At 46.8% G+C, this 57,671-nt stretch carries 45 protein-coding genes (1 of these 45 running past the window's edge); 21 read left to right on the forward strand and 24 right to left on the reverse strand.

Going from position 1 to position 57,671, the window contains the following annotated elements:
- From VIM72_RS21395 to VIM72_RS21410, 4 genes are all read left to right on the forward strand, one after another.
- Window positions 1-781 (forward strand): beta-ketoacyl synthase N-terminal-like domain-containing protein (locus VIM72_RS21395; protein WP_332004864.1); only part of this gene is annotated, 781 nt, incomplete at its 5' end.
- 569 nt (window positions 782-1,350) lie between these two features.
- A complete protein-coding gene (gene uvrA / locus VIM72_RS21400; RefSeq protein WP_332004865.1) occupies window positions 1,351-4,230 on the forward strand; it encodes an excinuclease ABC subunit UvrA in 2,880 nt (959 codons plus the stop codon).
- A 24-nt stretch (window positions 4,231-4,254) separates the two neighbouring features.
- Window positions 4,255-4,731 carry a DUF6452 family protein gene (locus VIM72_RS21405; protein WP_332004866.1) on the forward strand — a complete coding sequence of 159 codons (477 nt, stop codon included), beginning with the start codon at window positions 4,255-4,257 and terminating at the stop codon, window positions 4,729-4,731.
- Window positions 4,694-5,521, forward strand: a complete 828-nt coding sequence (locus VIM72_RS21410) for a DUF6048 family protein (RefSeq protein ID WP_332004867.1) — start codon at window positions 4,694-4,696, stop codon at window positions 5,519-5,521. The genes VIM72_RS21405 and VIM72_RS21410 overlap by 38 nt, the downstream gene beginning before the upstream one ends.
- A gap of 57 nt (window positions 5,522-5,578) precedes the next feature.
- On the opposite strand, the gene VIM72_RS21415 is transcribed toward VIM72_RS21410, so the two are convergent.
- Window positions 5,579-6,040 carry a GNAT family N-acetyltransferase gene (locus VIM72_RS21415; protein ID WP_332004868.1) on the reverse strand — a complete coding sequence of 154 codons (462 nt, stop codon included), beginning with the start codon at window positions 6,038-6,040 and terminating at the stop codon, window positions 5,579-5,581.
- Between the two features lie 76 nt (window positions 6,041-6,116).
- On the opposite strand from VIM72_RS21415, the gene VIM72_RS21420 reads away from it, so the two are divergent.
- Both VIM72_RS21420 and VIM72_RS21425 read left to right on the forward strand, forming a co-directional pair.
- The gene (locus tag VIM72_RS21420) at window positions 6,117-7,607 is read left to right on the forward strand and encodes an ATP-binding cassette domain-containing protein (protein ID WP_332004869.1); all 1,491 of its coding nucleotides are present in this window, start codon (window positions 6,117-6,119) and stop codon (window positions 7,605-7,607) included.
- Window positions 7,608-7,905: 298 nt separating this feature from the next.
- Window positions 7,906-13,491, forward strand: coding sequence for an alpha-2-macroglobulin family protein (locus VIM72_RS21425; protein ID WP_332004870.1), 5,586 nt, complete (start codon window positions 7,906-7,908; stop codon window positions 13,489-13,491).
- Between the two features lie 70 nt (window positions 13,492-13,561).
- Here VIM72_RS21425 and VIM72_RS21430 read toward each other — a convergent pair whose 3' ends face one another.
- Window positions 13,562-14,434, reverse strand: coding sequence for an alpha/beta hydrolase (locus VIM72_RS21430; protein WP_332004871.1), 873 nt, complete (start codon window positions 14,432-14,434; stop codon window positions 13,562-13,564).
- A 402-nt stretch (window positions 14,435-14,836) separates the two neighbouring features.
- Here VIM72_RS21430 and pbpC point away from each other — a divergent pair, with 402 nt between their 5' ends.
- The gene (gene pbpC / locus VIM72_RS21435; RefSeq protein WP_332004872.1) at window positions 14,837-17,254 is read left to right on the forward strand and encodes a penicillin-binding protein 1C; all 2,418 of its coding nucleotides are present in this window, start codon (window positions 14,837-14,839) and stop codon (window positions 17,252-17,254) included.
- Window positions 17,255-17,296: 42 nt separating this feature from the next.
- On the opposite strand, the gene VIM72_RS21440 is transcribed toward pbpC, so the two are convergent.
- From VIM72_RS21440 to VIM72_RS21460, 5 genes are all read right to left on the reverse strand, one after another.
- Complete coding sequence (locus VIM72_RS21440) at window positions 17,297-19,300, reverse strand: FAD-dependent oxidoreductase (protein ID WP_332004873.1); 2,004 nt, start codon at window positions 19,298-19,300, stop codon at window positions 17,297-17,299.
- A gap of 103 nt (window positions 19,301-19,403) precedes the next feature.
- The gene (locus VIM72_RS21445) at window positions 19,404-21,098 is read right to left on the reverse strand and encodes a hypothetical protein (protein WP_332004874.1); all 1,695 of its coding nucleotides are present in this window, start codon (window positions 21,096-21,098) and stop codon (window positions 19,404-19,406) included.
- A gap of 2 nt (window positions 21,099-21,100) precedes the next feature.
- Entirely contained in the window at window positions 21,101-22,711 is a 1,611-nt protein-coding gene (locus VIM72_RS21450; protein ID WP_332004875.1) for an FAD-dependent oxidoreductase, read from the reverse strand.
- A gap of 1 nt (window position 22,712) precedes the next feature.
- Window positions 22,713-24,416, reverse strand: a complete 1,704-nt coding sequence (locus tag VIM72_RS21455; RefSeq protein ID WP_332004876.1) for a RagB/SusD family nutrient uptake outer membrane protein — start codon at window positions 24,414-24,416, stop codon at window positions 22,713-22,715.
- 6 nt (window positions 24,417-24,422) lie between these two features.
- Complete coding sequence (locus VIM72_RS21460; RefSeq protein ID WP_332004877.1) at window positions 24,423-27,896, reverse strand: TonB-dependent receptor; 3,474 nt, start codon at window positions 27,894-27,896, stop codon at window positions 24,423-24,425.
- A gap of 152 nt (window positions 27,897-28,048) precedes the next feature.
- Here VIM72_RS21460 and VIM72_RS21465 point away from each other — a divergent pair, with 152 nt between their 5' ends.
- Window positions 28,049-28,564, forward strand: a complete 516-nt coding sequence (locus VIM72_RS21465; RefSeq protein WP_332004878.1) for an RNA polymerase sigma factor — start codon at window positions 28,049-28,051, stop codon at window positions 28,562-28,564.
- Window positions 28,565-28,575: 11 nt separating this feature from the next.
- Complete coding sequence (locus tag VIM72_RS21470; RefSeq protein ID WP_332004879.1) at window positions 28,576-29,703, forward strand: FecR family protein; 1,128 nt, start codon at window positions 28,576-28,578, stop codon at window positions 29,701-29,703.
- 57 nt (window positions 29,704-29,760) lie between these two features.
- Here VIM72_RS21470 and VIM72_RS21475 read toward each other — a convergent pair whose 3' ends face one another.
- Window positions 29,761-30,258 carry a hypothetical protein gene (locus tag VIM72_RS21475; protein WP_332004880.1) on the reverse strand — a complete coding sequence of 166 codons (498 nt, stop codon included), beginning with the start codon at window positions 30,256-30,258 and terminating at the stop codon, window positions 29,761-29,763.
- 315 nt (window positions 30,259-30,573) lie between these two features.
- On the opposite strand from VIM72_RS21475, the gene VIM72_RS32430 reads away from it, so the two are divergent.
- Together VIM72_RS32430 and VIM72_RS21480 are read left to right on the forward strand one after the other, a co-directional pair.
- Window positions 30,574-30,843 (forward strand): LytTR family transcriptional regulator DNA-binding domain-containing protein, encoded by a 270-nt coding sequence (locus tag VIM72_RS32430; RefSeq protein WP_414648999.1) that lies wholly within the window; start codon window positions 30,574-30,576, stop codon window positions 30,841-30,843.
- Window positions 30,844-30,976: 133 nt separating this feature from the next.
- Window positions 30,977-31,324 (forward strand): hypothetical protein, encoded by a 348-nt coding sequence (locus VIM72_RS21480; protein ID WP_332004881.1) that lies wholly within the window; start codon window positions 30,977-30,979, stop codon window positions 31,322-31,324.
- Between the two features lie 34 nt (window positions 31,325-31,358).
- On the opposite strand, the gene VIM72_RS21485 is transcribed toward VIM72_RS21480, so the two are convergent.
- Genes VIM72_RS21485 through VIM72_RS21495 form a run of 3 tightly spaced genes read right to left on the reverse strand, consistent with a single transcriptional unit; the run spans window position 31,359 to window position 33,580 of the window.
- A complete protein-coding gene (locus VIM72_RS21485; RefSeq protein WP_332004882.1) occupies window positions 31,359-32,615 on the reverse strand; it encodes a replication-associated recombination protein A in 1,257 nt (418 codons plus the stop codon).
- A gap of 15 nt (window positions 32,616-32,630) precedes the next feature.
- Window positions 32,631-33,062 (reverse strand): group III truncated hemoglobin, encoded by a 432-nt coding sequence (locus VIM72_RS21490; protein WP_332004883.1) that lies wholly within the window; start codon window positions 33,060-33,062, stop codon window positions 32,631-32,633.
- Window positions 33,063-33,073: 11 nt separating this feature from the next.
- Complete coding sequence (locus VIM72_RS21495) at window positions 33,074-33,580, reverse strand: hypothetical protein (protein WP_332004884.1); 507 nt, start codon at window positions 33,578-33,580, stop codon at window positions 33,074-33,076.
- A 158-nt stretch (window positions 33,581-33,738) separates the two neighbouring features.
- Here VIM72_RS21495 and VIM72_RS21500 point away from each other — a divergent pair, with 158 nt between their 5' ends.
- Together VIM72_RS21500 and VIM72_RS21505 are read left to right on the forward strand one after the other, a co-directional pair.
- Entirely contained in the window at window positions 33,739-35,799 is a 2,061-nt protein-coding gene (locus VIM72_RS21500; RefSeq protein ID WP_332004885.1) for a M13 family metallopeptidase, read from the forward strand.
- 115 nt (window positions 35,800-35,914) lie between these two features.
- On the forward strand, window positions 35,915-36,187 hold the full coding sequence (locus VIM72_RS21505; protein WP_332004886.1) for a YHS domain-containing protein: 273 nt from the start codon (window positions 35,915-35,917) through the stop codon (window positions 36,185-36,187).
- Between the two features lie 67 nt (window positions 36,188-36,254).
- Here the strand turns inward: VIM72_RS21505 and VIM72_RS21510 are convergent, their stop codons facing one another.
- The 4 genes from VIM72_RS21510 to VIM72_RS21525 form a co-directional block, all read right to left on the reverse strand.
- On the reverse strand, window positions 36,255-37,679 hold the full coding sequence (locus VIM72_RS21510) for a hypothetical protein (protein WP_332004887.1): 1,425 nt from the start codon (window positions 37,677-37,679) through the stop codon (window positions 36,255-36,257).
- Between the two features lie 66 nt (window positions 37,680-37,745).
- The gene (locus tag VIM72_RS21515) at window positions 37,746-40,538 is read right to left on the reverse strand and encodes a TonB-dependent receptor (RefSeq protein WP_332004888.1); all 2,793 of its coding nucleotides are present in this window, start codon (window positions 40,536-40,538) and stop codon (window positions 37,746-37,748) included.
- Window positions 40,539-40,729: 191 nt separating this feature from the next.
- The gene (locus VIM72_RS21520; RefSeq protein ID WP_325637121.1) at window positions 40,730-41,131 is read right to left on the reverse strand and encodes a hypothetical protein; all 402 of its coding nucleotides are present in this window, start codon (window positions 41,129-41,131) and stop codon (window positions 40,730-40,732) included.
- A 175-nt stretch (window positions 41,132-41,306) separates the two neighbouring features.
- Complete coding sequence (locus VIM72_RS21525; protein ID WP_332004889.1) at window positions 41,307-42,134, reverse strand: UDP-2,3-diacylglucosamine diphosphatase; 828 nt, start codon at window positions 42,132-42,134, stop codon at window positions 41,307-41,309.
- 182 nt (window positions 42,135-42,316) lie between these two features.
- Between VIM72_RS21525 and VIM72_RS21530 the strand changes: the two genes are divergently transcribed.
- The 8 genes from VIM72_RS21530 to VIM72_RS21565 all read left to right on the forward strand — a co-directional run bounded on the left by VIM72_RS21530 (window position 42,317) and on the right by VIM72_RS21565 (window position 49,299).
- Window positions 42,317-42,967, forward strand: coding sequence for a DUF47 domain-containing protein (locus tag VIM72_RS21530; RefSeq protein WP_142684061.1), 651 nt, complete (start codon window positions 42,317-42,319; stop codon window positions 42,965-42,967).
- A gap of 42 nt (window positions 42,968-43,009) precedes the next feature.
- The gene (locus tag VIM72_RS21535) at window positions 43,010-44,014 is read left to right on the forward strand and encodes an inorganic phosphate transporter (RefSeq protein WP_332004890.1); all 1,005 of its coding nucleotides are present in this window, start codon (window positions 43,010-43,012) and stop codon (window positions 44,012-44,014) included.
- Between the two features lie 157 nt (window positions 44,015-44,171).
- Entirely contained in the window at window positions 44,172-45,044 is an 873-nt protein-coding gene (gene rfbA / locus VIM72_RS21540; RefSeq protein WP_332004891.1) for a glucose-1-phosphate thymidylyltransferase RfbA, read from the forward strand.
- 30 nt (window positions 45,045-45,074) lie between these two features.
- A complete protein-coding gene (galE, locus tag VIM72_RS21545) occupies window positions 45,075-46,103 on the forward strand; it encodes a UDP-glucose 4-epimerase GalE (protein ID WP_332004892.1) in 1,029 nt (342 codons plus the stop codon).
- A gap of 52 nt (window positions 46,104-46,155) precedes the next feature.
- Window positions 46,156-47,121: a transketolase family protein gene (locus tag VIM72_RS21550; protein WP_332004893.1), complete on the forward strand. Its 966-nt coding sequence runs from the start codon at window positions 46,156-46,158 to the stop codon at window positions 47,119-47,121.
- A 301-nt stretch (window positions 47,122-47,422) separates the two neighbouring features.
- Complete coding sequence (locus tag VIM72_RS21555) at window positions 47,423-47,974, forward strand: sigma-70 family RNA polymerase sigma factor (RefSeq protein WP_332004894.1); 552 nt, start codon at window positions 47,423-47,425, stop codon at window positions 47,972-47,974.
- A gap of 108 nt (window positions 47,975-48,082) precedes the next feature.
- Window positions 48,083-48,814 (forward strand): hypothetical protein, encoded by a 732-nt coding sequence (locus VIM72_RS21560; RefSeq protein WP_332004895.1) that lies wholly within the window; start codon window positions 48,083-48,085, stop codon window positions 48,812-48,814.
- A gap of 29 nt (window positions 48,815-48,843) precedes the next feature.
- On the forward strand, window positions 48,844-49,299 hold the full coding sequence (locus tag VIM72_RS21565) for a hypothetical protein (protein ID WP_332004896.1): 456 nt from the start codon (window positions 48,844-48,846) through the stop codon (window positions 49,297-49,299).
- A gap of 42 nt (window positions 49,300-49,341) precedes the next feature.
- Here VIM72_RS21565 and VIM72_RS21570 read toward each other — a convergent pair whose 3' ends face one another.
- The 9 genes from VIM72_RS21570 to purD all read right to left on the reverse strand — a co-directional run.
- Window positions 49,342-49,689, reverse strand: a complete 348-nt coding sequence (locus VIM72_RS21570; protein ID WP_332004897.1) for a nuclear transport factor 2 family protein — start codon at window positions 49,687-49,689, stop codon at window positions 49,342-49,344.
- A 38-nt stretch (window positions 49,690-49,727) separates the two neighbouring features.
- Window positions 49,728-50,603, reverse strand: a complete 876-nt coding sequence (locus tag VIM72_RS21575; protein WP_332004898.1) for an AraC family transcriptional regulator — start codon at window positions 50,601-50,603, stop codon at window positions 49,728-49,730.
- A gap of 80 nt (window positions 50,604-50,683) precedes the next feature.
- Window positions 50,684-51,430, reverse strand: a complete 747-nt coding sequence (locus VIM72_RS21580) for an MBL fold metallo-hydrolase (protein WP_332004899.1) — start codon at window positions 51,428-51,430, stop codon at window positions 50,684-50,686.
- A gap of 12 nt (window positions 51,431-51,442) precedes the next feature.
- Entirely contained in the window at window positions 51,443-52,729 is a 1,287-nt protein-coding gene (gene rodA, locus VIM72_RS21585; protein WP_332004900.1) for a rod shape-determining protein RodA, read from the reverse strand.
- Window positions 52,730-52,759: 30 nt separating this feature from the next.
- Complete coding sequence (gene mrdA / locus VIM72_RS21590) at window positions 52,760-54,697, reverse strand: penicillin-binding protein 2 (RefSeq protein WP_332004901.1); 1,938 nt, start codon at window positions 54,695-54,697, stop codon at window positions 52,760-52,762.
- A 166-nt stretch (window positions 54,698-54,863) separates the two neighbouring features.
- Window positions 54,864-55,373 carry a rod shape-determining protein MreD gene (locus tag VIM72_RS21595; RefSeq protein WP_332004902.1) on the reverse strand — a complete coding sequence of 170 codons (510 nt, stop codon included), beginning with the start codon at window positions 55,371-55,373 and terminating at the stop codon, window positions 54,864-54,866.
- Complete coding sequence (gene mreC / locus VIM72_RS21600) at window positions 55,370-56,257, reverse strand: rod shape-determining protein MreC (protein WP_332004903.1); 888 nt, start codon at window positions 56,255-56,257, stop codon at window positions 55,370-55,372. Before mreC ends, VIM72_RS21595 begins: the two co-directional genes overlap by 4 nt.
- Before the next feature lie 91 nt (window positions 56,258-56,348).
- Window positions 56,349-57,371 carry a rod shape-determining protein gene (locus VIM72_RS21605; RefSeq protein ID WP_106527013.1) on the reverse strand — a complete coding sequence of 341 codons (1,023 nt, stop codon included), beginning with the start codon at window positions 57,369-57,371 and terminating at the stop codon, window positions 56,349-56,351.
- A gap of 274 nt (window positions 57,372-57,645) precedes the next feature.
- Window positions 57,646-57,671, reverse strand: partial view of a phosphoribosylamine--glycine ligase gene (gene purD / locus VIM72_RS21610; protein ID WP_332004904.1) — the end only. The gene runs 1,252 nt beyond the window's last position; the window shows 26 of its 1,278 coding nt (coding positions 1,253-1,278); its start codon lies beyond the right edge, outside the window; its stop codon occupies window positions 57,646-57,648.

The following is a 57,671-nucleotide window of genomic DNA, read 5'->3' on the forward strand; positions in this document are numbered from 1 at the left end:
TTTCTGTACAGTGTCTGCATGCGCTTCTTCTACCAGCGCTCTCGTAGATGCTTTCAATTACATCCGCCTGGGTAAGGCCAATGCTATTGTGGCAGGCGGCTCTGAAGCTCCTGTAACCCGCGCCGGTATTGCGGGGTTCAACGCCCTTAAAGCATTATCCACCCGTAACGAGGATGCAGCACATGCTTCCCGCCCGTTCGATATAGAGCGCGATGGTTTTGTAATGGGTGAAGGCGCAGGTGCTATCATCCTGGAAGAATATGAGCACGCTATTGCCAGGGGCGCCACCATTTATGGCGAAATGGTAGGCGGCGCTATGACCTGCGATGCTTACCACCTTACTGCTACCCACCCTGAAGGTATGGGCGCACGCTTAGGTATGGAACAAGCCCTGGAAGATGCAGGTATTGCCACTACCGATGTAGACTATATCAACTCACACACCACTTCCACACCGGTAGGAGATCTCAGTGAATTAAAAGCCATCGTAACGGCATTCGGCGACCATGTGGAAAAACTCAATATCAGTGCTACCAAATCCATGACAGGCCACCTGCTTGGAGCTGCCGGCGCTATTGAAGCCATTGCATGTATCAAAGCCACGCAGGAAGATATTGTTCCTCCTACCATCAACACCACCGTGCTGGGAGAAGGAATTCCTACCAACCTGAACCTCACGCTCGGTAAAGCCCAGCAGCGTACTGTAAATGTAGCAATGAGCAATACCTTCGGTTTTGGCGGCCACAACGCGATTGTAGTATTCAAAAAATATAAGGGCTAGGCGCCTTCGGCACCTGCCGCTAAATTGTCTTGGAGCAGGATTACGCTGATTATACTGATTGGCCTGATTTTGTTTTGGAGATTTAAATAATGATAAAGGGAGATATAAGCGGAGATTTCGCTTTTGTCTCCCTTTATCTTTTGGGTTACTGCTGCTTATATCGCAGGATATGGCAGCATAAACAAATTAACAAGACGTAGATAAGCCATACTTAACAGATACAGCTTAATACCGGCGAGGATATAGCTTTTATACGGGGAAAATACGGCGGAAACAGGGAGTAACCATACTGTAGCCCGGGAGTATCCATACTGCAAAATGCCCGGTCTTGTATGGAAAAGCCTTGCCCTGCAAATAACCTGTTTTAGTACCTCTTTATTCCAGATAATCTTTTTTCATTCCCTCTCTTTCAAAAAAAATCACCAATAATCAAATCAAACTAATCAGTATAATCAGCGTAATCCTGAACCAAGACAATTTAACAAGCGCCGAAGGCGCACTTCGCTAAAAAATTTAGCAATACAAATCATATAATTCGCAATTATGCCGTAGCTTAGTAGTTTAATATTATGGCAAAGAAAAAAGAGAATGTACCCGAGACTTCCGTAGCGCAAGCCCCGGCAGATGAACAAATAGCCATCTTTGGCGCCCGGGAGCATAACCTGAAAAACCTGGATCTGCAGTTGCCCAAAAATGAACTGGTAGTTATTACCGGCATCAGTGGCAGTGGTAAATCATCACTGGCATTTGATACCATTTATGCAGAAGGACAACGCCGTTACATGGAAAGCTTTTCCGCTTATGCCCGCCAGTTTATCGGCGATATGGAAAGGCCCGATGTAGATAAAATCACCGGGCTTTCTCCCGTTATTTCTATAGAACAGAAAACAACGAATAAAAATCCCCGGTCTACCGTTGGCACCATTACGGAGATATACGATTTCCTCCGCCTGCTTTATGCACGCGCCGGAACCGCCTACTCCTACAACACCAACAAACCAATGACCCGCTTCTCGGAAGAGGAAATACTGGCGCATCTTTTCAAACACTATAAAAATAAAAAACTGGTTATCCTGGCGCCGCTTGTACGTGGACGTAAAGGCCATTACCGGGAACTGTTTGAACAGGTACGCAAACAAGGCTACCTCAAAGTGCGGATCGACGGGGAAATTGAAGACCTGAAAGAAAGGATGCAGGTGGACCGTTACAAGATCCACGACATAGAACTGGTGATAGACCGGATCCAGGTACAGGAAGACGCCCGTACCCGGATCAGCCAGAGCGTGCAAAAAGCGCTCACCATGGGAAAAGGACTGCTGTTTGTCATGGATCACGATACCAATAAAGTGAGCCAGTACAGTAAGCAACTGATGTGTGAAGACACCGGCCTTTCCTATGAAGAGCCCAGCCCAAACACCTTCTCCTTTAACTCGCCCTATGGCGCCTGTCCCCGCTGTAAAGGACTGGGCACCATTTACCAGATAGATATGGACGAAGTAATCCCCGATTACAACGTATCCCTTACCGATGGCGGCCTAAAACCACTGGGCGAAGCCCGCGATACCTTTACCTTTAAACAGGTACAGCAACTCGCCAAAAAGTATAAATTTTCCTTAACAGCCCCCATTTCCAGCATTCCGCAAAAGGCCCTCAACGTATTGTTGTTTGGCGACGAAAACGGCAAACTGGAAGTGGACATGGAATTCGGGGAAAGCAACGGCGGCTCGGAATATGCCACAGAATATGAAGGCGTAGTAAACATGGTTCGCCGCTATTTCAACGATACCTCTTCCGATCATGTGCGCAGCTGGGCAGAAGGCTTCATGAAACTAAGCACCTGCCCCGAATGCAACGGCGCCCGTCTGAAAAAGGAAAGCCTGTTCTTTAAGATCGATGAAAAAAATATCTCCGAGCTCGGAAACATGGACCTGGATAAGCTCCTGGCCTGGTTTGGAAATATTGAAAACCGCCTGGAGAAAAAACAAAACGCCATTGCCAAGGATATCCTGAAGGAAATCCGCGAGCGACTGGGATTCCTGCTGAATGTAGGACTAAACTATCTGACACTGAACCGGGCCACCAGGACCCTTAGTGGCGGCGAATCACAGCGTATCCGTCTCGCCACCCAGATAGGATCCCAGCTGATGGGTATCACCTATATACTGGATGAGCCAAGCATTGGCCTGCATCAGCGCGATAATATGCAGCTGATAGACGCCCTTCGAAACCTGAAAGACATGGGCAACACGGTTATCGTAGTGGAGCATGATAAAGACATTATGCTGCATGCCGATCACCTGGTGGATATTGGTCCCGGTGCAGGCGTGCACGGAGGCCAGATCATTGCGCAAGGTACCCCCAAACAAATCCTGAAACTCAATACACCTACTGCAGGGTACCTGAATGGCAATACCTCGCCTGAAATACCCGCCCAGCGCAGGAAAGGCAATGGCAATTTCCTGGAACTGAAAGGCGCCTCCGGCAATAACCTGAAGAATGTGAACCTGAAACTGCCCCTGGGCACTTTCATTTGTATCACCGGCGTTTCCGGCAGCGGTAAATCTACCCTGATCAATGAAACCCTGTATCCCATTCTTTCCAAACATGCGTACGACTCCAAAATGGTTCCCATGCCCTACAAAAGCATCAAGGGACTGGAGTTTATAGATAAGGTGATTGAAATTGACCAATCTCCCATAGGCCGTACCCCGCGCAGCAACCCTGCCACCTACTGCGGATTTTTCACCGATATCAGAACCCTTTTTGCATCCGTACCGGAAGCAAAGATCAGGGGTTATAATGCCGGGCGCTTTTCCTTTAATGTAAAAACCGGCCGTTGCGATGTTTGTGAAGGCGGAGGTATGCGCGTTATTGAAATGAACTTCCTGCCGGATGTTTATGTGCATTGCGAAAAATGTAATGGTCGCCGTTATAACCGCGAAACACTGGAAATACGCTATAAAGGCAAATCCATTTCGGATGTACTGGATATGACGGTGGATGAAGCCGTGGAATTTTTTCAGCCGGTACCATGGATCTACCGTAAAATAAAAACGCTGCAGGATGTAGGGCTTGGGTATATTACCCTGGGCCAGTCGGCCGTAACCCTCTCCGGGGGCGAGGCTCAGCGGGTAAAACTGGCCACCGAACTTTCCAAGAAAGATACCGGCAAAACCATCTATATTCTCGATGAGCCCACAACGGGACTTCATTTCCAGGACATACAGCTGCTGCTGAAAGTATTGTATAAACTGGTAGACAGGGGCAACACCGTACTGGTGATAGAACACAACCTGGACGTTATTAAAATGGCTGACTACATTGCAGACCTGGGCCCTGAAGGCGGCGGGGGCGGCGGTACCATCCTCTGCACCGGCACCCCGGAACAGGTAAGCACCTGCAAGGACAGTCATACCGCCAGATTCCTCAAAAAGGAGCTGGGAATTTAATATCTTGCCAACTGTAAACAAGACATGAAAAGCATCTACCAGATATTAATCACCTGTTTCATTTTCGCGGGCATCATCGCCTGCGAAAATGAAACAAAAGTATGCGATCAGACTTTGCGGAATGATTACCATACCCATTTAAGGCGTAAACTCAACGACAGGTTGTCGGATACCATTATGCCTAAAGTAACCGCTTTCGCCTTTGGCAGGGATACCATATATAAGAACCAGCCGCTGGGCGACCTGTTCTTCCAGCTATCGCCTATTGCAGACAGCAGCCTCTTTTTCCTGAAAGTGGATTCCAGCTTTGTGCCCGACACCTTAAAGATCAGGTATACACGGCAACAGCATTTTATATCGCCCGGATGTGGTTTCGGCACTTATTTTAATATAGATACCGTTATCACCACCATGCACACCATCGATTCTGTTGTAATTAATAATAAGTCCGTAACCAGCAGCAATGACACGCATCTTACTTTGTATTTCTTTTTTAACTAGTATCCTGCTCAGCGTTGCTTCCACGGCACAAAACAAGCCGGCAGCCGTAAAAGCAGATACCCTGCACAAAGTGGCCAGAACGGATACCACCCATAAAGCGCTGGCCGATACGGCAAAGACAGCGGTGGCCCTGCATAAAGACAGCTCCTGGTATGTTCCGGGCTTTGTACGGATAGGAGTGGATCTTAGCCGGATACCATCTGCCATCTATTACCCTTACAGGAAAGAAGTAACTGTTGTAGCAGATGCCCGCATCAACAGCAACCTGTATGTTGCCTTTGAAGGCGGATATGCCAATACCCCCTACAGCGATACCAATTATACCTATAAAGGCAATGGTATGTTTGTAACCCTGGGCGTTGATTATAATTTTCTGAAAAGACAATATGTTACCGAGAAGAATATGTTCTATGCTGGCTTCCGTTATGGGTTCTCGCATTTTAACTATTCCGTTCCCACCTATTCTATCAAAAACACTTACTGGGGCGATAACCTCAGTGGCAGTATACCAAAAACCGCGATAAATGCCCATTGGGTGGAACTTTTAGTAGGACTAAAGGTAGAAGTGCTGAAGAATCTTTTCATGGGCTGGAATATCCGGGAACGCATACTGGTTAACAGTGTAAAAACAGATGAAATGACCCCGCTGATCATTCCCGGTTTTGGTTCCGGCTCCAAGAGATCTGTTTTTGATGTACAGTACACTATCTCCTACGCGATCCCTTTTTACCGGATAAAGGAACACGCGCCTGATAAAGAAGTGAAAAAGAAAAAAATACCTAAGCGGTAATTTTTTTTCCGGGAGATAAAAAGCAGCTGTGCTGCCTTTATCTCCCGGGCATTATTATCATGGCCTCAGCATCTCGATGTGAGGAATCCCATCTTCTATATAAGTATCACTGGTTTGCTCAAACCCCAGCGAAGTATAAAACTGCTGCAGGTATTGCTGGGCGCCTATCCTGATGGGAATTACCCCATAATTTGCCTGAAGCACCTCAATAGAGCGTTCCATCAGCTGACGGCCGGCCCCCTTGCCACGTGCCTGCGGAGAAGTAACCACCCTGCCGATAGATGCCTCCTGAAACTTGATTCCAGGGGCAAAAATACGGGTGTAGGCCAACAGCTTGCCTTCCTCATCCGTTCCCATCAGATGCAACCCTTTCTGGTCTGCATAGTCCAGGTCCTGGTAAGGACATTGCTGCTCCACCACAAATACCTCACTGCGCAAATGCAGGATAGCATAGAGTTCCGTCGTTGTTAACCCGTCAAATGATTTCGTATTCCAGATCATACCCTCAAACTTTGCCATAAATTTACTGGAAGCTTTCAATAATCGGATTAATTTTATATCCGACAGATGAATACTGAGCCCAATCGTTCAAATTATGACAGAGCAGCAAACACCGTTCCTCTCGCTGGAACATATTACAGTGAGGTATCTCGACAAAACACTATTCAATACCCTCACCTGGCAGATCAGTAAAGGAGAGCAGTGGGCCATTACAGGCCCCAGCGGCTCGGGTAAAACAGCCCTGCTGAATACCATTCTAGGCAAGTTTAACATTATCAACGGAAGTATCCACTACCACTTCTACGATGAATGGTGCCGGCAACATACCATCACAGATCCATGGTTTAATTACCGCAACCTGGTAGCCCTGGTAGGACATCATCATACGTTCCGCAACCTCTCCAACACTACTACGGATTTCTATTATCAGCAGCGCTTCAACAGCATGGATGCAGATAATTCACCCACAGTAATGGAATACCTGGAACTTACCGAAGTACCCGCATTACTTCAGCCGCTGCGTATCGCCCCGCTGATGGAAAAACGGCTCATTAAATTATCCAATGGCGAAACCCGCCGGGTGATGATTGCCCGCGCCCTTATTCAGCAACCGCAACTGCTCATGCTGGACAACCCTTACATCGGGCTGGATGTACAGGCCAGGAAAGATTTCAGCGCCATGATCAACGAAATTATCGCCGGCGGCGCAACGGTAATACTGGCCACCGCTCCACATGAAATACCGGAACATATCACCCATGTGCTCACACTGGAAAACGGCGCAATAACAGGTAAGTATACCCGCAGCGAATTTATGCAGTTGCCGTTGCCTGCGGTAACAGAAATTACGTTACCGGAAATAGAAGCCGAAAAAATTGCCGCACTGGTACAAAACAGTCAGCATAACCAATTTGAAACCATTGTGCGGATGGAAGACATTCACATTAAATACGGGGAAAATACCATTCTCAATGGCATCAACTGGACTATAAAGCCAAACGATAAATGGGCATTGCTGGGGCCAAACGGCGCCGGGAAATCCACCTTACTGAGCCTTGTGAACGGCGATAATCCCCAGGCCTATGCCAATAAACTCTGGCTGTTCGACCGGAAACGCGGCAGCGGCGAAAGCATCTGGGACATCAAGAAAAAAATAGGTTTTGTATCACCGGAGCTGCATCAATACTTTACCTCCCGCGATAATTGCCTCCAGGTGGTATGCTCCGGCTTCTCTGATGTAATTGGCAGTACCCGGCCGGCTAGCGCTGAACAACAACAGGTAGCCCGCGACTGGATGAGTGTTTTGAATATCGCCGACCATGAAAAAACGCCATTCAAACAAGTGCCCGAAAGTGCACAGCGCCTTACCCTGCTGGCCCGGGCCCTCGTTAAAAACCCGCCACTGCTGATTTTTGATGAACCCTGCCAGGGACTGGACGCCCAACAAAAAATACATTTCAAAAAAGTGATAGAACAACTTTGCGAACATATGCCGGTAACCCTCATCTTTGTCACCCACTACGAGGATGAACTACCTTCCTGTGTTGATAAGTTCCTGCGCCTGAACAAAGGCGAAATGGTGTAGAAGATCGCCTTCGGCGATGTAAATTGTCTTGGCTCAGGATTAAACTGATTTTACTGATTTGTTTGATTTGATCATTTTGGATTTAAAAGATTTAGGGAGATACAAGTGGATATTGCTCGCGGATATCTTTCTTAGTCATTCCAAAAATCTCTTAAAATCAAAAAAATAAAATCCGGCTAATCAGTAAAATCAGTTTAATCCTGAGCCAAGACAATTTACATCGCCGAAGGCGATCCCTCCGCGTTTGGATAAAATTCCCGACATTCGCACCTAGTTAATCACCTAATCTGCTTTCCTGATGCACCCAACAAAAAGGCTTACTGCTGTAGCAGCATTGTTTTTATTCCTCGCCACCCTGTTTGTGATCAGTGGTTGCCGTACGGCGAAGAAGGAAATGAACCCCGAATTTGCCAAATACATTGAGGCATATACAGCCGGTATCATTTCCAAACAAAGCGCTATCCGTGTCCATCTCACTTCCCAAACGAATGTAACCCATACCCAGAATGAACCCCTGGAAAAGGAAGTATTCGATTTTTCCCCGTCCATCAAAGGAAAGGCCTACTGGATCGACGCCACCACCATTGAGTTCAGACCGGATGAAAACCTGCAGCCAGGTAAAAAATATGAAGCCAACTTTAAGCTCGGGAAAATACTCGATGTACCTAAAGAACTCAAATCATTCGACTTTGAATTCAAGATCATCAAGCCCTCTTTCTCCATAGAAAATTTTGGTCTTAAAGCCAGTACCAATAATACACTCGACCGCATGACCCTCACCGGCGCCATTTATACAGCCGATGTGGAAGATCCGCAGGCGATCGAAAAAATACTGAGCGCACAATATGCCGGTAAAGGCCTGCCTGTTACCTGGCAACACAATGCGGCAGAACGTACTTCCCGGTTCACTATCGCCAACATCGCCCGCGCCAATATTGCCCATAACCTGGAATTGAGCTGGAATGGCAATTCCCTGAAAGTGGACAATACCGGGAAAAACACGATCGAGGTGCCCGCTATCGGCGACTTTAAAGTACTGGATGTAAAAGCCCTTTCCGACCCGGAACAACACCTGCTGGTACAGTTCTCCGACCCCGTAAGCATGGCCCAGACCCTGGAAGGCCTCATTGGCATCAGCGGGCAAAGTGACCTTCGTTACACCATTGATGGCAGCGAAGTAAGCGTATATGCGCCGGTACGGCTGGAAGGAAATTACAACGTAATAGTGAATGAAGGCGTTATCAATATCACGGATAAACGGTTAGGTAAAACTTTCAGTGCCAATGTTAACTTTGAAAATACTTTACCCAGCGTAAGCATCCCCGGCAAAGGTGTGATCCTGCCGGAAAGTAATAAACTGGTAATGCCGTTTGAAGCCGTAAACCTCAATGCGGTAGACGTTTCTATCATAAAGATCTACGAGAACAACGTACCACAATACCTGCAGCGGAATGATCTTGATGGTAGCCAGGAGCTACGGCGTGTAGCCAAACCCGTAGTGGAAAAAACAATCCGCCTGGATGGAGATAAATCGGTAAACCTGCATAAGAAAAACCGCTTCTTCCTCGACCTGGACAAAATGCTGCGGACTGAACCAGGTGCCATTTACCGCATCACTATCGGTTTCCGGAAATCATACGCTATGACCGCCTGCTCCGCCGATACCACCCAGGACGGCGACAATGCTTCTTCTGATGAAGAAGGAGAAGAAGAATATTATTCCGGGGGAGAAAAAATTGATGACGATGATTCCTTCTGGCAACGTTACGATAGCTATTATCCATACGGCTACAACTGGGACCGTCGCAATGACGCCTGCTCCAACTCTTACTACAGCAAAGATAAATGGGCGTCCCGCAATATCATTTCTTCCAATATAGGCCTCATTGCCAAAAGAGGGAACGACAACAGTATGCTGGTAGCGGTAACGGATATACGTGATACCAAACCGCTGATAGGCGTGGAACTGGAACTACTCGACTACCAGAACCAGGTGATCTTTAAAACAAAAAGTGATGGGGAAGGTCTTGCTTCCTTTGATCTGAAGCGTAAACCTTACCTGCTCATCGCCAAAAAAGAAAATGAAAGAGGTTACCTCAAACTGGACGATGGAAGCTCCCTTCCGTTAAGCCGGTTTGATGTAAAAGGAGAAGAAGTGCAAAACGGCATCAAAGGTTTCCTGTACGGCGAACGTGGCGTATGGCGCCCCGGCGATTCTGTTTACCTGACTTTCATCCTGGAAGATAAAGGGGAGAAATTACCGGCAGATCACCCGGTATCACTCGAGCTATACAATCCTAAAGGACAACTGTATAAACGCATTAATCAGCATGAAGGACTGAACGGCTTTTACAGCTTTGCCACCGCTACTGCGCCGGACGACCCAACAGGTAACTGGGTAGCCAAAGTAAAAGTAGGCGGCGCCACCTTCCAGAAAAATGTGCGTATTGAAACCGTGAAGCCGAACCGTCTTAAAATAAAAATGGATTTCGGCAACACCACTTCCCTGTCGAAAGGCAGCGCCACCGGTAACTTATCGGCCATGTGGCTGTTTGGCGCTACTGCACAGCACCTGAAGGCCAAAGTAGATGTATCGCTGGTACAGCAAAGCACCAGCTTCCCTAAATTCAGCGATTACTCCTTTGATGATCCCGTCACTCATTTCGACGCAGAAAATAAAACCATTTTTGAAGGCCCGCTGAGCGAAAGCGGCAGCGCTCCTGTAAATGCAGACATACAACTGGGCAAGGTAGCGCCCGGACAGCTGAAAGCGAACTTTGAAGTAAAAGTATTTGAGCCGGGAGGCGATTTCAGTATCGATCATTTCTCCATGCCTTATAATCCTTTCACTTCCTATGCAGGCTTGCGCATCCCGGCGGGCGACCGTACCACGGGCATGTTGCTCACTGATCGCCCACATACCATTGACCTGGTGGATGTGGATGGTAATGGTAACCTTACTGCCGGCAGCCGTGAAGTACAGGTAGAACTGTACAAGATCAAATGGAGATGGTGGTGGGATGAAGGCGAGCAGGATGACTACTCCAACTTTACGCAAGACAGCTATAACCAGCTGCTGAGTAAAGAAACCGTTACCCTGCAAAATGGTAAAGGTAAATGGGACCTGCGGGTTAATTCGCCGGATTGGGGCAGGTACCTGATCAGGGTAAAAGATCTTCAAAGCGGGCATACCGCAGGTAAAGCGGTATACATCGACTGGCCGGGCTGGGCGGAAAGGATGCAGAAAGACAACCCTGCAGAAGCCTCTATGCTGGTGTTTACTTCCGACAAACAAAGCTATAAAACCGGCGACGATATTAATCTCACTATCCCAAGCAGTGAAGGCGGCCGCGGGCTGGTCAGCATTGAATCCGGCAGTAAAGTGCTGAAAACATACTGGATCACCACCAAACAGGGTCAAACCACCTTTAAGTTCAAGGCGGAAAAGAATATGACGCCTAATATATACGTAAACGTTAGTTTGCTGCAGCCGCATGCACAAACCCTCAACGATCTACCGATCCGTATGTATGGCACCATTCCCATTTCCATTGAAGACCCGGGCACTATCCTGAAACCGGTGATCAGCATGGCCGATAAACTGAAGCCTGAAACAGAGGCCAGTATCAGTGTAAGTGAAAGCAACGGCAAACCCATGACCTACACCATCGCTATTGTGGATGAAGGGCTGCTGGATCTTACCCGTTTTAAAACACCGGATCCTCACAATGCATTTTATGCCAGGGAAGCACTCGGTGTCAAAACCTGGGACCTGTTCGACTATGTAATAGGCGCATGGGGAGCGGATATGGACCGGATCCTGAGCATTGGCGGTGATGAAGGACTGGATAAAAATGCCGGTAGCGCCAAAGCTAACCGCTTCAAGCCTGTAGTAAAATATATGGGCCCCTTCTACCTGAAAACAGGGCAAAAACAAACGCATAAATTCAAGCTGCCGCCTTACATTGGTTCAGTAAAAGCAATGGTAGTAGCTGGTCAGGATGGCGCTTACGGTACTGCTGAAAAAGTAGTGGCAGTAAAGAAACCCCTGATGCTGCTTACTACTGCTCCACGTGTGCTGGGACCATCGGAAACCATCCAGGTACCGGTAACCGTGTTTGGCCTGGAACCAAATATCCGCAATGTGAATGTTAGTTTAAGCACCAGTCCTTTGCTGGAAATAGTAGGCGAACAAACCAAAGCGGTCACCTTCTCCCAACCTGGCGAACAGATTGTTTACTTCGATGTAAAAGTGCGCCCGCAAACAGGCATCGCTAAAATAAAAGTAACAGCCAGCAGCGGCGCAGAAAAAGCGGAAGAAAATATAGAGCTGAATGTAAGGAACCCTAACCCGGTGATCACAAACATTATTGAAAATACACTGGAAGGCAACAACAGCTGGCAATCGGCCTTTAGCCCGGTAGGCATGGCCGGTACCAATTCCGGCGTACTGGAAGTATCCACTATTCCATCGCTCAACCTGGGCAAACGCCTGCGGTTCCTGATAGAATATCCACATGGCTGTATTGAGCAAACCACTTCCGGCGTGTTCCCGCAACTGGTGCTGAACCAGCTCATGGACCTGAAAGAAAGTGAGCGCGCGCAGGTAGACCGTAACGTGAAAGCGGGTATCAACAGGCTGAAAAGCTTCCAGACTTCCGATGGTGGTTTCAGCTACTGGCCGGGTGAAGGTAACTCCGACGAATGGGGCACCAACTACGGAGGGCACTTCCTGATAGAGGCGCAGGCACAGGGTTATACCCTGCCCGCAGGTTTACTGGATCAATGGAAAAAATACCAGCGGAATAAAGCCGGTACCTGGGCCCCAAGTACCCTTAACTTTTATGGTGGCGATCTTACACAGTCGTACCGCCTGTATCTCCTGGCGCTGGCCAAATCTCCTGAGCTGGGCGCTATGAACCGGTTAAAGGAATTCAAGTATCTATCAGCGCCGGCCAAATGGCGGCTGGCAGCGGCTTATAAACTGTCCGGTCAGCCGGAAGTAGCCAACTCCCTGGTACAGGGACTTACTACCGATGTGAAAGCATATACGCAGCTGGGCGGCACGTTTGGTTCCGACCTGCGCGACAGGGCCATGATCCTGGAAACGCTCACCATTATGGGACAGCGCAACCGCGCCAATGAACTGGTGAAGCAGATTGCCGCGCAGCTATCGCAAAACGACCAGTGGTACAGCACACAAACCACCGCTTATTCCCTGATAGCCGTTGCAAAGTATTGCGGCAATAACAAGGGAGGCAGCAAGATGAACTTTACATATACCCTGAACAGCGCCAAAGGCACGGTAAACGGGCAGTCGTTTGTTACGCAGATCCCCGTTACCTTTAATGGTGCTGCAGGTAATATCAGCCTGCGGAATAACGGGCAGAATGTATTATATGTAAGGCTTATTCTCCAGGGACAGCCCGACGCCGGCCAGGAACCGGTAGCCAGCAATAACCCGGATGTACTGGGCATGCAGGTAAGCTACAGTACCCGCGATGGTAAACCGCTTGATCCGGCTACACTGCGGCAGGGAAGCGACTTTATGGCCACCGTAACTATCACCAACCCGGGAAAAAGAGGCTATTACGAACAGATGGCCTTATCACAGATCTTCCCTTCCGGCTGGGAAATACTGAATACCCGCCTGATGGAAAATGACAGCGCCTTCCACTCATCACCGGCTACGTATATGGATATACGTGACGACAGGGTGTATACTTATTTCAATATAGAAGAAAATAAAAAACGTACTTACAATGTATTGCTGAATGCGGCTTACCTGGGCAGGTATTATTTGCCGGCCACGTCCTGTGAAGCCATGTATGATAATACTATACATGCTTTCGCGCCGGGCAAGTGGGTAGAAGTAGTGAAGTAAAAAACATACTATAAAAAAGCGTTCCGGAAAATAACCGGAACGCTTTTTTTATGTACAACAATTAAAGCTGTTATCTTTTCAGGAAATCGTGTATCAGCGCAGCTATTTCTTCATGATATTCTTCCAATGCAAAGTGGCTGCCATCTAACAGGTGCACTTCTGCACCGGGCACATCTTTTTTATAGGCTTCTGCACCGGGCCAGGTAAAAATAAGGTCGTTTTTGCCCCATACCACCAGCACCCGTGGCTGATGTGTACGCAGGTACTGCTGCCATTCAGGGTACTTTGGAAAGTTGGTACCATAGTTCCGGAAAAGGGCCACCTGTACCGCTTCCACACCGGGTCTTGCCATATAGGCGTGTGCCAGCTCATAGCTATCCGGGCTCACTGTTTCCGGGTTGGCGGCGCCCAGCAGATGTTCTTCTTTAATTTTTTCGAGGCTTAGCTTACATGCTATAGCAGCGTCCAATGCTTTCTCATCTCCCGCCTGCTGCAGTGCGCCAATTTCCTGGACCACAGGGCCAAGTCCTTCGTTATATACATTGGCATTTTGTATGATCAACGCCTCTACCAGTTCAGGTCTTTTGCTAATGATCCTGAACCCGATGGGACCGCCGTAATCCTGCAGGTACCAGCTGAATTTTGTTAACCCCAGCTGATCAATAAACTGTTCCACTACCAACGCCAGGTTATCAAACGTATATTCAAATTCAGATAACGCCGGGATACTGCTTTGCCCAAATCCCGGATAATCCGGGGCAATTACATGATAGCTGTTGGCCAGGTCCCGGATCAGGTCGCGGTACATATGTGAAGTAGACGGAAAACCGTGCAACAGCAGTATTACAGGTGCATTTGCCGGACCTGCTTCCCGGTAAAAAATATTAAGACCGTTAACGGTAATCGTTTTGTGCAGAACGGTGGTAGTAGTGAGTGTTTCCATATAAATATTATTTTGTACCATTTAGTACATTATTGATTTAAAAAAATACCGGGCTATCTGCCGGTTATTATAAAAAGTAATTTGCTGGTATAAAGATATATATATTTTACCAATTGGTACAAAATAATTTTTATGCAGAGGGATAAATTTACAGCTATGACCGGGAGCCGGGCTTACAACATATTCCATTGCTATGAAATAATATCTGCTATTTGCGCGTATCCTGTTGCATGCTGGACTTACAACATATTCCATTGCTATGCCGGCGTTTTTTTAAAGTTATTGAAATGAATAAACTTAGAGATACAACCAGGAGCCGGGCATAATTGCTGTAACCAAACCAAGCCTCTCTCTAAATTCCCTACCTGGTGCATCAGCTCAAAACAATCAATTAACCTATCTTTGAACGCGCATAAAAAAGTAATGAAGTACGATACCTTTAAACAATGGTGCATCAAAAAAAAGTGGTGGCTTACAGGCGCCGCTGTTATACTTATTGCCTATTACTTTTGTTTACCCAAACAACTCTTCACCAGCCCTACTTCCTATGTGCTGGAAGACAGCAACGGCGATCTGCTCAATGCCAGCATTGCACCGGATGGCCAATGGCGCTTCCCTTATAATGCGCATGTACCGGATAAATTCGAAAAGTGTATTATAGCCTATGAAGATAAACGCTTTTATTACCACTGGGGCATAGATCCCATTGCTATAGGAAGGGCTATTAATCAAAATGCACGAGGCAGGAAAGTGGTAAGTGGAGGCAGCACGCTCACCATGCAGGTGATACGGCTATCGCGCAACCAGCCACGAAACATCTGGCAGAAAATAATGGAAGCGGTACTGGCCACCCGGCTGGAGTTTGCGGCTTCTAAAAAGAAGATTATAGCCTTATACGCCGCCAACGCTCCTTTTGGCGGTAACGTTGTTGGGCTGGAAGCCGCCGCCTGGCGGTATTATGGCCGCAAAGCCGACCTGTTGTCGTGGGGCGAAATGGCTGCGCTGGCGGTATTGCCCAACAGCCCTGCATTGGTACATCCGGGCCGTAACCGGGTAACGTTGCTGAATAAACGAAATCAGCTCCTGAATAAACTATACCGCCAGCACACTATCGACAGCATCACCTGCCAGCTGGCCAAAATGGAGCCCCTGCCTGATCAGCCATTACCCCTGCCACAGGAAGCGCCGCACTTATTGGATCTGTTCCGCCGCGACTACCAGCAGCAGCAAACCAGCGAGCCCACGCGCATTAAAACCACGCTGCTGGCAGATCTGCAGCACAATGCCACCGCCATCGCGGAACGGTATCACAATAGCTATAAAGCCAATGGCATCAACAATGCAGCCGTATTGGTACTGGATGTGGAAACCGGCAATACGCTTGCCTATGTAGGCAATATCTATCACCCTTCAGACCCCGAGCTGGAAAGCCATGTGGATATTATACAGGCCAGAAGAAGCCCGGGTAGCACACTCAAGCCCATATTATATGCCGCTATGCTCAACGACGGGCTTATATTACCCAATACATTGATACCTGATATTCCTACGCAAATAGCCGGCTATTCCCCCCAGAACTTTGACCTTGGTTACGATGGCGCCGTTCCAGCCTCCCGCGCGCTGGCCCGGTCGCTCAATATCCCGGCAGTGCGCATGCTGCAACAGTACCGCTATGAGCGGTTCCATTCCCTGCTGCAGAAAATGGGGATCACTACCCTGAATAAACCGGCTGATCATTATGGGTTGTCACTGATCCTGGGCGGCGGAGAAACCACTCTCTGGGAAATGTGCGGTATGTATGCCAGCATGGCCCGCACACTGCTGCATATGGATCAATACAAGGGTAAATATGATATGGACGATATTCATCCGCCCAACTACCGCCTTAATACCCGGTATCCCTCGAAATACGGTTTGAGCAAAGATGGTTTGCTGGATGCCGGTTCCATCTGGTATGCCTTCCAGGCCATGACGGAAGTAATGCGGCCTGGCGAAGAACTGCTGTGGCAACAGTTCTCTTCTTCGCAGCGCATCGCCTGGAAAACAGGCACCAGCTTTGGGTTCCGCGATGGATGGGCCATTGGTGTAACACCTCAGTATGTAGTAGGCGTATGGGTAGGAAATGCCGATGGAGAAGGCCGGCCTGGCCTCATAGGCGTATCTACTGCAGCGCCCATCCTGTTTGATGTATTCCGTTTACTGCATACCAGCGGCTGGTTTGATCCGCCTTACCAGCAGATGAAAAAAATTGAGGTATGCCGCAAAAGCGGATACCGCGCCGGTGAGCTGTGCGAGGAAAAAGATTCGATTTACGTACCGGCGGCAGGCATCCGTGCAGGCGTATGTCCTTACCATCAACTGGTGCATCTCGACAGAACCGGCCAGTGGCGGGTAACAGAGGCCTGCGAATCTCCCTCGCTCATGCAGCACAAATCCTGGTTTGTATTGCCGCCCTCACAGGAATATTACTATCGCAGCAAGAATTATTACCAGCAACTGCCGCCTTACAAACCCGATTGCCTGGCTTCATTGGGACTGGACAAGGCGCCTATGGAACTGATCTATCCACGGCCCGGCGCCCGTATATTCGTTCCCGTTGAAATCGACGGGAAACCAGGGCAAACCATCTTTACCGCCACACACCGCAATAATGCCACTAAAATATTCTGGCATCTCGACAACAATTTTATTGGGGCCACTACAGAATTTCACCAAATGGCCCTGCATCCCGCTGCCGGCAAACATACCATTACGCTGGTAGATGAAAACGGGGAGCGGATTGAACAAACATTTGAAATTTTAGATAAGGAAAGAGAATAATTATTTACTAAGCGAATAAGGATAAGCTGATTTAAGTGAAAATTATTGTACGGGCACCAGCAGTACAGCGTCTGCTACAATTACGCCAGCCGCTTCCCTGTTGGAAATAGTTACTCCTGCTTTTTTGCCTGCCGGCAGATTGAATTTTCCCAGGTGTACCCATTCCCCGCTGGTTTGCCCGTTGACGATCACCTTCTCCTTCACAATCGTTATTTCTTTAGACTGCCTGCCATCAAAAACGGTCACTTTGGTAACGGGAGATATATTGTCGACCCTTGGCAGCACGTAAGTGTAAATATCATAGCTTCCATTCTTCTTCACTTCCGGTATAAATTTTACGGATTTGGGCTGATCATTCACAACGGAATAATAAGCTGATGGGCCATAAGTGCCTCCTTTTTTCAGGGCCCATTTCCCGGTTACTTCCACGTGGGCAGTATCATCATTATCTACCAGTATTTCCGGCGTACTGCCATTCAGGAGCGGATTGGCAGCCAAAAGCGCCTGTATCTTCCTTACGTCTACCTGCTGCACGCTGGTTCGTCCATCTACTGCAAACGCAGCGGCTATCGCGGCAGATTGCCCCAATACCATGAACACAGGCTCCATCCTGATAGATCCGTAACCAATATGACTGGCGGATAAGCAAACAGGCACCAGTAAATTCTTGCATTCACTTTCTTTAGGCGTTAACGAGCGATAGGCAATAGGATAGGGGCCGGCGCCACCTTTTTCCACATCGCCTTCATTCTTCACCATTCCGTTTATCACAAGTCGCTGCGTATTGTGCGAATCCATACCGTAAGCGGCCATCCCTATACCGTCTGTTACTATTTCCTTCCGCTCGCAATTGGCTTGTGTCATCACATAAGCGCCACGCATCCTGCGGGCTTCCCTGATATACATTTGCGGGCTCCAGTGGCCATTATCAGCGTATTCATCTTTCGGGTATCCCCAGTTCAGCATGAACTGGCGCACGCTATCCGGGATACGCGGATCATGTCCTATAAAATACAACAGGCCTTTGTTATACAATTCATGCTCCTTCCGGATCCTTTCCCTGGTGGTATAGTCACCATCCGGGTATTCCCAGTTCCTGCCTATCATATCTGTAGAAAAGCCACCACCATTATTGATATCTGTTTTATGATTAGGCATCAGGTCAAACTTCAGTATCTCCCTGATATCATTTGGCGTGGTAAGCTTTGCAATATAGCGGGGTAGTAACTCATAGCGACTGGAATCATAATCTTCCGGGCGGGTGATAGGTATCCTGTTGGCAGGATCGTCTGTTAAACAAATGCGGAAATTATATGCCTGTACATGGTTATCGCCACTGCCTATGGGCGCCAGTTTTGCATTGCTGATACCCCACAACAAACCGCTGGATGGATTGCCGGGTATCTTATACGGATCTACGCCATCGGGCACCTGGTTGCCATGCTGCGGAGTGGCCGGCGGCTGCACCTGTACGCCATTATACGATTCGTTGTAAACCGAGGAAGATTCTCTTCCTACCATATAAGACACGCCGGCCCTTGCCATCAGGTCGCCTTCATAAGAACAATCAATAAAAACAGTTGCACGGATAATTTTTTGCTGCGCAGATGGCGCCTGTGTATCTTCCAGCGAAATCTCTTTTATAAACCCGTTTTTCTTTACTGCCGATACAATCCTCGACTGGTAAAGTACCGGTACACCGGCTTCCCGGATGTACTGCATGAATACTTCTTCTGCTACATGTGGCTCAAATATCCAGGATTCAAACTGGCCGTAATGTTTACCCACCCTGCGGTAAAAGTCGATTCCCAAACCGGTTACGGCATATTTGTTACCGATATCAGTATATCCCAATCCCCCGGACGACATGCCGCCAAGATGTTTTCCCGGCTCAATCAACAACACCGACTTCCCCATTTTCTTTGCTGCATACGCCGCCATTACACCACCGGAAGTACCACCATACACGCATATATCATAAGTTTGCTGCGCTTTTGCAGCCATTGAAAAAATAAGCGCTGCCAAAAGAAAGTTTCTTTTCTTCATCATTTATATGTTTTGAAGAGATAATAATTCTATTGCCGCTACAATCACCGGTATGGAAAGCAGCTGGCTTGCCCTCGTATTTTTTTGCATAATGTTTCGCTGATTATTGATGAATCCCGGCTGCTTTAAGCGTTTCTGCAGGATTGTGCTGCATCCTGATCCGCCATAAAAGCTCTTCAATGGAAACCACTTTTGTTCCTTTATCAAGAAGATCTTTGGTCCATTTTACCGGTGTTACGCCACGTTCGGCGGCAATGTTTTTTTTATCTTTTGTAACAATGGAATGATGTGTAATACTATCGCTGAAATATGACCAGGCATGTACAATGGTCCAGTTTAATTGTTTATTGGCGGAAGGAGACGGCGCATTGTCTTCATTTATCCAGCCGGCAAGCTGCACAGGATCGCCCGAGCCCTGCCTGCTGAGATTGGCCCACAGCTGGTATTTACAGGTAACTATGGGGATGGCTGTTCCTTTTTTATTTTTTACCCAGAAAACTTTTCCGCCACCACCGTTATAAGGCGAGTACTGCACTGCTATCATGCCTGTAAGGTCTTCTATCTCTTCGGCATATATGCGGTAAGCTTCCAGGGCCTCTTCACAGGAAACATCTTTACAGATAAACCCAAAAACTTTTGTACCGGTTATTTTCATTTGTGCATTGATCATGCCCGCATATTCGCGGAGCAGCTTTTCCCGATCTGGTCTTAATCTTGCAAAGAGATCAGGATAATAATAGCCGCCACCGTATTCCACCACAGAAGTATGCCCGGGTTGTGTTTTTACGAGGTAACTGTATACATCGCTGCCAGCCTGCACCAGGTTAAGTACGCAGCTGGTGAACGACATAGGAATACTTTCATTGTATGGATTGTTCCAGTAGTCCCTGTTGTTAAGAAAATTACCAAACGTCCATTGCATATTGTCACCATCACTCATTACAAAGGCATGGTAATTGGCATGCTCCTGCCAGTTAATATCCTTTGGGTTAAGTGTGCGGATCTGCGGTAACCTGTTCACCGGCGGTATCGACAATAAAGGCAGGTTCATACACCAATCCGAAGCCGTATTAATGAGACCCCAGCTGGTGCAGGGTTCTATATGTTTAAATTCTTCGCCTGCATTCCAGCCTATCACGGGCGACAGTGGTTTTACCCATTTTATAACAGATTGGAAAAGGCTATCAACCCCATAATACACTACACTTTTTTGCGCAATCGCGTAGTCCCTGTTATTCGGATATGCAGGGTTTCCAATCACTAACAGGTGAGGATTCAGCTTAGGTAACAATGCTCTGAGCACCGCAGTATCCAAAACTGCGTGCGTGGCATCGTAAAGTTTTTGCAGGCCCTTACTCCGGGCTATGGCTTCCTGTGTGACATCCACCAGGATACCTTTTTCCAGGGCCGCATACATAGTGGCCAGGTTCACCGAATTATCCTTCCTGCTGAAATCATACAGGATATAACCTTTGATGATGCCTTTTTCCTTATACCTGTCAACCAGTTGCCAGGCGGTGAATGTACCGGGTGTTCCGGCTTTTAATCTTCTTACCAGCGAATTAAAATAAGTACGGTAGATAGCGTTAGTGGTTTCAATCCATACACCCTCATCACCGGTGCCATCATTTAATGCCTGTGCGGCCAGGCCAGCAACAGATTGTGCCAGGTTCATTTCGGGCATATCGGAAGAATGCTGTATGCCTGCAATTACAATTGAGCGGGGTGCTTTTTGCGCCGGCCACCAGCCCGCATGAGCCGGCAGCCAGCACAATAATAAAAAAACAAATGATCGCATATTTAGTCAATTGATGCCGGCGCCGGCAGGTCGCTGAGCTCTTTTATTTTTGATTCCAGCTTAGCACCCTGTTGCGCCAGTTTACTGCCCAATACCTTTGTATCTACATCCTGCACAGCTTTATTCTCCTTAACAGCCAGTACGGCAGCTTCTCCCGCGGCCTGCCCCATGATCATATACTGAGGCTCCATCCGGATGGTAGCATATACCACATGACTGGCAGAGATACATACCGTTACCAGCAGGTTGGAAATTTCTTTCCGCTTTGGCAGCAATACGCGGTAAGGTATCTGGTAAGGAATATGTTTCATGCGTTCAGGCTCGGTACGTTGCAGACCACCTTCATATTTAAGGCGACCTTTACTATCGGCATAGCCCTGTACCCGGTGCACGTCAAGGCCGTAAGAACCTAAGCCAACCGGATCGGGTTTCTGCATTTCTGACACCACATCTTTCTGTGTCATCACCCAATCGCCGGTCATACGGCGGGCTTCGCGTACATACAATTCATAAGGCCAGTTATTGTTATCGGCAAATTCATCTTTCGACAATCCCCACTGGTTAAATACATCCCTGAATTCAGCAGGCAGGCGCGGATCATTTGCCAGGAAATAAACATACCCGGCTACATAGTTGATATGATCCTGCCAGATCTCTGCCCGGCGTTTGTAGGAACCATCAGGATAATCCCAGTTACCACCAACATAATCAGCGGTATTAAGATCTACTTTACTGTTGGGGATTTTGCCCATGCCTGGAAATAATTTTGCTGCTGCTGTTGCGGCGCCCAGTTTATTAATGGCGTCCATGGTAGAATAGTACAGCTCAATATACCGGGCCGGGTCATAATTTGCCGGCTTCGGATAGGGCACCTGGTTCGCTTTATTGTTGGTAAGGGAAAGCCTGAAATTGTAAGCCTGGGTTTTCTTATCGCCGGCTCCTATTGGACCAGGAGGCACTGGCTGAATACCTGGCAATAACTTCCCGTTTTCATAAGCGCTCCTGGTCCCGGATCCTTCCCGGATACCGGCGGAATATTCATCATACTCGCTCTGCGCTTCCCTTCCAACAATATAGGATACACCGGAAAACGCCATCAGGTCGCCTTCATAAGTAGCGTCAATAAATACCCTGGCAGAAAAGGAGGCGCCGTTTTCCATGGTGATCTCTGTTATCCTGCCTTCTTTCTTTTTCACACCATTCTTTTCCTTTAGCCGGTGATTGATAAATACGGCGACGTTGGCTTCTTTCACCATATCATTTAATATTTTTTCTGCCACATGCGGTTCAGGAAACCAGGCTACGGTATCTTTCAGACCATAATATTTACCACAGCGCTGATACAGTTCCTTTGCATATCCACCAATCACATCTTTACGTCCGAGATCGGTGGCAGAAAGACCGCCGGATACCATACCGCCGAGGTGTTTTTTAGGTTCAAGTATAGCCACTTTAAGTCCTTCGCGGGCAGCAGTAACAGCTGCCATCACGCCCGATGCCGTACCACCGTAAACTACCACATCGTATGTTTGCGGCGCCGTGTTACCTGCCATTGCGAAACACGGGAAGATCATTCCGATGACCCATTTGATTAATACGCTTCTTACTTTCATCTTAATAATTCGGGTTTTGTTTAAAATTTTCTTTGTTGGTAGACAGATCTATTTCAGATTGCGGAATAGGGAACAGGTAATGTTTCGCCGGGTCAAAACTGGTAGCCGTATTTACAATTTTTGTATTTGCGGGGTCCCGGTTCTTTTTCAGGAATGCTTCAAACCTGCCCGTGCGCGCCAGGTCGAACCATCGCTGGAATTCAAAGCACAGCTCGCGGGCGCGTTCCATCAATATTTCATCTGTAGTGATATCTGCTGCGGTATAATCATTAAATCCAGGTGTTTCCGCTGCTGTCACCGGAGCGCCGCTGGCATTCAGTCCACGTGCGCGTTGCCGTACTTTATTAATAGCCGCCAGTCCTTCTGCGGAAATTATTCCGTTCATTTTATAATCCGCTTCGGCAAACATCAGCAACACATCTGCAAACCGCAGTACTATCACATTATTCGGGCAATTGGAATACAGGTATTGGGAGGTGGTTTGCCAGTTGGCGCCCCAGCGGTATTTTGTAACGCCGCAACGGCCCAGGATGCTTTGGTTATAAGCATCCGGCGTATAGGGCGAGGTCCAGATATACGTTAATTTAGAAGGTGCATTGTTAGCCACATTGATCATAGAATCAGAAAGGTTCCATACCCTTCTTTTATCATAATCCACATCTTTGAGGCTTTTCTTGTAGTAGGTATAAAACTTCGGTACATATACGAGGTTGTTCACACCAGCCATGGAATTGGTGTAGTAAAGCGGGTTCCCGTTCACCATTCCCCCCGTATAGGCCATGCCATATTCTTTGGTCCATTGTGTGCCATAAGGAACTACCGAGCTGAACTGCAGTTCAAACAACGATTCCCTGTTTACATTCTTATTCTCAATTTTAAATACATCCCCGTAAACCGGCAGCAGGTCGGCCCCGCTGTTATCCTTTACATCTTTCAGGGTTTCCCATGCCTTTGTGTACAGGGCTTTTACATCCATCTCAATATTCTTGTAGCCATCTACTTTTCCGGTTTGCTTGGCAAGGGCTGTTTCCTTTGCCGATGCCATTGTCAGGTAAACCTTACCCAGTAAGGATTTGGCAGCCCATTGATTGGCGTGCCCGTCATTTGTTTTCTGGCGGGTAAGTACTCCGTCCTGCGCGGCAAAAGTGAGATCACTGAGAATGAAATCGTATACTTCTTTTAATGGCCGCCGCGGAAGACCATAGTCAAACTTACCGGAGATAGGTTTATCTATAAGGGGGATATCGCCAAAAGCCTGTACCAGCCTGAAATATACAAAGGCGCGTATAAACCGGGCTTCTCCCGTAATCACTTTACGGTCGGCATCTGAAATAGTTGTAATCCTGCCGGCGGCGTCTATTACAATATTGGCCCTTGCTGCAATTTCATAATGCCTGATCCAATATTCATAGATCGATCCCTCACTTACAGAGAAGGTGTAACGGTCGAAATTAAAACGCACTCCTGAAGTGCCTTTGAACATAGCTTCATCCGTACCTATTTCTGTCATGAACAACGGGGTATTGGTATATACGCCGAACAGGTCTTTTGCGGAGGAATACATTCCTACAATGCCTGCATCCAACGTAGCTTTGTCTACAAAAAAATTATCCGTTGTATATTGGGTTTGCGGTTTTTCTTCCAGGAATTTTTTGCAGGAAGAAAAGAACACAATTGCGCACGCAAGTATAATAGCTGATCTCATAATCATTTAGAATTGAGCTTTTAAACCAAATGAGTATACCCTGGAACGTGGATAGGAAGCATAATCCAACGATGGCATGAGGTCTCCGAATCCGCCCTGGCGGGTATTTACCTCCGGATCATAACCTGAGTATTTTGTACTTACCCAGAGATTTTTCCCGCTTACAAAAAGCGTCACGTTTGCTATCTGCCTGGCTTTAAAGTGATAAGACAACGTTACATCGCTGAGGCGGATGAAGCTGCCGTCTTCAATCCAGTCCGACAACATCAGCAACTCTTCCGGGCTACCGGGCATACGGTAGCGGTTATCCGGGTTTCCTTTTTCTACCAGCGCTCCTGAAGTCATATCGTACAGCGAAGGCCTCCAGGCATTCACTGATCCTTTCGACATATTATTGGTGCTTCGTCCTGCTTCCATTGCCACCCTGTTGGCATTATACAGTTTATTGCCATAGCTGTACTGTACCACTACATTCAGGTTAAACGCCTTATAACGGATAGCGTTTGTAAGACCTCCGGTAAAAGACGGCTGTCCTTTTCCAAGCACTACCCTGTCGGATGTATTGATAATGCCATCGCCGTTCTGGTCGATGAACTTCCTGGTACCCGGCCGTATTTTACTGATAGCCTGACCATTGATCACCGTAAGCCCCGAAGCGTCTATTTCAGCCTGCGATTGAAAAATTCCATTGGTCTGGTATCCGAACCATTGTCCTATAGGCTGCCCGTTACGGATAATGGCGGTAGTACCTATCCCCGAAACCACGCCGGGATCAAGGCCCAGATCAGGCCCTATTTCCAGGGCTTTTGAACGGTTGAAACCGATGTTGGCATCCAGGTTCCAGCCGAATTGCGCGCGGGTCACCAACAGTGAACTGATATTAAATTCCAGCCCGCTGTTCTGGATGGAGCCGAGGTTATTCCATGCGCTCCTGTAACCGCTGTAACCGGGAGTTATCTGTTCTATCAGCAAATCCTTTGTACGCTTCAGGTACCAGTCTGCCGTAATATTTACCTTATCATTCCATAATCCAAGATCCATACCTGCATCAACCTGCGTAGTAGTTTCCCATTTCAGGGAAGGATTTTCCGGTCTTTCCACCACCACCCCGAAATCCGGCACATAGCCGTCCATGGGGGAAAAGTAAGTGGTGATAGTAGATAAAGTGAGGTAAGACGGAATAGCGGTATTACCGCTTTGCCCCAGGCTGGCGCGGAACTTTAAGTTACTGATGGCATGTACCTGTTTCAGAAATTTTTCTTCGCTGGCTCTCCAGGCTATGGCGGCGGAAGGAAAGTATCCCCACTTGTTATCTTTACTGAAACGGGAAGATCCATCGGCCCTCATGGTAAGCGTAGCCATATATTTCTGCCGGTAGTTATATTCCGCCCGGCCCAGAAAAGAGGCCATCGTCCATTTGGTGATATTGTAAGTAGGTATTACGGGCACGGTACCATTTCCCAGGCCGTAGGGGCCTAACAGTTCTATATCGTAATGCTGGTTTTCTGCAGTAACAAGGCTCGTTTTATTCTGTTCAATGATAGCGCCGCCCATCACATTGATGCTATGATCCCTGCCGATGTTGCCTTTATAATACAGCAGGTTTTCATTCATCAGTTTATCGGTAGCGCCTCTTGCCAGCACGGCGCGTCCGTCGTACTTCGCACCTGAAGAGGTATTCTTGGGATAATAGGCGTCTGTGTTGGTATTTACGGCAGAATAATTGCCTGTGGTGCGGAAGGTGAAGTGTTTATTGATATTCCAGTCGAGCGCCAAGCGGGTTACCCATTCTGCATTGGATCTTTTATTGGTAACATTCTTTGCCAGCGAATAGGGGTTGGTGCTGATATAGCCTTCCACCCCTTCATTGTCTTCAATATCGGAAAAAGACAGGGGCTTTACCGGCTGCTGGCTGAACATGCTGGTGATAACCGCGTTGGAGGTAATGCCGCCATTCTGTGAGCCGGAGATAAAACCGTTGATGTTAGTACGGCTGCCGGAAATGTTACTGGTGAGGGTTACCGCCGGCGATAACTTCTGCTGGAAATTAAACCGCCCGTTAAAGCGCTCATAGCCGCTAAAAACGATTAAACCTCCCTGGTTAAGATAACCTCCCATAAAAGAAAATTTCGTGTCTTTTGAGCCCCCTGAAGCACTGATACGGTATTCCTGCACTGCACTGTTCTGGAACATGGCCTTTTGCCAATTGGTATTTACTGAATCCGGATCATTGTAGTTGTACCAGTCGTGGTACGTTTGATCAGTAGCCACTCCCCAGAACCCTGCGGGACTGCCTAACGGGGTATCCCGGAAATAAGTATAGCCGGTAAGCGTGGTAGCCGGTTTATCCGGATCTGCTGCATCTGCGGGCGAATAGGTATACGCTGTAGCCAGGTAGCGGGCGTGTGCATACTCAGCGGCGTCCATTACGCCAACCAGGTGGCCGGGCGTTTGAAACCCTGTATTGGTATACAGTTCCACTACTGTTTTCCCGGCCCTCCCGGTTTTAGTGGTGATCATAATTACGCCGTTGGCGCCCCTGGCGCCGTAAATAGCCGTACCGGAGGCGTCTTTCAGGATCTCTATGGATTCAATATCGCCCGGGTTGATGTCGTTGGCATTTTCCTGCATCACGCCATCTATTACATACAGCGGTGTGCTGCCGCCGCTGATAGAGCTTGCACCGCGGATGCGGATGGTGCTTTCAGATCCGGGCGTACCATCGTTTTGCGTGATCTGTACCCCTGCGGCCTTGCCCTTCATGGCATCTGCCAGGGAAAACAACGTCCGTTCCGACATCGCCTCTTTTGAAATAGAAGATACCGATGCGGTCACATCTTTTTTCTTCACCGTGCCATATCCTATTACCAGTACATCGTTCAGGGTGGATCCTTCACCCATCAGGCTTACATTGATCTGCGAACGGTTCTTCACGGCCACTTCCCTGCTCTGAAACCCCACATAGGATACCACCAGCACACCTGTCCCGTGTGTAATATCCGGGATATTAAACTCTCCTTTTTCGTTGGTCACCCCGCCTTTATCGGTACCCTTCAGCTTCACGGAAGCGCCAGGCAGTAACTCACCTTTTTGGTCTGTTATCTTCCCGGAAATATGCGTTACCGTGTCTGCCGGTGCGGCGGCAATGCGGGTGGAGTCCGGGGCCGGGACATCCTTTTTCTTAATATAGATCACCTTGTCCCGGTACTGCCAGGTAAAAGCATTTCCCAGGGCGGCTTTAAGCACATCCTGGAGGGCGGCGTCTTTCAGGTTCAGCGACACCTTTTGCTGATCGTTGATCTGCTGGTTGCTGTAAAAAAGATCATAACCCGTTTTCGCGGTGATCTGATTAAAAATTTCTTTTAATGATACATTCCTGACATTCAATGAAATCTTATCTGCCGGTAATTGGCCACTGGCCGGGATAATAGAAAAACATGACAATAGAAAAAGAAGAGCACCTCGTACATATTGTGGCATACGTTATCAATTTTTCAGGTACGTGAAATTTGATCTATAGACAACTTTTCCCGGTAACGGGTGACAAATTTTTTGTGCTGTTTTGAATATTTTTTTTGTTTAGGTTTGTAAGATAAATTCCAACCTGTTTCACGTTAGATTGCTGCTACAAAATGCCAGAACAAGATCAGAACGCATTTGGTGAAATATTTTCCATTCATTACAGAAGAATGGTAATGGAGGCATTTTACCTGCTGAGAGATGAACAGCAGGCCAAAGATGTGGTACAGGAAATATTTATAGACCTGTGGCATAAACAAACCCTGGAGGATATTATCTCCATAAAAGCATACCTGACGCAAAGCGTCCGTAACCGTTGTCTTAATTTAAAAAAATCTGAAAAGTCACGGGAACAAAAGGAATTGGGATACCGGTATGCCTTGCAGGCGGATACCGCTGTGATAAAAGTGCAGGGAGATGAAGACCTTGCTGTGCAATACCAGCAAAGAGCAGATCATTTACTGGAAGCTATCGGGGAATTGCCGCCTAAAACGGCCAGGATCTTCCAGTTGTATTATATAGAAAAGAAGAGTCGTACGGATGTAGCCGCAGAGTTGGGCGTAAGCATTAATACTGTTAAAACGGTACTATCCCGCGCCCTGCAATTTTTAAGAAAGAAAATGCTTTGATCTCAAAATATATGGACCATACAGCAGAAGAAATAAAGAGCCTGATGATAGATAAACTGGACAATCATATTGATCCGGAAGATGAGCTGTTGTTGCAGCGCCTGATTTCGGAGCAGGAAGATGTACAGTTGATGTGGGAGGAAATGCAGCAAGTCTTCTCCGTAGGTAAAGGAAAGGAACTGATGGAAAAACTGGATACTGGCGAAGAATGGGAAAACCTTAACAGGGAGTTGAAAAAAGTAAAAAGAAAAAGGATCACCAGGTATATAGGAATTGCTGCCGGTATTGCCGCCGCAGCAATAGCTGCTGTAGTATATCTTCATTTACCCCATACTGCCCCCCCGAGCAAGATAGCGGCTACTGCACCGCCTAAAGCCATCCTGCTGAAAATAGACAACGGAAAAGAAATTGATCTCAGCGCAGGTGGTAATGAAGCCATTGTAGCCGGAGACGCGCACCTTCATAACAATGGTAAAACATTAACATTGCAGGGCGGCGCCGGCAACCAGTGGAGCACCATCAGTGTTCCGTCTGGAATGGACTACCAGGTTAAGTTATCCGACAGTTCCATTCTTTGGCTGAACGCAGCTACCACTGCACATTTCCCTGTAAATTTCAGCGGTAATACCCGTGAAATAGATATCAGGGGAGAAGCCTACCTGCAGGTAGCCAAAGATGCGTCAAGACCATTCATCGTGCACTTGCCCGGCGGCGCAGCCATAGAAGTATTGGGCACCTCCTTCAACATCAACTCCTACGATCCGGCCAGCGTAAAAGTAGCACTGGTGGAAGGAAGTGTGAACATGCGCACATCTGCCCAAACAATAGGCTTAAAACCCGGATACCAGGCCAGTTTGTCTGGCAGCTCGCCTATAAAGGTAGCACCTTTCGATCAGCGACAGGTACTCTCCTGGATGAAAGGCCAGTACCTATTCTCCAATACACCTGTTCAGGAAATTGCGCTCACCCTTCAGCGCTGGTATGATGTTGAAATAATTATGGATAATACCGCAGTAGGAAAGAAATGTTTCACCGGCGTTATTAACAAACAAAAGAAACTGCAGGATTTCCTGGAGAGCCTCACTTCAACAGCCGAGGTTAGTTATTATTTCAAAGGAAACGTACTTCATTTTAAATAAAACCCAGGTACCTGGGGAAGCAGCTTTTCATTTTTCAATTTATATAAGATAATAAAGCTATCGCTCCACGTGTTCCTGTTTTGAACCAGTGTTTTTTCCTGCAGTACCTGTTGTTATTCCCAACAACAGGGGAATAAGCATCAGTCCCTGGAAAATATTGAACATCGCAAACCTGGGGTGAATATCAAACAACCTGTCCGGCGCTTCATTATACCAGTTAATCATATAATAAGCCAGCAGGAGCGATATGAAGGCCAGTCCCATAGTAAAATACCTGAACTTTATGCCATAGCATTTGTCAAATACAAGTGTCATGGAAACGGCTACGAAACATGAATTAGTCGCCGCGTACAGGATAGTAGCCCCTGATATTAAACTAACAAGCGGCCCGATAATAAATGACCCCGCCACAAATATGAAAATCGTGGCAACCAGGGTAGTCGCTAGTGCCTTTAGCTTTCCTCTCCCCATGCCCATATATATTGATACCGGGAAAAGGACCAGGAATCCAAGACTGGTAATGAAAACCAATCCATTACTGGTCGATTCACTCACGGATTTGCAAAAGATTGTCCAGAGCACAGTGAATATCAAAAAAAATAAAAGGGTTTTAATAAAAGCTGGCCAATGTAAGCTAATCTTGTTCATAGGTAACGGGAGAAAAATATCCTGAAGATAAATATATTTTTCTCTATTCTCCCAATTTCGGGAACTTCAATGCCAGTTTGATTAAGGACAGCTGCGGCGTGAATATTATCTTCTTAAGTAAAATTAATTTACCAGTTTAAGAATCCATTATACAACTCAGCATCTATTTATCTCAACTCAGTTACTTTCTCTATCATTGTAAGGCGGTAGCCGGCAGTACTATTGCCTGTTTCTGGTTATCAAACCCATCTTATAACCCGTGACAATAAAATACATGTTATTGCAACACCATTAGATATACTTGAAAGTGAGCTGGATCCCCACCTGTTTTTCAGAATCAACCGGCAGTTTATTGTTGCCAGATCAAGTGTAAAGGAAATCCACTTGTACTTCGGCAATCGCCTGAAAATTACATTAGATCCAACGCCCCGGGAAGAAGTGCTGGCGAGCAGGGAAAGGGTCAATGATTTTAAATTATGGCTGGATAAATAACCTTGTATGAAGTACACTGCACTTTTACTGTTATTTTCCAGCCTGACTTACGGGCAGCAGTTAACGGATTCTATTAAAAAAAAACGATCCGCGGAAAACTATTCATATGCCTTCCGGTAAACCAACGAATAAATTGACACTGAAAACATCAGGCATAAGGATCATTAATGCAGTTAGTGATTCCTCGATACTTGGATTTGTTCAACAGGGGTTATTTGATGATTGGATTGAAGCAGTAGCCGACAAACCACTCACCTGCTTTCTGCAGGAGTATGTAAACAGTACTTATGCATCGTTCTATACTACAGATGCACCTGAAATATTAATAGTTGTACAGGAACTGCGGATCAATGAACGTACTCTTACAGCCACTCAAAAAGCATATCTACGTCTCAAAGCAATGGTGTTTGCAGAAAATGCTAACCGTCAGCAATATACCTTATATGAAGAAGCCTCCAATCGCGACTACTGTAGATATTGAGACAGGAGAATTTTCGCTGTAAATCCTCCTGTCTTTAATAGTTATACTTCTCTTTCCACAAATTCTTCAGGTAATTCCTCAGCTCATTTTCACGGGCATTATTTCCTGGCTCATAAAACTTCGTGCCCTTAATAGCATCCGGCAGAAACTCCTGCAACACAAAATTATTTTCATAATCATGCGCATATGCATATCCCTTACCATAGTTCATTTCTTTCATCAACTTCGTAGGGGCGTTCCTGATATGCAGCGGCACCGGCAGGTCGCCGGTTCTTGCCACCACCGCCTGGGCCGCGCTGATAGCTGCAACCGCCGCATTGCTTTTGGCAGAAGCAGCCAGGTAGGTAACGCATTGCGACAGGATGATCCTGGATTCCGGGAAGCCGATGAGGTTTACCGCCTGGAAACAACTGGTGGCCAGTAACAGCGCATTGGGATTGGCATTACCGATATCTTCAGAAGCCAGGATCACTAAACGGCGCGCAATAAATTTCACATCTTCCCCTCCATCAATCATCCTGGCGAGATAATACAATGCAGCATTCGGATCACTTCCCCGGATGGATTTAATAAAGGCAGAAATGATATCGTAATGCTGTTCTCCCTTCTTATCATAAATGGCTACCCGTTGCTGGGCAATATCCATTACCTTCTGATCGGTGATCACCACCGGGTCTTCCCGTAAAGTATTTACCACCAGTTCAAAGAGATTGAGCAGCTTACGGGCGTCTCCACCAGAAATATTAAACAGGGCGCCGGTTTCTTTTATTTCCACATGTTTGCTACGCAGCCACTCATCCCGCTCCATTGCCTGTTGCAGTAACTGCATCAGTTGCTCATTGCCAAGCGGTTTCAATACATACACCTGGCTGCGGGATAATACCGCTGCGTTTACTTCGAAAGAAGGGTTCTCTGTAGTGGCGCCTATCAGGGTAATGATCCCTTTTTCCACTGCGCCCAGCAATGCGTCCTGCTGCGATTTATTAAACCGGTGAATTTCATCGATGAATAACACTGCGTGTTGCTGCCGCCGGGCCATCTCTATTACCTCCCTCACTTCTTTTACACCGGCTGATATGGCGCTGAGTGTATAAAAGGGTACCTGTAATGTATGCGCAATGATGTTGGCAATTGTAGTTTTTCCAACTCCCGGAGGCCCCCACAGGATCATGGAAGGGATCATTCCCTGTTCTATTGCTTTTCTTAAAATACTGTCTTTGCCGGTAAGATGTTCCTGCCCCACCAGTTCATCCAACGTTACCGGTCTTAACCGCTCCGCTAATGGTTGCATACTACACTTATTGGTTTATTGTTTATTGCCCGGGTTAACGAGCGGAATCTGTTTGCTGTCGCCAGGACGATTCACCTGGTCCATTTTAAACGACATGATCCCTTTGATGGATCTGGCCCGGGTTACGGCCAATATAGCCTTTTCACCCGTAAAATTTTCCGTCACGGTGGCTTCAAACAATTGCAGCCAGCGCTCAAAATAGGCTGGCTCCAACGGGATCAGCCTGTTCAGTTTAAAATGAGGATCCATCACATTGCCCTTGTAATTGCCGCCATCCAGCAGCAATCCTTCCCAGAAATTATACATAACAGGCAGATGGCGCTGCCAGTTGACCTTTGCTACATCGTTAAAAATAAAGCCGATCAGGTCATCTGCCTTTACTTTATCATAAAAGCTGTTTACCAGTAATACGATATCATCCCTGTTGGATATCTCCCGCTTTTCCATAACCGCTGTTTTTATTCTTCATCTTCCCTTTGTTTACCGCCATGCAACTGAAGCCACTGGCGGAGATAGCGAAACGACAGCACAATATTCAGCACAAATAAACTTCCCATCACCAGCAGGAAAACGCCTATGGGCCCTACCATGGTTTGTTTAATGGCAGCCTGTTGATCCGCAGGTAAATTCCCGATCTCTGCTTTCATCTGTTCAGGAGAAACCAGTAAAATGGTAAGCCCTGATAAAATGATCAGGATAGAGAATACCAGGCCTATTGTACCCATAAATCTCATGCCACCCGGAGTGCTTTCCTTCAGGGGAATTTCGGGTAACAACAGGCTCCGCTGAAGATATAATGATAAAACGCTATGGATAAAGCAGGCGCCCATCGAAAGCAGGGAAATGATACTTCCAAAGTTTGTTCCCAGAAAAAGTACGCTGGACAAGAGCATGAACGTGAAAATGCCGGATATCATCAATGCTACCGCTGTAGTAATCCTGTACAATTTAAACCTGAAATCCATCTATATGTTAATTTACGTAACACAAACCTACCTAATTATTCAGAGATTCCGGGATTTGATCAGCAACTGCCACTGTGGCCGCGATTGCCGTTCATAAAAAACCTTTCATGCAACCTGACCCGTTTTCCATAACTTAGGCTACTAAACCTGTTTTAAATATGAACAAATCCAATGCGGTAAAACTACCGTTGCTGGCTGCCATGGTTACATTTGCAGCCTGCAATTCCAACAGTTCCTCGCAGCAGGCAGAAACGGCCGACACCACGAAGGTGCCCGCTTTCAACCTGGCTGATATCGACTCTTCCTACAAAGCCTGTGATGATTTTGACAATTATGTGAACGGAAACTGGAAAAAGAACAACCCTATTCCTTCTACAGAGAGCCGCTGGGGAGCGTTTAACGTACTCGATAAAGAAAACAAGGAAGTACGTCTCAAAGGGATCATTGCCGAAATTACCAGCAAAACAGACCTGAAAAAAGGCACAGAAGAACAACAGATCGCCGATTACTACACCTCATTCCTGGATACCGCTACCATTGAACAACGTGGTATCACCCCGCTGCAACCCTACCTGGATAAGATTGCGGGCATCAAAACACTGGCCGACTGGGCCAGCGTAACCGGTGAGCTCCAGAAGATCGGGGTAGCCACCTTTACCGGCCTCGGCGCTGACGCGGATGCCAAAAACAGTAAAATGAATGTGCTTTACCAGGGGCAGGGAGGCTTGAGTCTTGGTGAAAAAAGCTACTACGAAAGACAGGATTCAGCTACTAAAAATGTGCGCAGCGAATTTGTTAGTCATGTTGACAAGATGTTTAAACTGGCAGGTTTTCCTGAAACCAACGCCGGAGAAACCATCCTTGGCTTTGAAACAAAGCTCGCAGCCATCCAGCTCAGCAATGTAGAGCTCCGCGACCCGGTTAAAACCTATAACAGGGCGGCTTTTTCAGAACTGAAAACACTGGCCCCGGATTTCGACTGGGACAACTTCGCTGCTAAACAGGATATCAAAACCGATACCCTCGTACTCCAGAACAAAGCTTATCTCACCAAAGCCAACGGGCTGCTGAAAGCTACCCCGCTGGAAACACTGAAAACATACACCAAATGGCAGCTGCTCAGCCAGTTCGCCAGCTATCTGCCAGCCAGCTTCGATAATGAAGACTTCCACTTCTTCGGTACGGTAATGACAGGTAAAAAATCCCAGAAAACCCGGCCGGAACGCGCTATCCGTTCTACCGACGGGAAGATGGGCATGCCGCTGGGTAAATTGTTTGCCAAAAAATATTTCCCCGAAAGCAGCAAACAGAAAGTATCTGAAATGATCGAAAATGTGCGTAAAGTTTATGGAGAAAGAATCGATAAGCTCACCTGGATGGGCGATTCCACCAAACAAATGGCACATAAAAAACTGGCTTCCTTTACTTACAAAATCGGGTATCCTGATAAATGGAAAGACTACTCTTCCATCAACATAGAAAAAGGAAAACTGGTGGAAAACGTAATAGCTGCCAGCTTATACGTGCACAAAGAAAATGTGGATAAAATAGGCAAACCGGTAGATAAAAGCGAATGGGGCATGACGCCTCAAACAGTGAACGCCTACTATAACCCGTTAAATAATGAGGTAGTGTTCCCTGCCGGTATCCTGCAGCCGCCTTTTTACAACCCTAACGCAGATGATGCCATTAACTATGGCGGCATCATTGCAGTTATCGGTCACGAGTTTACGCACGGCTTCGACGACCAGGGCTCCCAGTTCGATGCAGAAGGCAACCTGAAAAACTGGTGGACAGCGGCCGACCGCAAGAACTTCGACAAGCTCACCAAACGCTATATCGATTACTTCAGTGGCCTTGAAGCATTACCAGGTTTTAAAATCAATGGCGCATTAACCATTGGTGAAAACGTAGCCGACCTGGGAGGCTTAACACTGGCCTATCACGCCCTGGTAAAATCATTTGAAGGTAAAGGCGAGCCTAAACCTATTGATGGCTTTACCTGGCAGCAGCGTTTCTTCCTGGGCTGGGCGCAGGTATGGCATGGCAACATCACAGATGCTGCTTTGCGCAACCAGATCCAGACAGACCCACACTCGCCTGCAAGATTCCGTATTAACGGCCCATTGCCTCACCTGGCTGAATTCCAGGCTGCATGGGGCTGTGCTCCGGGCAATAAAATGGTGTTGCCGGAAGCAGAACGTGTAGTGATCTGGTAATAATTTTAGTAGTAACCTTATATTGAATTACGGATCTGTTGGAAGAGGAATAACCTGTTCATCTTCCCTCAAATCCGTAATTCTTTTTTATCTATACCTTCGTAAAAAACTACGTATGAAATACATATTCTTTGCCTGTAGCATCCTCCTGTTTGCCTGTGCACAAAAGCAGCCATCCGCGGAAAACACTACCGCTCCTGCAGCCGCCGAATCGCCTGTAGCCGCGGTAAGCGGTAAACTCCCCGATCCCGTTTGTGAAATGCCTTACGACACCAGTTACAAAGAATGGACGGTGTATAAAACAGATACCCTGCATTTCTGCTCAGCTACCTGTAAAAACGTATTTGAAAAGGCACCGGAAAAATATATGGCCAAACTTGGCAGATAATAAAATAGCCGCCCTGGGTAAAAACCCGGGCGGCCTAAGATTACAGTTTATGAAATTTAAATAAATACTATTTATTCACAAATTTGGTCCAGCCTTTAAACCAGGTATCACCTGCAGCTGCTGCACCAACATAGGTAGTAGTAGTAAAGGCGCCACCACCTAATTTTGCGCTACTGAAATCCGCACCAGCCAGCAACGGTGAACCGGTTGCAGGAGTTGGATCAAAAGTAGTGTAACCTGTGTTAGTCAGTTTTACATCTGCAATAGCAGCCAGTGTTTGATTAGCAAATGCAGCAGTACTGAACCAGGTCTGAGAATTAAACGTTGCAGTACCGGGAGCTACTACCAGCGGGCAACCTGCAATCGTGTTATTTTTATACTCCAGTGCATTGGAAGTAGCGCTGGCTTCTGTAAGCGCGCCATCCAGGAATAAACCAACAGGCCATCCTACAAACACAGAGTTGAATACTGATATTTTACTGTTCCTTCTGATATGCGCGCCTCTTTTGAAAGGAGCTGCAGTGGTAGCCGCAGTAGCATTAGCATAAGGGCCAACAATGGTCATGTTGCTGAAAACAGCGGAAGTCTGCGGTGTTTTGGTAGTACCTTCTGCATCATTATCAGACTCAAAGCCATTGGATGCACCACTCGGGCCGAAGTCAGCGATAGCAGCATCACGCAGTACCAGGCCAAACTGGATCTTTCCTGAGAAACCGTTATCTGTATCGAAATCATCGTCGGTAGCACGGTAAGAGATCAGGTGTTTGCAGTTCACTGTACCACCAAACCACTCGAAAGAATCATCACCTGAATAGCTTACCTGAACGTAGTCAATAGTTGTACCGGAGCCTACGCTACCAAAAGTAACACCATTGATCTCGTCATTTACTGCGAAGGCAATACCAGGATATTCTACCCTTACATATTTCAGTATACCTGAATTATCATCAGCCTTGGTACCACCATGTAAACCATAACCGGTAGCAGTTTCGTTTACACCGCCTTCAACAGCCTGTAAACCGGCAACGCCATCTTTAGCGCCATTGTTCGGTGCGTTACCCAGCAGGATAATACCACCCCAGTCGCCGCTGTTAGGCGTAGCCTGGTTGGAAGTAAACACGATCGGAGCAGCAGCTGTGCCCTGTGCATCGATCTTACCATTCCTGGTAATGATCAGGGCACCTTTATTTGGAGATTTGGACCCTTTAATGGTAACACCTGGCTCTATTTTGATAGTTGCACCATTCAATACAAAAGTGAAATCAGTCAGCAGGTAAGTTTTACCGGTTTTCAAAACAGTGTTGGTAGTGATCTGTTTTGGCAGTGTTTCAGGCGCTTCCTTAAACTCACTGTTATTGCTGGTTCTTTCAATTGTAGCTTTCGTCATGTCTACATTCTGCGTTGGCGGCGGAGTTGTAGGATCATCATCTTTACCACAGGAGGAAGCCATGATCACAGCTAAAAACATTACAGGAAACAGAATTTTTTTCATGTCAGATGGATTGAAATTAAATGCAGTTTTTAAAATCTATTATTCCTTATTATAATCTTCTCTTTATCAGAATTTGTAAGAGAAAGAAAGATTCACGTTAGTACCACCTTTGGTACTTATTCTCAGGAAGTCTGATGTTTTATCATACTTGCCATTATCGTTGTTGTCCTGGTAGAAGTTGGCCGACTGGTTCAGGATATCGCTTACCGTCAGCTTAATTTCCCCTTTACGGAAAACTTTTTGAGATACCATGAAGTCCAGTAAGGATCTTGGCGCTTCATATACATCGGGCTCGGTGTCGTTACCTACAATGAAAATTCTTCTGCCAATGCGGTTAAACAATACGTTTGCTACAGTACCGGTGGTTTCTTTTTCAAACTGTAACCCAACATTTACCACGTAGGGCGACTGGCCCTGCATAGGCCGGTCTTTCAGCACTTTATCTTTTTCGAAGGATACTTTATTATAGATGTAGGCAACATTGGAAAACACGGTAAATGAATGCCAGAATGCGGCGTTATTGGGATTCAGGAAATCAAGATTTTTCCTGAACTCCAGCTCGGCGCCGGCGCTGTTGGCTTTGGGAGCGTTCAGGTAGGTTAAACCTACAGAACCGGCGCCACTGTTATAGAATCTTTCAATAGGAGATTCAAAATGCTTATAGAAACCGGCAATGGTCAATACCTCTCCGGAACGGGGATACAGCTCATAGCGCAGATCCACGTTGGTCACCTTGCTTCTTTTCAGGTTGGAGTTACCTGATTCTGTAGCCATCAGGTCGAAGTTATAGAAAGCAAACGGCGCCTGTTCACGGAACTCCGGCCGGATAACGGTTTGAGAGGCGCTGAAGCGGATATTGGTTTTCGCGTTCAGCAGGTAAGTAAGGTTCAGCGAGGGGAGGATATCCGTTACCGCAGTTTTGTTATTCTGTGGCCCGTTCTGATTATACTTGATTGACTGGTTAAAATTTTCCACTCTCACACCCCATACCAGGCGCCAGTTATCATAAATGCTGTTGTCGAACTGCAGGTAACCGGCATTGAGCAGGGCGTTGGCGCCATAGGCATCCGGCGTATTGGTGATTTCATCCATACGCAATAACCGGTCGGTGAAATTTTCAGGCGCAAATATTTTATCCGGGGTCAAACGTACCAGGTCATGTGCGTAAGGATCGCTGGGGTCAAACAGGGTATATCCCAATGCCCGCGGGGTGAAGCCGCGTTCTTTGCTCTGAACCAGGTAACCGGCTTTTATTTGTTGCTGCCGGCCACCGATCTTTACAAACCTGCTCAGATCCACGATGCCGCCATAAATATTATCATTCAGTTTGGAATAGAAACGGCCGGAGCCAGTGAGAGTAGCGGAACCGCCGGAAGATATATTGGCATAGAAATCATCCTTACCTGCAGGGCTGTTGTAACCTAAGCGGCGCAGATCCGGTACGTCCTGTTTCATATTGGTGTAACTGCCGTTCCATTTGATCTTCACTTTTGTACGCTCCCAGAAATGCTCACCGGATAACTGGGATGTATAAATACGGTTGCTGTTAAAACCCAGCTCATAGGCACGTACATCTGTTTCAGAAGGAATATCATTCCCATTCCTCACAGTAGTTGCCACTGTAGAGTTCACACTGTACAAATTCTTAAAACTGATCTTATTCTTGCCAAACTGGTAGGATAAGTTGGCCAATCCTCCCCACAATACATTCTGTGTGGATTTTTTATCATTATAATTGTAGATCCTTGATCCATCGTTATCAAAGTCGGTACGATAAGTTTCAAAATTCCGGTTGTTGCGGTTATAGCTCAGTGATAATACCGCGCCAAAGCGATTACCTTCTTTTCCTTTATTGATACCGCCCGCAATCTGGAAATTGGAATTAAGCGGAGTATTTTTGGTATTCACCGACCAGATATCAGGGAATGATTTGGATACGGCAATTTTATCTGCTGCAGACAGCTGATCATAACCCGCTTTGGAAGATGGAAAAACAGATGGCATTTTCCTGGTACCATCGTCTATACCCAGCCAATCGTTGCTTCCACCTTTATAAGTATAGAAATCCTTCCCTGCCGACATGGTATTGAAACCCGTACCGGCCAATACGGTAAGGAAGTTTTCTGAAGGAATATCTTTTGTATTTACCTGTACCAGGCCACCTGCAAATTCTGCGGGCAATTCAGGCACTGCTGCCTTATTAATTACAATGTTTTCAACAATATTGGAAGGGAAGAGATCAAACGAAAATGTTTTCCTGTCGGGTTCTGTGCTCGACAGCAGTGCGCCGTTTACAGTCGCCTGGTTATACCTGTCCGCAAGCCCGCGTACAACCAGGTACTTACCTTCCTGTAAAGACGCGCCGGATACTCTTTTCAGTACTTCTCCTGTGTTTCTGTCCGGCGATTTGCGGATCGCTTCTGCAGATACTACCTGTGCTACTGTGTTGGTATTTTTTTGCAGGGTTAGCAGTGAATTAATGGTTTCCTGTTTTGCTGTTCCGGTGATCACCACTTCTTTCAGGCTTTTGGAACTGCGTTCTTCCATCACAATATCAAGGTAGGTAGGCTTGCCTGCGCTCACTACTACTTCAGATATTGATTTTGTCTGGTACCCCATGAATTTGAACTCAAGAGTATAGGTGCCGGGATCTACCAATATCTGGTATCTTCCTTCTACATCTGTTACCGCGCCTTTGCCTGTACCAGCTACTACCACGGTTAACCCGATAATAGCTTCACCTGTTTTTTTGTCGGTTACTTTACCGGTGATTTTGGCCGGATCAGCTGCAGAGGATGCATTGGCAAAGGAGCAGCACAGCAATAGTGCCCAGATAAGTACAGAAGATAGTTGCTTCACAGTAATTTTTTAATCAGGTTTTAATACGGTTTTAAGCCCGTTTTAATATTGATGGCAAAACTATTGGCACTACATTACCGCAGTGTTAACGAGGCATTACCAGAATGTTAATTGATAGAAAGATTTTCAGGAGATCGCTGACAGTAGAAATATATAGAAGAAGAGAGAACCTGGGTTAACTGAGAGAAGTGTTACCACATATTCTGTTGTGGCGACTGGCGATTATTATTTTTCAGCATATCGAGGGAAATATCCAGCTGGTAATTACGCTCGGTTTTCCAGTCAGATACCGGGCAGGCGATCTGGAATAAGTGCTGACTTTTGTTCATGAAGGGTTTGTTGTCCTTATTGCACAACTCGAGTGAAAAATTAAACCGTTCTTCCACTTCTTCCTCAAACTCCCGCAGACTGAGGGTTTCATCGATCGGAAACTCCACCAGGACGTCCTCTTCAAAACCGGCATCTTTTAATGTATCAAAGGTATTGGCAAGCGAGTTGCGCACATACACGGCCACGTTACAAAAGAGCAAACGCTGGATCTGCATCTGCAATAGGGAGATAGTCATTAAAGGATGTAACTTCAATACTTTCATCTAGCTTTTTTTCTTGCTTATCTAAATGTGCCACTATCGTCACACTTAATTATTTCTCTGGCAAACTTAGTAGTCTACTTTTAATTTAATATTAAGCGCTTGTTATGATTTTGTGAAAATAATATTTATATTTAAATATATTCGAAAAATTTAAATATAATAAAGAGAAGAAAAATCAGGAGCCGGGGAAAGTAATAATACGGGTAGCGTCCCAGTCGAGCCCATCATCATCGTCTTCAGCCAGCACAGTGCCTTTCCGGGTAAGGGGATGTTGGTACAGGGTCCATTGCTGGTTATTATATTCAAGGGCGGTAAGACTTTCCACCCAATCGCCGGAATTCAGGTAAGTGATCGTTCTGTTGCCCGCCTGCATTTCCTTGATCAGGGGCTGATGGATATGTCCGCAGCATACTACGTCGAACTCTTTATCCGCCGCTATTTCCGCAACAGTTTGTTCAAAATCGGAGATAAATTTCACGGCCGATTTTACTCCTTGTTTTACTTTTTTGGAAAAAGACATTTTTTCCCGTCCCATGCTTTCCAGGATATGATTCACCAGCCGGTTGAGGATAATCAGCAGGTCATAACCCTTGCCCCCCAGCTTTGCCAGCCATTTGGAGTTTTTCATGGTCACATCATATACATCGCCGTGAAAGAACCAATGCCGTTTGCCATCCACTTCCAGCACCAGTTTATTATCGATCGTAAAATTCCCCAGCTCAAACCCGGCGTATTTGCGGAGCGCTTCGTCGTGGTTGCCGGTCAGGTAATATACTTCGGTACCTTTCCCGATCATCTTCAGGATCTTCCGGATCACTTTGGTATGGGCCTTTGGAAAATAACGTTTACTGAATTGCCAGATATCAATAATATCCCCGTTCAATACCAGTATTTTCGGGTCAATGCTATCCAGGTACTGAACCAGTTCTTTGGCGTGACAGCCGTAAATCCCCAGATGTACATCTGAAATTACAGCGATATCTAATGGGCGTTTATCCGACATTATAGGTACGTATGTACAGGTTGTAGGCAGCCTGTTTATGAGTATAATTTTCAATACAAAGGAAAAATCGCTATATTACTTTTATATTAATCCAGTGTTAAGGAATTATTAATTCACGTTTTTTACTGGCTGGGATAGATTCTGAAAGCTATTTTTGCGGCAAATTTTTAAACTCAAACTGTATGGGAGGCTTCAATTCTTTTGTTAAACTATTCATGCCGAAAGACCGGGTATTTTATTCTTTGTTTGAAGACGTAGCTTCCAATCTGGTAGAAATGGCAACCGTGCTCAATGAGCTGGTGGCAACCACGGATCTGGCGGTGAGAAAGGATAAAGTACACCTGATAGAACGCCTGGAACACAAAAACGACGATTATACCCACCGCATATTTGTAGAGCTCGGACAGAATTTTATCACCCCGTTTGACCGTGAAGACATTCACTACCTGGCCGCCACCCTGGACGACGTTGCAGATTATATCCACGGCTCCGCCAAAAGAATGGACCTCTATAAAGTACATTACATCAACGAAAGCATCCGCAAACTGGCTGAACTGATCCACCTTGGTGTACTGGAACTTGCCAAAGCCATCCCTGAACTGCGCAATATGCAGAATATGCGCATCATTACGGATGCCTGCGTAAAGATCAACAGCCTGGAAAACCATGCTGATGATATCTACGACATGGCCATCGCCGACCTGTTTGATACAGAGCAGAACGCGGCAGAACTGATTAAAATGCGTGAAATCTACCAGGCGCTGGAAATCGCTACCGACAAGTGCGAAGACTGCGCCAACGTAATAGAAACCATTATTATCAAGTACTCCTGATAAAGGGGATTACAGTTCTGAACGCCTAATTCTCCTGATGTCATGACTTTACTAGTAATTATTATCATACTGGCATTCATTTTTGATTATATCAATGGTTTCCATGATGCCGCCAACTCTATAGCCACCATTGTGTCGACCAAGGTACTGACACCTTTTCAGGCAGTGCTCTGGGCCGCAGTATTCAACTTTGTGGCCTTTTTTGTGGCCAAATATTACATCGGTGAATTTAAAGTAGCAAATTCCGTAGCCAACTCCGTATTTGAGCAGTTTATTACGCTGAAAGTGATCCTTTGCGGCCTGGTAGCGGCCATCACCTGGAATCTTTTCACCTGGTGGCTGGGTATCCCCTCCAGTTCCTCCCATACGCTGATTGGCGGTTTTATCGGCGCGGCGGTTACTGCTTCCGGTGGCAATATTGATGTAATCAATTTCCACAAGGTATTACCTACTGTATACTTTATTGTACTGGCGCCTCTCATAGGTATGGCGGTAGCCTTTGTTATAACACTCATCATCGTTAATGTTTGCCGGAAGGCAAACCCCTACCGGGCAGAAAGTTGGTTCAAACGCCTGCAGCTGGCCTCCTCTGCGGCATTGAGCCTTGGCCACGGCAGTAACGATGCCCAGAAAGTAATGGGTATCATCTCTGCCGCAATGGTATCTGCAGGTTATATCAAAAACCTCAAGGAAATGCCGGATTGGGTGCCCCTGGCCTGCTTTACCTGTATTGCACTGGGAACCATGAGCGGCGGCTGGAAGATTGTAAAAACCATGGGAACACGCATTACCAAGGTAACCCCGCTGGAAGGCGTAGCGGCCGAAACCTCCGGCGCTGTTACCCTCTTCCTCACAGAGCACCTGGGCATTCCCGCCAGTACCACCCACGTTATTACGGGAGCTATCATGGGTGTGGGCGCCACCAAAAGGTTATCTGCCGTTCGTTGGGGCGTTACCGTATCCCTTCTGTGGGCCTGGGTTTTAACCATTCCTATCAGTGGATTACTGGCTGCAGTCACCTATTTTATCGTAAACCTGTTCATTTAAAAAGTGGACCTGTAACATACTTAAAAGCTCTCCCGCCACCGCCGGAGAGCTTTTTTTATAAAAAAAAGACGCCAATTGAAAGAGAGCCGCTATTTTTGTGCGGTTTTTCTTCTAATCAGAAGAGATAGTTAGTGACCATCAAAAATTGATCTTGTAAATGAAAGGAATTATCCTGGCCGGCGGTTCCGGCACCCGGCTGCACCCCATCACGTACGCTATCAGCAAACAGATAATGCCAGTGTATGACAAGCCAATGATCTATTACCCGCTGTCTACTTTAATGCTGGCAGGCATTAAGGATATCCTGATCATCTCCACCCCGCACGACCTCCCGGCTTTTCAGCGGCTTTTCGGCAACGGGCAGCAGCTGGGATTGAACCTCAGCTATGCTGAACAGGCAACTCCAAATGGCCTGGCCCAGGCTTTTGTGATAGGTGAAGAGTTTATTGGTAACGACAGCGTAGCACTGGTATTGGGGGATAATATCTTTTATGGCGCCGGCCTCGGTACACAGCTGGCACATAACACCAACCCCGAGGGCGGAATCGTATATGCTTACCAGGTATCCGACCCTGAAAGGTACGGCGTAGTGGAATTCGGAGCAGACATGAAAGTGTTATCCATCGAAGAAAAACCCGTACAGCCCAAATCCAATTTCGCTGTACCCGGCCTCTACTTCTACGACAATGCAGTAGTGGAGATCGCTAAAAACCTGCAACCCAGCCCCCGCGGCGAATACGAAATTACAGACGTAAATAAAGAATATTTACGGCGTGGAAAATTAAAAGTTTCTATATTACCTCGCGGAACAGCCTGGCTGGATACCGGCACTTTCGACTCGCTGATGCAGGCCTCACAGTTTGTACAGGTAATAGAACAAAGGCAGGGAATAAAGGTGGCCTGTATCGAAGAAATCGCCTACCGCAAAGGGTTCATTACTGCCGGCCAATTAAAGGAGCTGGCCAAACCTTTGCTGAAAAGCGGTTACGGGGCATACCTTGAAACGGTGCTCAATCAAAAAGTTTTCTGAAATAACTAATAAACGTAAATCTGAAATATCATGAAGGTTCTTGTTACGGGTGGTTGTGGCTATATAGGCGCGCATACTATTGTAGATCTGATCAATAATGGTTTTGACGTGGTATCTGTAGACAGTAATATCAGAAGCACCACCCAATTATTAGATGGTATAGAGAAAATTACCGGAAAAAAGGTACGCAATTACAAAGTAGACCTTTGTAACCTGGAAGACACCAACGCGGTATTTCATGAAAACCGGGATATTGTTGGCGTTATCCATTTTGCCGCCCTGAAAGCAGTGGGAGAATCCGTAAACGAGCCCCTGATGTACTTTCAGAATAATCTCACCTCACTGATCAACGTGTTGAAATGCGTGAAAGAATACAATATACCCAACCTTGTATTCTCTTCCTCCTGCTCGGTTTACGGCAATACCAAAGCTTTACCGGTAGTGGAAGAAACCCCGCTCGGAGAGGCACAATCGCCCTACGCACGCACCAAACAGATAGGCGAACAGATCATTGAAGACTACAGCCGGGTAAACGAAACTAATTCTATCCTGCTTCGTTACTTTAACCCCGTAGGCGCACATGAATCTGCGCTGATTGGTGAGCTTCCACTGGGAAAACCAGACAACCTGGTTCCTGTAATCACCCAAACCGCCATCGGGAAAATCCCTAAAATGACCGTGTTTGGTACCGACTACGATACCCGCGACGGTTCCTGCGTCCGCGACTATATCCACGTAATGGATATCGCTGCCGCTCACACCAAAGCGCTCCAGTATCTCCTGGAACACCGGAATACCAGCAACTGTGAAGTATTTAACCTGGGTACCGGCAATGGCGTTACTGTATTGGAAGCCATCAAGGCATTCGAAAAAATTTCAGGCATCAAATTAAACTACACCACCGGCCCCCGCAGGGAAGGAGATGTGATCGCCATCTACGCCAATAACAGTAAAGCAAAGGAAAAACTGAACTGGGAACCCAAAATCGGTATCGACGACAGTATGCGCACCGCCTGGCAATGGGAAGTGAGCCTGCGTAATAAAGTGCTGAGCAACTAGGATCCTCGTTTTTTAATGTTTACATTTACGCTTCAATTTTAAAAAGACCACAATGGTAAAAGATATTCAACCACTAAATGAAAAAGAAACCCGCGGCGGGTTTGGCGAAGGCATACTGGAAGCTGGCCGCAAAAACCCAAATGTAGTTGCCCTGACAGCCGATCTGCTCGGCTCCATGAAACTCAACGCCTTTATTAAAGAATTTCCGGACCGCTTTGTACAGGTAGGGATCGCAGAAGCCAATATGATCGGCATCGCTGCAGGTTTAACTATCGGCGGCAAAATACCATACACTACTACCTTTGCTAACTTCTCTACCGGAAGAGTGTACGACCAGATCCGTCAGTCTGTTGCATACTCCAACAAGAACGTAAAAATATGCGCTTCCCACGCGGGCCTTACCCTGGGTGAAGATGGCGCCACCCACCAGATCCTGGAAGATATAGGCATGATGAAAATGCTGCCCGGCATGACTGTGATCGTACCCTGCGATTTCAATCAGACCAAAGCCGCTACCATCGCGATTGCCGACTACGAAGGACCAGTATATCTCCGCTTCGGTCGCCCGAAATGGCCCAACTTTACCCCTGAAGACCAGAAATTTGAAGTGGGTAAAGCCCAGATCCTCCACGAAGGAACCGATATCACCCTGTTCGCCTGCGGCCACCTGGTTTGGATCGCCATCGAAGCCGGTAAAGTGCTGGAAGAAAAAGGCTACAGCGTGGAAATCATCAATATCCACACTATTAAACCACTGGATGAAGCTGCCGTGATCGCTTCCCTGAAGAAAACAGGTTGCGCCGTTACTGCAGAAGAACATAACGTGCTCGGTGGCCTGGGCGACAGCATCGCGCAGGTGGCCTCCCGCCATATACCAGTTCCCATTGAGTATGTTGGTACCAACGATACCTTCGGCGAAAGCGGTAAACCACTGGACCTGCTGAAAAAATACGGCCTCGATGCAGATCATATCGTAGCCGCAGCAGAAAAGGCCATGCAGCGCAAGAAACAAGCGTAATCGCCTTCGGCGATGCGCGAATTTTGTCTGACTCAGGATTACGCTGATTTTACTTATTAATTTGATTTTTTTTAATAATTAAGGGAGATATAAGCGACTTATTCGCTTTTGTCTCCCTTAATCTTTTATAAAATCCAAAGAATAAAATCAAACTAATCAGTAAAATCAGCGTAATCAGTGCTCCAAGACAATTTACATCGCCGAAGGCGATAGCGATTAAACCTTCCGCCAATCTCCCTGTCTCATGAACAGGTTTTTATTTATATTCAATAAACTAAAACCTGTTAGAACCATTTAACCTATGGCCGTTTCACAGGACGATAAATCACTCTTGGCATTATACCGCGCACCTGGTACAAAGGAAAAAGGGTTTACCCTTATTATCCAGAAGTACCAGGAAAGGCTTTACTGGCATATCCGAAGGATGGTAATGGATCATGATGATGCCAATGATGTGCTGCAAAATGTTTTTATTAAAGTGTGGAAAAACCTGGAAAACTTCCGGGAAGACGCACAATTGTATACCTGGCTGTATAAAATAGCCACCAATGAAAGTCTTACTTTCCTGGAACAGCAGAAACGTAAAACATCTGTTTCCCTGTCGGAAGTGGAAACCGGCTTAAGTAATAAACTCAGGGCAGACCCACAGTTCGATCCCAACAAACTGGAGTGGAAACTGCAACGCGCCATTCTCAGTTTACCTGATAAACAACGGCTCGTATTCAATTTGCGCTATTACGATGAAATGCCCTACGAAGAAATGAGCAAAGTACTGGACACCTCGGAAGGCGCACTGAAAGCCTCTTATCACCATGCTGTTAAGAAAATTGAGGAGTTCATCCGCAACGGCTGAGCATAAATTTTACAAATATTTATTTTAAGTAATTTTTAAAGATTTTTATCAAAACATTAAAATCACATTAAACTATCAATACCGTTTCCTGTCTAAAAAACAGTAAATATGAACAGGCAGACTTACATATCAGATGAATTATTACAGATAGCTCCGGGCATCAGCTGGCCTGCAGAGGTGCCATTTACGGTACCGGCAGACTATTTTGAACACCTGGCCGCTGCTATCCTGCTGCAAATTCAACTGGAAGATCTGCGCAGCGAAACAGCCCCCCCGGGCCACCAGGCAACCATTCCGGCCGGCTATTTTGAAGAACTGCCCAAAGCCATCCTGCAACGGATTCAAACGGAAGAAGAACAGCCAGACTTTACTGTAAACACAGAACTGGAAACACTTTCTCCCTTCCTGGCGGCAATACCCAAAGAGGTACCTTTTACAGTTCCCAACGGCTATTTTGAAGCACTCCGGGCAGATGCGGGTCATCCACACACGGCGAATCCACTACGGACAATCTATAGAAACCGCACCGCTACCTGGCTGAAATGGACCGTAGCTGCATGTCTGACCGCATTTATCGGTAGCAGCGCCCTCCTGTTCGTGATCAATAATAACAACCATCATAACAATATAGAAAAACAGCTGGAAGCCCTGGATGACCAGGATATTGTGAATTACCTGCAAACCCACACAGATCCCTTTGATAATGATGCTTTCTTTGCTACTTCCGTGGAAGCAACCCCGGTGCAAAACCAGCTGAATGAAGCAGTTCCATTGGAAGCTATAGAGAAATACCTGCAACGGACCGATTTATCAAAGGAAGTGTTACCTGAAAAGCAATGATGAAACGTTTTTATTTTATATGGATTACAATGTTTGTGCTCCTCACCCAACCCAGGGTGAGCAATGCACAGCAAACCGCGTCCGAAAGTGCAGCTGAAAAAATAAAAGCCATACAGATCCAGTACCTGTCCCAGAAACTAAGTCTCACTCCTGAAGAAGCCCAGAAATTCTGGCCGGTTTACAATAACTATACCCACGAAGTAGAACAACTGATAGCAGAACGCCACCAGAAAAGAGACCTGGAAAAAACTGCTTCAGATAACGCAGATGACGCCGCCCGGAAAAATATGGATAAGGAACTGAAGTATGAGAAACGGATGCTGGATATTAAATCGCGCTACAGTGCAGAATTCCAGCGGGTGCTCCCCGGCAGGAAAGCAGGCATGGTGTTTAAAAGTGAAAGAGAATTCCGGACTATTATGGTTAACCATCTCAATACCCAACGCATGAACCGGATGGGGCAGGGCCCGAGAAGAAGACCATAGGAAGAATTACGGGAGCCCGCTCCCGCAATTCAATCCCATCATTTATTTATAATGTGCCCTTACTTCAATTACCAGCCCTTTCTCATTAATCACCATCATTTCCGTGCTTAATTTATCGTTGATGCTTTTGTAATAAAGCACAATAGAATTCACTCCTTCCAGGATATGATACAGCTCAAAATGCAGATCAGGATAGGCTTCCAGGCCCCTGTTAAAGTAGGCGCGCAATTGCTCCTTTCCCCGGATACAGCCTGTAGGGTCGTTATTGATCTTTTTAATTAAAGGGGAATAAAAAATAATATCGTCATCGTAATGCGACATTATTTCATCGAGGTCATGTGAGTTCCATGCCCGCACCCAGGCTTCGCCAATGTGAATAAGACTTTCCATTACTTTTTTTCCACAATATAAGCCGCCGGCTGATGCCACTATTTGCTGAAAAGATCAGTTTCCATTTTACGCCATTGCAACGGGGTTACTTTAAAACAACGGCGGAATTGCCTGTAAAAATGGGTTACATCCTCAAACCCTGTACTATAGGCTATTTCCGGGATCGGCTGTTCCGTGGTGCGCAGCAGGAAACCCGCCATCTGCAGCCGCTTCTCCAACACCCAGTGCATAGGCGAACTGTGGTAAATATCCCGGAAACGGCGTTTCAGGGTAGCGGTGCTCATGTGTCCCATTGTCGCCATATCTTCCAGTAAACGTACTTCTGCAATGCCGGTGCTTAGCTTTTCCATTACATCGGGAAGCGGGTACATGGCAGCCTTGACAAGCATTGCGCTTACCGGCTCATCATCAGAAATAAGGTGAAGCGCTTCCGGAATAATATCATGACAGTCAGGAACAGAAAGATGACCATTTGTAAACCGGCTTAAAAGCGACTGTGTGAAGTGGCGCCACTGATGGCTAACCGGGAGCGTAGTTAATGCCTTGCCGGGAGTATTGCTTTTGCGGTCCTTTTTCCTGAGCGAATCCAGGATCATTTCATCGGGGATCACCAGGTTAATGCTTCCGTATTGTTGCCGGGGCTGCAATATTTCAGAGCAAAGCAGGGTGCCGGCCGGGATCACCATCACATCGCCGGCTTGCAGGTAATGTACCTGCCTGCCGTCGTACATTCTTTTCTCTCCCTGTATCACCAGGTTGAGCACCGTTTGCGGAATATAAAGTTCATGGGCCGCCTGGTGGCGGTAAAGACTATACGATGCCCAGTTCCGGCCCTGTTGTTCCCATGTTTTGATGGTATGCTGTCCTGCAAGCGACAAGCTATCAAACGGCGTGTACATCTTATTATCTCCCAAAAAATCTTTTATAAATCATTACAAAATCAAATCAGGGTAATTAGTGTAATCAGTTTAATCCTGAGTCAGACGAAATCCGCTTAAAACTTTGCAAAAGGTTCTTTGGTATCATGATAAAAGAGGAAAGTCCAGCCTTCCTGTTTGCCACGCTCCAGGAATTCCTGTCGGAGCTCCATGCTGCGTTTGCCGTCATAATCATATTTGGCTGCAAACCGGCTTTTCATCTGTGAGATCTGCGGGGCTACATCTCCCCCGAAAAATATTTTATCTTCCCCTTCATCTACCAGGAATACCTGGTGATAAGGGCAGTGGCCACCGGTTACTTCATAATGAATATACCCGTCGATAGTACCATTGCCGGTAGTGAATACTACGTTATCCCGCTGTTGTAATAACATAATATCTTCGGAGAGATAGGATTTGCCGGAATGCTCCAAAGCATAGCGCATTTCCTCGTTGTTTACATAATAGGTAGCGCCGGGAAAATTGAGTGTGCGTTCCCCCGTGATCGGATCCTCGGAAGAAACGCCACCGGAATGGTCTTTATGCAAATGGCTCATCAATACTTTGGTGATCTCCATTGGATTGATGCCATTGTCTATCAGGTGCTGATGGATCTGTAATACGCCATCGGGGTTGCGGAACCCTAACCCGGTGTCAAATAAAATATAATCGCGGTCGGTAATTACCAGGAACGGCTGTATTTCCACCAGTAACGAACCATGCGGGCGGTCCTGCATGCTATCTGTTCCCAGCTTAAAAGGAAAAAACTTCTTGGTCCCGTCTACGGTAAATGACCCTTCTGATAATGGAATGATACGTGCCATTTTGCAAAGATACTATCTTAACACCATCTGGCGGTCGGCATCCAGCCGGAGCAATATAAATATCAGCATGGTAAACGTCATCAGGGAAGATCCTCCATAACTCACCAATGGCAGCGGGATACCGATTACCGGCGCCAATCCTATGGTCATGGCAATATTAATGGCCAGGTGGAAAAAGATGATACTGGCCACCCCATATGCATATACGCGCGTAAAGGTCGATCGCTGTCGCTCCGCCACAAAAATGATCCGGAAAAGCAGGGCTACATAGATCCCCAGGAAAATAACACTGCCGAAAAAGCCGAAATCTTCCCCTATAGTACAAAAAATGAAGTCGGTGCTTTGTTCAGGTACAAAATCATAACGGGTTTGAGTACCCTTCAGGTAGCCTTTTCCCCAGAAGCCGCCGGAGCCGATGGCTATCATACTCTGCCGGGTATTATAAGTGGCTTTAGGGTCGTTCTCCTTGCCCAGCATCACCTCGATACGGCGCACCTGGTAATCCTTCAGTACTTTGGTAAATACAAAAGGTACAACGAACATGACGAAAAGCCCGCAGAAAGCATAAATGCCCAGTATCAGCGCCAGCTTCGACCGCTTTCGTTTTATTTCGCGCCGCATAAAATAGATGACCAGCGCGGTGATGACCGTGAAGATGATAAAGAGCACCGTTCGGTCGACCAGCAGGGCCGACAATACCAGCACAATTCCCGAGAAGGCAATTACCAGCAGCACGCCGGGCAATCCCTCACGGAACATGACCAGGAAGAAAGAAAAATATACCAGCGCCAATCCCGTTTCATCCTGCAAAATGATGATACCGGCAGGTATCAGGGCCAGGGCAGCGGCGATCAGTCTCGATCGCAGTTTTGTGAAATCCGTTTCCTGCGACGACAGGTATTTGGCAAGTGCCAGGTTGGTGCAAAGTTTGGTCAGTTCCGCGGGCTGGAACTGGAATCCACCGATCACCAGCCAGGAATGCGATCCTTTTACGTCTTTACCTATCCCCAGTACCAGCAGCAGCAGCAACAATCCGCCCGCATACATGAGGTTGGCCGTGGCGGTAAAGAACTTACTGTCCGTTAGCCATATAATAGCCGCCAGCACAATAGACACGCCAAACCAGATGAGCTGTCTTGAATAGTTTTTGTTCGGGTGCAGGATATCCTGCCACACATTATCATCCCCCCGGTATTCCGCAGCAAAAATGGACATGATGCCTATGATCACCAATGCCAGATACAGGCCAACTATTGGCCAGTCAATCCCTTGTGTCAGTTTGGCTTGCGAGCGGTTCATTATTGATTAATCGGTTTATTCGATGATTGGTTAAGGCTTATTCTTTTTAATAACTGCGTTCTGATTCAAGGAGTCCAGGTGCGATTTAGCCAGCATGGCCGGGTCTATGGTCACTGTTTCCATCACTGATTTCAACAACGGCTGACGTTTGGTGGAGATACTGTCTTTCAGGTATTTCTCCATCATCAAACTGGCAATAGGCGCTGCATATTTCGCACCGAAACCGGAGTTCTCCACTATCACGGCGATGGCTATACGCGCTTTTTCTGCCGGGGCAAAGGCCACAAACACCGCATGGTTCTTCAGTTTTGTTCTTACGCCGTTCACTATACCATAGTTTTCCGCCGTACCTGTTTTACCGCCGATAGTAATGCCTTCAATCTGTGCAATACGGCCTGTACCGCTTTCCACCACATCCGTCATACCATGAATAACAGCGCTGTAGGCGGTATCAGAGATATGCGCCACATCATGCTTTTCTTTGTATTTATCCAGGAGATGGGTATTATCATTATCGATACTGGCCACGAAATGCGGGATATAGTAAGAGCCCCGGTTAGCCACAATACACATGGCATTGGCCATCTGCAGCGGTGTTAACAGCAGTTCCCCCTGTCCGATCCCCAGGAATACGGAAGTACAGGAATTCCAGCTGCCTTTGTACCTGGCATCGTAATACTTCTTATCCGGTACCAGGCCCCGGCCTTCACTGGGAATATCTATTCCTACCTTATGACCAAAGCCAAAGCTGTTCATATAATCCGCCCATTTCTGCATACCGCCTACTTTGATCCCTCCGAATTTACCCGCATCCACGCTCAGGCGGTATACATGCGAAAAATAGGAGTTACAGGAATGCGATAAAGCCAGTCGCAGGTTGGCTGCGTGCCCCGCATCATGGTGCTCACACTTGATAGGCCGTGAACAACCATAATAAGCCCCGCCGCAGGGGTAACCAAAACTGGGGGTAATTACCCCTTCATCCAGCCCTACCAGTGCAATCATCGGTTTAAACGTAGATCCCGGCGGATAGGTAGCCTGGATGGCACGGTTAAACAGCGGTTTGGTAGTATCTGTATACAGCTTACTGAAATTGGCGCTCCGGTACGGACCAGTAAGCAGGTTAGGATCGAAGCTCGGGCCGCTTACCATGGCCAGGATGCCGCCTGTTTGCGGATCGATGGCTACAATACTGCCCGATTTGCCTTTCATTAATTTTTCACCGAGCACCTGCAGTTCAATATCCAGGGAGAGGCGCAGGTTCCTGCCTGCTACCGCGGCACTGTCAAACTCCCCGTTTTCATAAGGTCCCTGCGGCCTGTTGAGGTTATCCTTGACCAGGTATTGTATCCCGCGTTGCCCCATGAGCACTGCTTCATAGGTTTTTTCCAGGCCGGTAAACCCGAGATAGTCGCCGGAGTTATAGGAGGCGTAGTTTGCGGTATCCTTTAACATGGCGGGGGAGATCTCCGCAATATACCCCAGGATGTTAGCTGCCGCAGAATAAGGATAGGAGCGGATCTGCCGGGGTACCAGTTCAAAGCCTGGCTGGAAAAGGTACATACTTTCCTGTAGTTGCCCGAATACTTCCGGGGCCAGCAGCGGCGCAAAAACGGATTGTCTTACACGCCCGTTTTTAACAATGGCGGTAACGATCCTTTTTCTGAACTCTTCCTTATCTATTTTTAAAATATTACAGAGATAGCCGGTATCAATGTTTTTTACGCTGGCAGGTGTAACTACCAGGTCGTACAATACGTCGTTGCCAAGGATGCTGCGGTTCTGCCGGTCGTAGATGATACCACGGCTTGGGTAAATGACCTTACGAAGCACGGCATTGGCATCCGCCAGCTTGGCGTATTTCTTTTCCACTACCTGGAGAAAGAATAACCTGGTGATGATCAGTACCACCATCCCAAGTATGATCAGCTGTATTACTCTCTTCCTGGGCTGATTGAATACTGACATGCTATTAAGGACGGAATTATTTTAAGTTACAAAAATAGCGGAAAGCTGAAAGCAGAAAGCTAAAAGCGCCCATATTTTGTTGTTTATCGTTTTATTTCTTTTCCCCTTTGTTCTGGTTTCCGTGACAATAGCTTTTCGCTTTCTGCTTTAAGCTTTCAGCTTTTCGCTATTTTTTCGAGAAGAACAGCAGTTCATACAGTACAATCAGGAAAAGACTGGCCAGTGTTGAAAAGACGATCTTCATCACCAGGTATAACGGGTTGCCCATACCAAATACTTCCAGTATAAAGAAAAGCGTATGGTGCAGGAATACCAGGATAGCGGCATAGATGAGAAACTGGGACACGCCCATACTGGTCATCGAAGGCGTTTTCTGGGTAGTTTCAAAACCTCCCTGTGGCGATAGGATATTTATAATGAACGGGCGCAGATAGGCAATGAACACACAGGCGGCGGCATGCATGCCCGGGGTATTCATAAACATATCCAGCGAAAGGCCCATCAGCAAACCCAGGAGCATCAGCACCGGGCGTGGCAGATTGAACGGCAGCGCCAGTATAAACAACATATAAAGATAGGGGCTCACCAGCTGGTGCAGCAATATTTCATTGAGCACAAACACCTGAATCAGCAGCAGGAGCACAAAGCGGATTATATTTCTTAACAGTATACTCATTTAATCAACTTATACGTTGAATCTTCCAATCGTTGTTGTTCTTCTTTCAACAGGTTTTCTATCACATACACATATTGCAGGTTAAAGAAATTGGTAGCCAATTTTAACCGTATGGTAAACGAAGTGCTGGCCTTATCTCCTACGGCGATGCTTTCAACATAACCGATGGGAATGTTTTCAGGGAATAATGCAGAGAAACCGCTGGTTACCACCGTATCTCCCTTATGTATCTTGGCGCTTTTCGGCACGTCTTTCAGCAGGGCATAACCGGCATCTTCGCCATCCCAGTGTACAGAGCCCATTTCCTTTCCCTGGCCCAGGCGGGCGCTGATGGAAACGGAATTGGATTTGGAAAGCATTGACAATACTACGGCGTAATTATCGCTCACGCTTCTCACCACACCCACTACGCCGCTGCTGCTGATAACGCCCATATTAGGGCGGATCCCCTGCAGGCTGCCGCGGTGAATAGTAATATAGTTAACAGGCTTATTGATGGAGTTGTTGATCACTTTAGCGGAGAAGTACTCGTACCGGCGGATCTGTGTGCCAATAACCCGGTGGGTAGTATCATCGCTGTATTGGCGAACGGTATCTACTTTGATCCCGTTGGTGGTAATCATACTGTCGTAACTGGTACGGAGCATGTTGTGCAGGCGCATGTTCTCATTCACCAGGCTGTCGTTGGTCGACTTCAGGTGAAAGTAATACTGAACGTTATTATACTTGTCATATAATTTCCCGCTGATGTCATTAGCGGAACTGAGATAGGCGGCGCGCTGAAAGTTGTTATGCTGGAACACCAGTACCATACAAATCACTTCCAGCAGCAGAAATAAGAAGAAGTTAAAATATCGCCTAAAGAAAATGATTAGATTTCGCACAAGCGCGCACTATTTTAGGATTTGGTAACCCGGATACATTGCTGTTCCTTCTCACAGAATGAATAACAACATACCCGGATCACAAATAGTTTTATTGCATCAGGAACGGATACTTGCCTACATGCTTGAGGGCAATACCTGTACCTCTTACCACCGCACGTAAAGGATCGTCCGCTACATGTACCGGCAGTTTAATTTTTTGGGTAAGACGTTTATCCAGGCCACGCAGCAGTGCACCGCCGCCGGTCAGGTATAAACCTCTGCGGTAAATATCTGATGCCAGCTCAGGAGGCGTTGTTTCCAGCGCTTTCAGGATGGCTTCTTCGATCTTAAAGATAGATTTATCAAGGGCTTCCGCAATTTCCTGGTAAGATACCATGATCTGCTTGGGAATACCGGTTACCAGATCCCGTCCGTTAACAGGAATATCATCCGGTGGGTTGTCCAGTTCTTTCAGGGCTGATCCGATGTGGATCTTGATCTGCTCAGCAGTTCTTTCACCGATCAGGAGGCTATGATAACGGCGCAGGGCTTCCATGATATCAGCGGTAAATTCATCCCCCGCAATACGGATGCTCTGGTCGCACACGATACCTGCCAGCGCAATCACGGAGATACCAGTGGTACCACCGCCTATGTCAATGATCATGTTACCTACCGGCTCTTCCACATCGATACCGATACCGAGTGCAGCTGCCATAGGTTCATGGATCAGGTATACCTCTTTAGCCCCTGCCTGCTCAGCGGAGTCGCGCACCGCTCTCTTCTCCACTTCCGTAATACTGGAAGGAATGCAGATCACCATGCGCCAGCTGGGTGCAAATAAAGGTTTCTTGGGGTAAATCATTTTTATGAGTTCCCTGATCATTCCTTCAGCGGCATTAAAATCCGCTATCACGCCATCTTTCAGGGGACGTATAGTACGAAGATATTCGTGTGTTTTTTCGTGCATCATCATGGCTTTTTTTCCTACTGCCACAATTTTGCCGCTAGCCCGTTCTATCGCTACAATGGAAGGCTCGTCCACTACCACCTGGTCATTATGAATTATCAGCGTGTTCGCTGTACCAAGATCAATCGCGATTTCCTGCGTTAAAAAATTAAAAAATCCCATTGTTGATACGGTCAAAAATTAGAATGCAAAAATGAATAATTCCAACGAATATACGATGCAAAAAATGGATATTCTTGCAATAATACAGCTAAATATTAAAAAAAGTTATTTGTTGTATAAACGGCATAGTAACAGCTCTCTTTATGCTCCGACCAGATGAACGGGATAACCCCGTTTTAATTGTTCCTGCTGCTTAAAATTGTGCCTTTACAAGTCCCGCTTTTCAATTGTCCTGTACCAGTCCTCCCCACTGTAAATTAATCCTGGTCAACGCCTAAACGAATTCATAGCCTATATCAC

It is taken from the genome of Chitinophaga sp., from assembly GCF_036569185.1.
In the GTDB taxonomy this organism is placed as follows: Bacteria; Bacteroidota; Bacteroidia; order Chitinophagales; family Chitinophagaceae; genus Chitinophaga.

What these genes read in the sequence shown, in the direction of transcription:
- uvrA (WP_332004865.1), top strand. Translation starts at nt 1,351, where the DNA reads ATGGCAAAGAAAAAAGAGAATGTACCCGAGACTTCCGTAGCGCAAGCC.
- VIM72_RS21405 (WP_332004866.1), top strand. Translation starts at nt 4,255, where the DNA reads ATGAAAAGCATCTACCAGATATTAATCACCTGTTTCATTTTCGCGGGC.
- VIM72_RS21410 (WP_332004867.1), top strand. Translation starts at nt 4,694, where the DNA reads ATGACACGCATCTTACTTTGTATTTCTTTTTTAACTAGTATCCTGCTC.
- VIM72_RS21415 (WP_332004868.1), bottom strand. Translation starts at nt 6,040, where the DNA reads ATGGCAAAGTTTGAGGGTATGATCTGGAATACGAAATCATTTGACGGG.
- VIM72_RS21420 (WP_332004869.1), top strand. Translation starts at nt 6,117, where the DNA reads ATGACAGAGCAGCAAACACCGTTCCTCTCGCTGGAACATATTACAGTG.
- VIM72_RS21425 (WP_332004870.1), top strand. Translation starts at nt 7,906, where the DNA reads ATGCACCCAACAAAAAGGCTTACTGCTGTAGCAGCATTGTTTTTATTC.
- VIM72_RS21430 (WP_332004871.1), bottom strand. Translation starts at nt 14,434, where the DNA reads ATGGAAACACTCACTACTACCACCGTTCTGCACAAAACGATTACCGTT.
- VIM72_RS21440 (WP_332004873.1), bottom strand. Translation starts at nt 19,300, where the DNA reads ATGAAGAAAAGAAACTTTCTTTTGGCAGCGCTTATTTTTTCAATGGCT.
- VIM72_RS21445 (WP_332004874.1), bottom strand. Translation starts at nt 21,098, where the DNA reads ATGCGATCATTTGTTTTTTTATTATTGTGCTGGCTGCCGGCTCATGCG.
- VIM72_RS21450 (WP_332004875.1), bottom strand. Translation starts at nt 22,711, where the DNA reads ATGAAAGTAAGAAGCGTATTAATCAAATGGGTCATCGGAATGATCTTC.
- VIM72_RS21455 (WP_332004876.1), bottom strand. Translation starts at nt 24,416, where the DNA reads ATGAGATCAGCTATTATACTTGCGTGCGCAATTGTGTTCTTTTCTTCC.
- VIM72_RS21460 (WP_332004877.1), bottom strand. Translation starts at nt 27,896, where the DNA reads ATGCCACAATATGTACGAGGTGCTCTTCTTTTTCTATTGTCATGTTTT.
- VIM72_RS21465 (WP_332004878.1), top strand. Translation starts at nt 28,049, where the DNA reads ATGCCAGAACAAGATCAGAACGCATTTGGTGAAATATTTTCCATTCAT.
- VIM72_RS21470 (WP_332004879.1), top strand. Translation starts at nt 28,576, where the DNA reads ATGGACCATACAGCAGAAGAAATAAAGAGCCTGATGATAGATAAACTG.
- VIM72_RS21485 (WP_332004882.1), bottom strand. Translation starts at nt 32,615, where the DNA reads ATGCAACCATTAGCGGAGCGGTTAAGACCGGTAACGTTGGATGAACTG.
- VIM72_RS21490 (WP_332004883.1), bottom strand. Translation starts at nt 33,062, where the DNA reads ATGGAAAAGCGGGAGATATCCAACAGGGATGATATCGTATTACTGGTA.
- VIM72_RS21495 (WP_332004884.1), bottom strand. Translation starts at nt 33,580, where the DNA reads ATGGATTTCAGGTTTAAATTGTACAGGATTACTACAGCGGTAGCATTG.
- VIM72_RS21500 (WP_332004885.1), top strand. Translation starts at nt 33,739, where the DNA reads ATGAACAAATCCAATGCGGTAAAACTACCGTTGCTGGCTGCCATGGTT.
- VIM72_RS21505 (WP_332004886.1), top strand. Translation starts at nt 35,915, where the DNA reads ATGAAATACATATTCTTTGCCTGTAGCATCCTCCTGTTTGCCTGTGCA.
- VIM72_RS21510 (WP_332004887.1), bottom strand. Translation starts at nt 37,679, where the DNA reads ATGAAAAAAATTCTGTTTCCTGTAATGTTTTTAGCTGTGATCATGGCT.
- VIM72_RS21520 (WP_325637121.1), bottom strand. Translation starts at nt 41,131, where the DNA reads ATGAAAGTATTGAAGTTACATCCTTTAATGACTATCTCCCTATTGCAG.
- VIM72_RS21525 (WP_332004889.1), bottom strand. Translation starts at nt 42,134, where the DNA reads ATGTCGGATAAACGCCCATTAGATATCGCTGTAATTTCAGATGTACAT.
- VIM72_RS21530 (WP_142684061.1), top strand. Translation starts at nt 42,317, where the DNA reads ATGGGAGGCTTCAATTCTTTTGTTAAACTATTCATGCCGAAAGACCGG.
- VIM72_RS21535 (WP_332004890.1), top strand. Translation starts at nt 43,010, where the DNA reads ATGACTTTACTAGTAATTATTATCATACTGGCATTCATTTTTGATTAT.
- rfbA (WP_332004891.1), top strand. Translation starts at nt 44,172, where the DNA reads ATGAAAGGAATTATCCTGGCCGGCGGTTCCGGCACCCGGCTGCACCCC.
- galE (WP_332004892.1), top strand. Translation starts at nt 45,075, where the DNA reads ATGAAGGTTCTTGTTACGGGTGGTTGTGGCTATATAGGCGCGCATACT.
- VIM72_RS21550 (WP_332004893.1), top strand. Translation starts at nt 46,156, where the DNA reads ATGGTAAAAGATATTCAACCACTAAATGAAAAAGAAACCCGCGGCGGG.
- VIM72_RS21555 (WP_332004894.1), top strand. Translation starts at nt 47,423, where the DNA reads ATGGCCGTTTCACAGGACGATAAATCACTCTTGGCATTATACCGCGCA.
- VIM72_RS21560 (WP_332004895.1), top strand. Translation starts at nt 48,083, where the DNA reads ATGAACAGGCAGACTTACATATCAGATGAATTATTACAGATAGCTCCG.
- VIM72_RS21565 (WP_332004896.1), top strand. Translation starts at nt 48,844, where the DNA reads ATGTTTGTGCTCCTCACCCAACCCAGGGTGAGCAATGCACAGCAAACC.
- VIM72_RS21570 (WP_332004897.1), bottom strand. Translation starts at nt 49,689, where the DNA reads ATGGAAAGTCTTATTCACATTGGCGAAGCCTGGGTGCGGGCATGGAAC.
- VIM72_RS21580 (WP_332004899.1), bottom strand. Translation starts at nt 51,430, where the DNA reads ATGGCACGTATCATTCCATTATCAGAAGGGTCATTTACCGTAGACGGG.
- rodA (WP_332004900.1), bottom strand. Translation starts at nt 52,729, where the DNA reads ATGAACCGCTCGCAAGCCAAACTGACACAAGGGATTGACTGGCCAATA.
- mrdA (WP_332004901.1), bottom strand. Translation starts at nt 54,697, where the DNA reads ATGTCAGTATTCAATCAGCCCAGGAAGAGAGTAATACAGCTGATCATA.
- VIM72_RS21595 (WP_332004902.1), bottom strand. Translation starts at nt 55,373, where the DNA reads ATGAGTATACTGTTAAGAAATATAATCCGCTTTGTGCTCCTGCTGCTG.
- VIM72_RS21605 (WP_106527013.1), bottom strand. Translation starts at nt 57,371, where the DNA reads ATGGGATTTTTTAATTTTTTAACGCAGGAAATCGCGATTGATCTTGGT.